The organism is Staphylococcus sp. MI 10-1553 (assembly GCF_010365305.1).
GTDB lineage: Bacteria > Bacillota > Bacilli > Staphylococcales > Staphylococcaceae > Staphylococcus.
Genome location: NZ_CP048279.1, coordinates 403700 through 461370 on the forward strand (window position 1 = coordinate 403700; position 57671 = coordinate 461370).

A 57671-nucleotide genomic window follows, 5' to 3' on the forward strand; every position below is an offset into this window, starting at 1 on the left:
AAATTGGACAGGTTGGTTTGGGCAGATTAGGAAAAGTACATGCTCAAAACGTTGTGAATCATATCCCTAATGCTGAATTATGGGCTGTAGCTTCAATTGTACAAGAGGAATTGGATTTTGCACGAAATGTTCTTGGGGTAAGGCATTGCTATGATTCTTACACAGACATGATTAATAATGACGAGTTGGATGCGGTCATTATTGTTTCACCAAGTGGATTTCATACGGTGCAAATTACCCAAGCATTAGATAAAGGATTACATGTATTTTCTGAAAAACCAATTGGACTAGAAATGAGAAGTATTGAAAGTGTCGTTCAAAAGATTGAAGAAAAGCAAAATTTAGTATTTCAATTAGGATTTATGAGAAGGTTTGATGCATCTTATCAATATGCCAAAGCATTGATTGAAAGAGGAGAGTTAGGAGAGTTAACTTCTATTAGATGTTATGGAATTGATCCTCATTCTGGCCTCGAGTCCTTTATTTCATTTGCTAGTAACGCAGCAAGTGGTGGTATTTTCCTTGATATGTCTATTCATGATATTGACTTAATTCGATGGTTTTCTAATTCAGAGTTCAAATCTGTATATGCATTAGGAAATAATATTGCTGCGCCTAAATTATCAGAGTATTCAGAACTTGAAACAGGTGCATGCTTAGCCGAGTTGGAAAATGAAGTCATTGTTTATCTGTTAGCAGGCAGGAATGCAATGCACGGTTATCATGTTGAGACTGAATTAATCGGTACAAAAGGAATGTTAAGAATTGGTAATGCACCAGAAAAAAATCTCGTCACACTTTATGACAGTAATGGTGTCGTACGACCTACTTCTCATCATTTTCCTGAACGCTTTAGAGAAGCATTTATTAATGAGATTCAAACATTTGTAGATGCCATTATAGGTAATAAAAATTCTGTGGTTACAGGAATAGATGGCTTGAAAAGTACCGAAGTAGCCATTGCAATGCAAAAATCATTTGATGAGAAGAAAGTAATCTATCTATGAGGTGAGGAAAGTGACACAATTTATTAAATATGCATGTGCACCGATTGCATGGACAAATGATGACTTGCCAGAGTTGGGAAAAGAAAATTCATTTGAACAATGTATTAGCGAAATGGCACTAATTGGATATGAAGGAACAGAAATTGGCAATAAATATCCTAAAGATGCAGAGGTGTTAAAGGCTTACTTGGAACCTAGAAATTTATCGGTAGCAAGTGCATGGTTGAGTTTATATTTAACTACAAAACCTTATGAAGAAACAGAAAAATCCTTTATTGATCATATGAACTTTTTAAAAGCATTAGGTGCAAAAGTGATTGTTGTTTCGGAGCAAGGTAAAAGTATTCAAGGCGATATCACATGTCCACTGTTTAAGTTTAAGCCTACGTTCAACGATGAAGAATGGAATAAACTCGTTGATGGCTTACATCGATTGGGTTCTATTGCTAGAGATAATGGTATGAAAATTGTTTATCACCATCATATGGGAACAGGTGTACAAACTACAGAAGAAATAAAGAGACTCATGGACGCAACGGATCCAAAACTTGTTTCTTTATTATATGACACAGGACATTTACATTTTTCTGGTGAAGATATTGTGGACATCTTTAATTTATATATGGATAGAATTCATCATATACATTTTAAAGACATACGTGGCACTATCGTTGAACATGTGAAAAAAGAGAATTTGTCGTTTTTAGAAGCGGTGAAACAAGGTGCATTTACAGTTCCAGGAGACGGTGATATTGATTTTAAACCAATTTTGGAAATGATTTATGAGTCGGACTATTCTGGATGGATTGTAGTAGAAGCGGAACAAGATCCTGCAGTTGCTAACCCATTCTTATATGCGAAAAAAGCGAAAGAGTATATTAATGCGATATAAAAATTGAATATTTAGGGAGCTGTATGCTTCTAAGGGGTGGAAAATATGGGTTTATTTTCAATTGTTTCTTTTGTTTTAGTGATTTGTTTAGTTGGATTTTATGCCTTTATTAGAAGTAGAAAAATTGACACTAAGAATACTGATGGTTTCTTCATGGGTGGAAGAAGTTTAACTGCATTTACGATTGCTTCCACGATCATCATGACAAATCTATCTACTGAGCAAATTGTTGGTCAGAACGGTCAAAGTTTTACGGCTGGGATGGAAGTAATGGCTTGGGAAGTTACATCAGCAATAGCTATCGTTATTTTAGCATGGGTATTTTTACCTAAGTATTTCAGATATGGGATTGATACGATATCTGATTTTGTTGAATTACGTTACGATTCTTTTACTAAAAAATTAGTGTCAATGTTATTTATATTCACATATGTCGTTTCATTTTTACCTGTAGTGCTTTATTCAGGAGCGCTCGTATTTAATAAAATTTTTAACGTGAGTGGCATTTTGAATGTAAGTAACACTACAGCAGTTATTTTAATTTCTACAATTATAGGTGTAGTTGGTATTATTTACTTATTTATTGGTGGTCTATCACTAAGTGCACATAGTGATTCCATTTATGGTGTCGGTTTGCTCGTTGGTGGTCTTTCAATACCAATTTTAGGACTTATTATATTCGGGGATGGTAGCTTTTTACAAGGTTTTGATAAAGTCGTTCAAAATACACCTGAAAAATTAAACTCAATTGGTGCTATTGATTCAAAAATTGTTCCTTGGCCTACATTATTCTTTGGTATGTTCTTTAACAACTTATTCTTCTGGTGTACAAACCAAATGATTGTTCAAAAAGCACTAGCCGGCCAAAGTCTTAAAGAAGCACAAAAAGGTGCAATGTATGTCGGTATGTTCAAAATTTTTGGCGCATTATTCTTAGTTTTTCCAGGTATTCTCGCTTTCAATATGTTAGGCAGTCAAGTCGATAATCCTGATAATGCATATCCAATGTTAGTGAATGAAGTTTTACCTGAATGGGCATATGGATTATTTGGAGCGGTTATCTTTGGAGCGATATTAAGTTCATTTGTCGGATCGTTAAACAGCACAGCGACTTTATTCTCATTAGACTTTTATAAATCAGTGATCAATAAAGAAGCATCTAATGAAAAAGTATCGAGAGTTGGCCGTATTATGACTGTTGTAGTTGGGATTATTGTTGTTATTCTTGCACCAATGATTTCTCTTTTCCCTCAAGGATTATATGCAGTTGTACAGGAATTTAACGGTGTTTATAACATGCCGTTGTTAGTGTTAATTTTAGTCGGCTTTTTTGCTAAACGTACATCACATCAAGGTGCAAAAGTGATGTTTATTTTTCACATTGTAATGTATGCGCTTTCTAAAGTGTTGTTGACTGACATCCATTTCTTATATGTATTAAGTGTGTTATTCTTTATCGATTTATTGATTTTATTAATCTTTAACAAAATTAAACCTTCAAATGCATTTGACTTTGACGCCAATTACGCAAAAGTTGATATTACCCCTTGGAAACATCGCTATGTCGTTGGCATCATTATTATCATTATTGTAATCGTGACATATACAATCTTTTCACCACTTGTATTAGCTGGAATAGGAGGAAACTAAATGAAATTAACTATAGGCGTTATCGGTGCAGGAAGAATTGGACAACTCCACATCGATTATCTTAGAAAACATCCGAATATTAGAATCAAATGGATATCTGATATCAATTGTGATAAATTAGCAGATTGGATTGAACAACAAGGAATTGAAAACAGTACAAAAGACCATCATGATATTTTAAATGATCCTGAAGTCGATGCTGTAATCATTTGTTCTCCGACAGATACACATGTAGATATTATTAAAGCGGCTTGTGAAAAAGGTAAACACATCTTCTGTGAAAAGCCAATTAGTTTAACTTTATCTGAATCATTAGAAGCAGTTAAGTGTGTTGAAGAAGCAGGGGTTAAGTTACAAATGGGCTTCAATAGACGATTTGATCGCAACTTCTCAACGCTTCAAAAGGCTTTAAAAGATCGTTCACTTGGAGAAATCCAATCTTTAAGAATTACTTCAAGAGACCCGGCGCCACCACCAATTGAATACGTGAAACATTCAGGTGGACTATTTATGGATATGTCTATTCATGACTTTGATATGGCGCGATATCTTATGCAATCAGAAGTTGTTGAAGTTTATGCGAAAGGTGCTGCTCTAGTCAATCCAGACCTTAAAGAAATCAATGATATCGATACAGCTATTGTGACGCTCACTTTTGAAAATGGGGCTTTATGTGTCATAGAAAACTGTAGAAGAAGTGTTTATGGGTATGATCAACGTATAGAGGTACTTGGAGATAAAGGATCCATTTCTGCTGGAAACGAAAATACCAACACGCTCACATTTGCATTTGCTGATGGTATTAAACAAGATAACCCACCGTTCTTCTTTTTGGAGCGCTATAAAAAAGCATATGAAATCGAGATGGATGCATTTATAGAATCGATTATTAATGATGAAAATGTTTCATGTTCAATTATAGATGGATTAAAAGCGCAAGAAATTGCAGAAAAATGTAAAGAATCGTTAATCAAAGGTATTCCAGTAAAAATCAATTCATAAAAGGGGGACTTATATGAAAGGGGCACTCACTAAAGCCTATAAAGAACATTTTGCAGTTCCTCAAATCAATGTTAATGGATTAATTTGGATTGAAGGGATTCTTTTAGCAGCTGAAAAAAAGAAATCACCTATCATACTTGGAACAACTGATAAAATTATTGATTTTTTAGGTGGTTACGAGTTTATTAACCAATTGATTCATTTGAAGGCTAAAAGTTTAAATATCACGATACCTTATTACGTTCACCTAGATCACGGAAGTTCAGTAGAGTCATGTTATAAAGCTATCGATGCGGGATATGATTCAGTCATGTATGACGGTTCACAATTACCGTTAGAGAACAATCTCTCAAACACAACTAAAGTCGTTAAATATGCCCATGAAAGAGGCATTAATACAGAGGGAGAAATTGGAGCAATTGGCGGTAATGAAGATGGAATGGAACATCAAATCGCCTATGCTTCAATAACAGATTGTCTAGAAATTGTAAGTCAAACCCATATTGACAGTTTGGCTCCAGCTCTAGGATCAGTACATGGTAAATATAAAGGTAAACCACAACTAGGTTTTGAAGTGATGCAAGAACTTAACGAAAGGCTACAGATGCCACTTGTGTTACATGGAGCTTCTGGACTATCTGATAATGATTTAAAACGAGCCATTCATTATGGTCATAGTAAGATTAATTTTAACACAGAGATTAATATTGAATGGAGCGGAAAAATGCGAACAATACTGAATGAAAACCCAGAATTGTTTAATCCCAAAGCAATCATCTCTCCTACAATCACAACGATTCAAAGCACGGTAGAAAATATTATTGATAAATGTGGATCTACAAATAAAGCTTGAAAATTAGCGGTGATAACTTGTACATTATACGGGTTGTCATCGCTATTTTTGCATGATGTCACACAGTCTTATTTCATAAAAAAGGCCACTGCACCACGCATTGTTGGAACATGCATGGTACAGCAGCAGATACATGGCTGACGTCTAAAATTGCGCATTTCATTTAATTCAAGACAAGTCATCTGACATTGATGATGGAATAAATTTTGAATACTTCACTGCATCGATTTTGGTGGAAACTCATCCTTCTTAACGATTAATTTGCTACGGCGTCACATGATATCGTGTCAAATACTTAATGGCTGCTTATTCAGGGAAATATTGAATAAACAATGGTTCAACGGATGGACAGATTACTGAGAACCCGTCAAAACTTTGGAATGATGCACGCGCTGCTACAACGTTAAAGCTCATCACTTTTCCAACGATATGATGATGCTCTGAAACGAAATAGGCGCTAAACCCAGGTGGATGAATACCACTCAGCTCATGGGGTGTAAATAGAACTAAAATGGTGCCTTTGATTTCACGAATTGTACGTTCAACTTCGGATAAAGCAATAGGTTGTGTGTGTTGAGACGATGGGTCGATGACTGGATGCTTTTCATAAATACTGAGATGTAAATCAATCAAGTCACCTTGTATCATTGTCATGGAAAACAACTGATTGCTTTCGAACTTTTGTTTGATTCTTTCAAATACATAGGTATGATGCATGTCTGTGATGTCAAAAGTCAATTGAGCACGGTCACGGTAAACGGCGCCATAAGGTACCTTCTCTCTACCATTTAGTCCGTGATGCTCATTAAACTGATTCATATGAACGGGCTGACCATCAATAATCACAAAATCGCCATCTGCATGATTCAATGTTCCGAAGCCATAATCACCGTAACGTAACAGTTCAGCAATCGTGACTTCACTCTCTAGGTGACCTTCTAATAAGGATTTTATCGTGCCAACTTGATGAATATAATGACGATATTCTTTCATTGGATCAGCCTCCTTTTTATTTCTCAATACAATCTGAAATATCGCAGACTTTCCATTTTAATTTTGTGCCTCATTGTCCAAAGATAGCAAAGCGCTTCGTCGACGAATAAGGTTTTAAAATATATTTTGTTGCTTGCTATGTAAAAAGTATAAACGCGGCCAGTAAAAAAATCAACATAATTTTCTGAAAAAATGACATAAAATTTTCTGGCAATGGAATATTACGTTAATTATCATGTTTTTATGTCAAAATATGAACGACACATATATACATTTCTGTTGTTATGTTGCCCGTTTTCATGCGTCGTGTGTGAAAAATCCAACGCAATATGTTTCAACCGCTTTGTATGAAATTCAACAGTGAGATGTTAGAGAAAGTAAAAAAATAAAAAAAGCATAAAAAGGTAAGTATGTTGACCTATTGGGGTAAAAAAGAGGATCTCCTTGGCCAACACGCTTACCTCATTCAAGATAGTTAAAGTGTCGCTACTTATTTCACATGTTTCATTTCTAATTCATGAATCAAGTGTGTCAACATTTCATTATTCGGCGTAGCAATACCGAGCTCACGACCGTACTTCGCGATTTGACCGTTCAAGTAGTCGACTTCCGTATAGCGCCCGTTGTACAGATCTTGATGCATTGAAGGATAGTGTAAACCTTGTGCTTCGTTTGGATACGCCGCTTCAATTTTTTCAAGCAATGCTGCCGCACTTAATGAGACACCTCGTGCTTCTGCAACTGCGACAATTTCTGCAATGAGAGGTACGACAATGTCACGTGCTTTTTCATATTGACTGAATTCATTAATGGTTTTGTCTAAAATCGTACAAAGTGGGTTTAAAACACTGTTTAATGTGGCTTTACTCCAAATTGACTTAAAAACATTGTCACTAATTTTAGCATTTAATTTTGCGTCGTTAAACACTTTGTTAATGCGTTCTGTACGTTCATCCGCTTGACCATCAGCACGTTGGAATTCAATAGAACCTTGTCCTTCTAATAACAATTGACCTGGTCCACGTAAACCAGCTGTCCACATTGTTACAGCTAAGAAGATTTGTGTTTTTGGAACGATAGTTGAGAGACGGTCGCCATGACCTAAACCATTCATCATAGACAATAGGGCTGTATCTTCATTAATCGCTTTGTTGTCGTAGAGTGTACGCAACATTTGTTCAGCTTGCATTGATTTCGTCAAAATAATAACTAAATCAAATGTTTCGTTCACTTGATGTGGTAAAATGGCAGGAATCTCTAGCGTGTAAGTATCGGTCTCAGTTTGGATTTCAAGTCCTTTTTCATTGATTGTATTCACATGTTCTTCCCACATATCAATCAATTTCACATCGTAACCGGCTTCTTTAATTTGGCTCCCAATACGTCCACCCATAGCCCCTGCGCCAGCAATAGCAATTTTTTTCATAAAACAATTCCTCCTTATAAAAAATAGTTACAACTTAAGTGTAGATTTCATTTTTTGTATCCGTCAATAAAAAGTTACAGATAATTTCGGAATTTCGTGCCATATGTGATGAAATATTGAAATTCACAACAATGAAGCCGAATGTGTAGATTAAGTCATTCAGTCAAATGCCTTTGTTCAGTATTTCGGATAAAACGATAATTTTTAGGATATTAAGCGCTTACATCGGGTGCTATAGTGAAGTTAAATGAAGACAGAGGTGAACAACATGAACTTTTTCGACATTCAAAAAATTCCTAACAAAGGGATTTCGCTTTCAATGCAACGTAAACTTTGGCTACGTTATTTCTTGCAAGCTTTCTTCGTTGTGTTTTTCGCTTACATGGCGATGTACTTGATTCGTAATAACTTTAAGGCGGCGCAACCTTTACTTAAAGAAGAGATTGGGTTGACGACGTTACAACTCGGGTATATCGGTTTAGCGTTTAGTATTACATATGGATTAGGGAAGACGTTACTCGGCTATTTTGTAGATGGTCGTAATACGAAAAAAATCATTTCCTTTTTACTCGTTTTATCTGCAACCGTCGTTTTAATCATGGGATTTGTATTAAGTTACTTTGGTTCTGTGATGGGCTTATTAATTGTTTTATGGGGGTTAAATGGGATATTCCAATCGGTCGGTGGGCCAGCAAGTTACTCAACGATATCACGCTGGGCGCCACGTACAAAGCGCGGTCGTTATTTAGGTTTCTGGAATACATCACATAATATTGGTGGTGCCATTGCAGGGGGCCTTGCGTTATGGGGGGCGAACGTTTTCTTCCATGGTAGTGTGATTGGGATGTTTGTTTTCCCATCAGTAATCGCGTTGATTATTGGGGTAGTGACGCTGTTTATCGGTAAGGATGATCCTGAAGAACTCGGTTGGAACCGTGCAGAAGAAATTTGGGAAGAGCCAGTTGAACAAGAAAATATTGATGCACAAGACATGACGAAATGGCAGATTTTCACGAAATATATTTTAAAGAATCCTGTCATTTGGATTTTGTGTGTGTCTAACGTCTTTGTATATATCGTAAGAATCGGTATCGACAACTGGGCGCCATTATACGTATCTGAATACCTCCATTTTGACAAGACAGATGCGGTTAATACGATATTTTACTTTGAAATCGGCGCATTAGTCGCAAGCTTATTATGGGGTTATGTGTCGGATTTACTCAAAGGACGTCGTGCCGTTGTAGCTATCGGATGTATGTTTTTAATTACATTTGTAGTTCATTTCTATACACATGCAACAAGTGTAACAATGGTTAACGTTTCATTATTCGCTTTAGGCGCACTTATTTTTGGACCACAATTATTAATTGGTGTTGCATTAACAGGTTTTGTACCGAAAAATGCGATCAGTGTAGCCAATGGGATGACCGGTTCGTTTGCGTATTTATTTGGTGATTCAATGGCGAAAGTGGGACTTGCAGCGATTGCAGACCCTCAGCGCAACGGATTAACAGTGTTCGGGTATACATTAAGCGGTTGGTCAGATGTATTTATCGTCTTTTATGCCGCACTCTTTATAGGCATCATCTTACTCGGTCTTGTCGCTTATTTTGAAGAAAAGAAAATTAGAAGTTTAAATATTTAATATACAATTGAGGGGATTAGATATTTAACCGTCTAAGCCCCTTGATTTTTTGCATGTATACGATAAAAATTTATCATTTCAACATAGATTTATATGATGATTGTTCGACTTGCCTTCGCGTTCCAGGGGGCTTGACTCAACTCAATTTGATTAATCTCATTTCTGAATTTCACAATTGACACTTGTAAAATTTGAAACGCGAGGGCAAGTTCAGCAATCTGGAGGTTAGGATTGATATGCTCACCGAAACGGAATCCATAGCTTTGGAATGATGTCGAATGCTTTAAAAATTCTACTGATGTGAACTCATGTATTCGCGCGGTGACATCTTCAAATACTTTTTAAAATGATAACTGAAACTTTTGTAATCAGAAAAGCCGACTTTATGCGCAATTTCATAATGTTTATCACCACTTTGCAACAGTGACATCGCTTGATAAATACGATAACGATTTAAATAATCTAACATCGTAATCCCGACATGTGTTTTGAAAATCCGCATTAAATAAGATTCACTCACGCTGAGCTCTGTTGCTAATGCATTGCTTTGCCATTTTTGATCGTAATGATGATGGATATGATGAACGACGTGATTGACATAGTAATCAGGATACTCTAATTTCATTAACGGTTGAAATATAGGTAATGTCGTTGTCAATGATGCTTTTTGTTCGTGTGCAAGTGGAACAAATTGCGCTAAACGTTGATGTAACTGCTCTGGATCAATCGGTTTCAATAAATAATCTAACACGTGATGATGTATCCCTGCTTGCATATATTCAAAGTCATCATAACTCGATAAAATCACCTTTTGACACGGCAAGTCCTTAATCGCTTCTAACAGTTCGACCCCATCCATCCGTGGCATGCGAATATCTGTGATAACAAGGTCGGGTTGATGTTCTCGAATCAGTGATAACCCTTCGATGCCATCTTTAGCGAGCCACACTTCATGAAAATGATAGTCTTCCCACGAGATCGCTTGTTTCAGTCCTTCACGAATAATACGTTCATCATCACAAATGACCACTTTATACATCAGTTTGCTCCTCTCTTGGTAGTTGAAATGCAATTAATGTTCCTTGTTGATAAGCCGAGAAAATTCTTAGTCTTGCACGCTCGCCATATTGAATTTGTACTTTATGGTTAAGATGATTCAAGCCTAAATGTGGCGTATCAAATACATTTTCTTGTAACATTTGTCTTACTTGAGCACGTCTGTCCACTGTCATACCTATCCCATTATCATGGACGAAAATACGTAAAAATTGGGCGGTTTGCTTAATGCGTACCGTGATAATTAATGGTTCGGATTCGCGACCGTGTTTAATCGCATTTTCAATTAAAGGGTGAATCATCATTTTGCGAATCGGCTCGTTTTCCAGATGCTTATCCATGTCTACATTTAACGTCATACTGTCATCGAAGCGGATATTTTGAATGGTGACATATTTTTGAATATAAGCAAGTTCCTCTTTTAATGGCACTTTGTCAGTCTTGACGCGCAATATATAACGCAACATTTGTGACAGCTGTTGTACAACTTTTTGTGCTTGACGCGGTGACAGTGTAATTAAATATTGTATCGTTTGCATCGTATTAAAGAGAAAATGTGGCTGAAATTGACGCTCGATTTCCTTTAATTGTATTTTCCGTAATTGCTGTTCTGTCTGTTCAATTGAATGAATGAGTGTTTCGTTTGATTCGACTAATTCATAAATGTAAGTGTTGATATCTTCAAGCTCGCTCGGTTGGCCTAAAGGTTGATATGCTCCGAGTTCACGGCGTTGTGCTTGGTTGATACGATCAATCATTAATTCGATATCACGTGTTTGTCGTTTGGCCATTCGATGTGCATTCATAAAACCAAAAATCATTAATAGCACGAAAGCAATACTGATAATGGCTAACAACCGCAGCCCATCTTCTAATGCGTCGTGGATATCTTTAAATTGAACCATTTGTTCACCTTTATCATTCAGTTGGATACGTTCTGATATAAAGCCGAATGGTGGAGGTGGAAAAGTATCATCGACATGAAAATGTTCCGAATTGGAATACAAAATATTATCAAAGCGATCCAAAAATAAAGTCGTGTGGCCATAGCGGTCTTGAATTTCTTCCATATGTGGTGTTTGAGCAAAGTAGAAAGACAGCGTGACACTTTCGTGCAACAGTTGAATATGTTGCTGATGCATTAAATACAACTGGTGGACATCTTTCTTTTCATAATTGTTCGTAATGGACGTTTTCCCATTATCGACCACGTAATAGACCGTACCAGGCTGTTGATGCACAAGTTCAAGTAATAGACGTTTGAAAGTGGTCACATCAGACTTTTTGGATAAATCGAGTTGTTGTAATGTTGATTTTTCGGTTTGAAGGGTCGTTTTAATTTGATTTTCAGTATGTGCTAAATCATGTTGAGCTTCGTGCAAATGTTGATGAATGTGTCGATGTTCCACCCAAATGTATAAAGTGTAAAAACTGACGAGTCCAAGCAAAATCACAAGGAAAACAGGCAAAATCGTCGAAATAAACAGCGAACGACGCAATTGATAACGATAAGGTTGATACGTTTTCATTCTACACGCTCCAAAAATTTTTGATGAGTTTCATGTGGCAATGCAGTTTCAGGGATGACTGGAATATCTCTTAATTGAGCGATTCCGGGTTCTTTGATTTCTGAGACATCACGACGTATCGGTTTTACCCCATCTTGCTGGGCTAACCGTTGTTGTACAGTATCGCTTGTTAAGTAATGTATGAGTACAGTTCTTTTAGGGTGAGGGTGTTGACTGTTGACTAACGCAATACCGTCTATATTGAGCACTGTACCTTCAACCGGATAGATGACCTTTAACGGATATCCTTTTTGAAGCCAGGTACGCGCATCTTGTTCGTAACTGAGTCCAGCATAATAGCGACCTTGAGCGACTTGAGCAATCACATCAGAAGACTTCGGAAGTTCTACTGCTTGTTGTCGGAATTGATGAATCGCGTCAGTATTTCCATGAATATGGTACAACCCTCGCATATGTTGATAGCCTGTCGTTGTCGTTTTAGGGTTCGAATAAGCGACTTTTTGCTTGAGTGCCGGTTGCATGAGGTCCTTATAGCCATTGATGTGTATATCGCCTTGTAAGTCAGTATTCACAACAATCACAGTCGGCATTAATATAAACGGTGTCACGATAGGTTGGTCTAACAATGAAATGCGAAACTTTGATAGAACAGGCGCTTTATAAGGCACAAAATCTTCAGGATGCTCGATAGTTTCACTTAATACCCCACCTACAAAAATATCTCCGCGTGCATGTTTCGGCGTCTGGTGAATTTTCGATAATAAAACTTGTGTCGAATCTTCAATCACTGTTACCTTCACATTTTCTTGATGTTCAAAGTCTTTGAGTATAGGTTGAATCAAATGTTTTGGATAAGGTGAATAAATGGTCAATGTATCGTTCGCATTCGATGTATCTTGTTGACAACCACAGAGAAGTATAATGAGCAGACAGCATAACCATTTTTTCATTCGTATAATCCTTTCCTATCTCAAGTATTGTATTTATCTTACCAATATTTATTTAATTTGTAGAGAAAAAAATTAATATTATGACTTTCTTATGATTGCAATTGAATGAGAAATAAAAAAACCTCCTTATCCCATCGTGGTGACGTAAGGAGGAGAGATGAATTATTCAAATATCGAGATATTATCGGCATAACGTTTTCGAAAATAGAGTAAAACCCACAGTAATACAATGCCAGAAATATTTGATAAATGAGAGGCTAGGTTCAGGAGAAAAACGCTAGTGCTTAATGGGACGTTATGATTATTAAAAAAGACATGATAAACTAGTAACGACATTTGTATGTAAGAAAATGAAATATGAATCTGTTGGAAATAAATAGAAAAGTTAGGTGGAACGCACAATGAAGAAAATAACGAAAGCAGTGATTCCCGCAGCAGGTTTAGGTACACGTTTTTTACCTGCGACGAAAGCAATGCCGAAAGAGATGTTGCCGATTTTAGATAAGCCGACGATTCAATATATCGTTGAAGAAGCGGTACGTGCGGGCATTGAAGATATTATTATCGTTACAGGTAAACATAAACGTGCGATTGAAGATCATTTTGATAATCAAATCGAGCTCGAAATGAACTTGGCTGAAAAAGGTAAGGATGACTTGTTAGAAAAGGTTCAACATGCGACACAACTGGCGAATATGTTTTACGTCCGTCAAAAAGAACAAAAAGGGTTAGGGCATGCGATTTGGACGGCGAAACAATTTATTGGAGACGAGCCTTTCGCGGTATTGCTGGGTGATGATATTGTCGAATCAGAGACGCCAGCGATTCAACAACTGATGGACGAATATGAACGAACAGGCAAATCTGTCATCGGTGTACAAGAAGTGCCTGAACGTGAAACGCATCGTTATGGGATTGTTGACCCGAAAAATCAACAAGATCGTTTGTATGAAGTGACGCAATTTGTTGAAAAGCCAGCCTTTGGTACAGCACCATCTAATTTGGCGATTATGGGACGCTATGTATTGACACCGGATATTTTCGATTATTTAGAAAATCAAGAAGAGGGTGCTGGCGGTGAAATTCAATTAACCGATGCGATTGAGCGTTTAAATCAGACACAACAAGTATTGGCCTACCGTTTCGAAGGTGAGCGATTTGATGTAGGTGAAAAAGTTGGTTTCGTCAAAACAACAATTCAATTTGCTTTACGTGATGCAGAAATGGCTGACGACATTCGTGCATTTTTAAAAGAAGTGCAATAATGCAAAAATTATTTAAAGTGACTATCGTGTATTTTCATATGAAACAATAATATGATGCAATTGTTCTATTTTAGACATGAATTTGCGGTTTTACATATTAAAGAGACAACGTAACTGTGTTAGAATGTTCACATGAAAAATTAGGAAAGAGGAAGAAAAAGATGCTTCTTTTTACGATAGAGATTTTAATAATGATTCTCGCAATTGTATTGGGCCTACGTACTGCTGGGGCACTCGGTTGCGGGATTTTTGCACTTGTAGCCCAAATTGTGATGATTTTCGGTTTTGGTTTACCACCGGGCTCAGCACCAGTGACTGCGGTATTGATTATTTTATCTATCGGTATTGCAGGTGGGACGTTACAAGCGACAGGCGGGATTGATTACTTAGTGCACCTCGCTTCAAAAATGATTGAACGTTTTCCGAAATCCATTATTTTTATTGCACCAATGATTGTATTTGTGTTTGTTTTCGGTATCGGTACAACGAATATTGCGTTGTCACTAGAACCGATTATTGCAAAAACAGCATTAAAGGCGGGTATTCAACCTAAAAAGGCATTGACCGCTTCAGTATTGACGGCGAACATTGCATTGCTTTGTAGTCCAGCAGCTTCAGCAACGGCGTACATGATTTCAGAATTTGCAGGATTAGGCATTTCAATGGGGCAATACCTTTCTATCGTACTTCCGACAGCATTGTTGAGTATGCTAGTGCTCAGTTGTTTTAACACATTTGTCGGTCGTACTAAGATTGATGAACAACATGCACAAACGATGCTTCAAAAAATGGCTGTGGATCAAGAAGAAACGACGAAACAGTATGATACACGTGTGAAGTTAGGTGTGTTTGCGTTTATCGTCGCAGTCGGTTTTATTTTGCTCTTCGGTATTTTCCCAGAAGTTGGGCCGAAATTCGAAGTGGATGGTAAAGTAGTCGAACTTCAGATGACTGATTTAGTGCAATTGTTTATGTATATGAGTGCGATGATTAATTTATTACTCGTCAAAGTCCAACCGAATCAAATATTGACCACGCATATTACACAGGCAGCGATGGGTGCGATTTTTGCAGTATTAGGACCTGGTTGGCTAGGGGCAACAATATTCAGTGCACCATCGAACCGTGCAATGATGGAAGACGGTATTGGCGGATTAATTGCTCAAGCACCGTGGCTCATCATTATTTTAGTCGGTTTAGTAGCAATGATTGTTATTTCTCAATCTGCAACCGCTTCGATTATGGTGCCGATTGTGTTGAGTTTAGGCATTCCACCGATGTTTTTCATTGCGATTGTGCAAACGTTAAACGTCAACTTTGTTATTCCAGCACAGCCGACGATTTTATTTGCGGTAGATGTGGATGAGACACGTTCAACAAAAATAACGAGCTTTTTAATTCCAGGATTTTTCTTAATTACGACAACTGTAGTGATAGGATTGACGATTAAGATGATTTTAGGCATGTGATTCGAAGTGAATATTAATTATAGAAGTCATGGCTAAACCGTGCTGCGCTTTCCGAGGTGCTGAACTTTCAATGCTTGATAAAGTGCGTTGATCACAGACATATCCAAACACCCCCAAAGCTATCAAATGCGGATAGGTTGAGGGTGTTTTTTGATATCATTGTGCGTTACATCGGATGAGCATAGCGTTTACTGTACAGACTACTCAATATACCGACAACTAAAACCGCGGCAGCAAAGATGAGTGCGTCATTGTAGCTATGCGTTCGTTCGATTAAAAGACCTGAAACGTAGGGTGCAATCATTTGTCCTACACTGTAAATCAATGTCATTACTGCGACTAAGTTGTTGCCTTTCGTTTCAAATGTAATCTGGTGCGACTTCGACATGAAAAGTGTCGTAAGTCCTAAAAATGTAGCACCGAAAATCATTGAACTGAGCGCAATTGCAAAGGCATTGACTGTAAAGATAGGCATCAGCACCGCAACAATTTGTAATAAAAATGCGAGGATCACTGAAAGACAAATACCAATGCGTTGACCAATCAGTGACCATAAGACAGTAGCTGGAATGGCGCCAAGTCCGACAAACATCCAACTGAGTGCCGCATATTCCGATAACGTTGGCATCGTTTTAACAATCGCAACGAGAAAAGTTCCTGTAATAATATAACCGGCACCTTCACAAAAATAAGCAATTGCAAAGGGAATATAAAAATTTTTAGAATAACGTATCATTTTCTGGGGGGCATGTGCTTCATGAGATGCTGGTTCGGGAAGTGCTGGATTTTCACGTAAACGTACGATAATAATAAGCGTTAAGATGAAAGAAGCACTGCCTAACCAAATCCAAGTTTCACGCCAATTGATCACATCAGTATAAAGGAAAATAAACAAACTGCTCGAAAACAAGCCGAGACCAACTGCGCTATATAACAGGCCGGCAATCCCTTCACGACGCGCTAAATGTAAGGCTTCTAACACAATATTGGATGCGAGTACAAATACAGCACCACTGGCCATCCCGTTCAGTAAACGAAGGAGTGACCAAATGACAAAGTGATCTGTCACCCCAAACAATAGCATCGTTGCGACATTTAACAGGAGATAACACTTTAAGTCGAAAACTTTATTTTTCATTATGTAAAAAATAGGTAACATGGCACCGATTAAATAACCTAAATAGTTAAATGTTGCTAACAGGCCGACACTTTTGTTATCCAGTCCAGTATCCAACTGCATAAAAGGTAAGATCGGTGTATAAGCAAACCGGCCTAACGCTATAACGATAAACAGCGCCATCATTCCTAATACTAATTGACGACGACCATGTATTCTGAGATCTTTTATTTCTCTCAAATGGATTCCTCCTAAATGGTAAAGATGTTACTATTATACGCGAATTTTATGCATATGAATATATCAAACTATATTAATTATTAATAAAATCAAAGAAAATGATGATTGACAACAACTTGAATTCCCAAAATGTTTTTAATTAAAAGTGAGGAAAGCGTTGGGGCAGTTGGGTTTTTCTTTAACTTAATTCAGGCAGAAGTCTCCCATCCTCTATAGGTGGGTGATGAATGCCGTTCGGTATGAGGGTTACCGTTGTTACTCGAAAACCGACACGCAAGGCTCATCGCCTTTTTATTTTGTTCTATGTTATAATCAGTCTATATAAGAAGTGAGTTGATATAACATGAAATTAGATACTAATAATCATTCGGTGTTTCTTCTCTATTATCATCTTGTGTTGGTTACTAAATACCGTAGACATGTGATTGATGATAAAATTTCTGAATTTGCTAAAACAACTTTTGTACGAATTGCAGCGTCTTATCATATTACTCTAGTTGAGTGGAATCATGATAAAGACCATGTTCATATTATGTTCAAAGCACAACCAAAAACAGAATTGACAAAATTCATCAATGCCTATAAAAGTGCCAGTTCGCGTTTGATAAAACGCGACTTTCCAAAAGTAAGACAGTTTCTTTGGAAAGAAATGTTTTGGTCTAGAAGTTTTTGCCTTTTGACAACTGGTGGCGCACCAATTGACGTTATAAAAAAATATATTCAGAATCAAGGTTATAATCATAAATAGAGAGGTGCGTAGCTTATGGAACGACTCAAAGCATATAAATTTAGAATCTATCCAACTGAAGAACAAAAAATTTTCTTCGCTAAGTCTTTCGGTTGTGTCCGTAAGGTCTACAATCTAATGCTTGATGATCGAATGAAAGCTTATGAAGAAACTAAGAATGTTTCTTCTAAAAAAATGAAGTTCCCGACACCAGCTAAATATAAGAATGAATTTCCATTTTTGAAGGAAGTAGATAGCCTTGCCTTGGCTAATGCACAACTCAATTTAGACAAGGCATATAAGAATTTCTTTAGAGATAAATCTGTTGGATTTCCTCGGTTCAAAAGTAAGAAGAATCCCGTTCAAAGCTATACCACTAATAATCAAAATGGCACAATATCCTTGATTGATAATAAATTCATCAAAGTTCCTAAGTTGAAGTCATCAGTTAAAATAAAGCTTCATAGACAACCTAAAGGTATTATCAAATCAGCTACAATATCACGCCGTTCAAGCGGTAAATACTATGTTTCTTTATTGTGCAAAGAAGAAGTTGTCGAGTTTCCTAAAACTAATTCTGCAATTGGAATTGACCTTGGAATCACTCATTTTGCCATTTTTTCTGACGGTCAAAAGATTGATAATAATAAGTTCACTTCGAAAATGGCACAGAAACTAAAACGTGAACAACGTAAGTTGTCGAGACGTGCCCTGTTAGCCAAAAAGAAGGGTATCAATCTCTTTGAAGCCAAAAACTACCAGAAACAAAAACAGAAAGTTGCACGACTACATGAAAAGGTAATGAATCAACGCACTGACTTTCTAAACAAGTTGAGTACAGAGATTATCAAAAATCACGATATTATCTGTATTGAAGACTTAAACACAAAAGGTATGTTGCGAAATCATAAACTGGCTAAAAGCATTTCTGATGTGTCATGGTCTAGCTTTGTGATTAAGCTACAATACAAAGCTGACTGGTATGGACGTGAAATAGTCAAGATTGATAAATGGTTTCCATCAAGTCAAGTCTGTTCAGAGTGCGGACATAATGATGGCAAGAAAAATCTCAAAATTCGAGAATGGTCTTGTCCTATTTGCCATGCTCACCATGACCGAGATATAAACGCGAGCATCAATATTTTGACCGAAGGGCTACGAATGCAAACATTAGCTTAGAAAAGACCGATAACCGTAGGGTCTACGGGGATAGCTTGGTCAATAAGAGAAACCTCTGTTAGTAAAGAAATACACTTACAAGTACGCTCTATTCCCAAGAAGCTCCCACTTCAAGCGTTAAGAACCTTTATGTTTTAGCTAAGTGGTGAGTAGTTCACCATCATAGTGAAGAAGTGATATGAATCATATTCTTCACCTGAATTAATAAAGAATATTTTTTAGGCTAGGAACGCTTTTATCATGTGGTTTCTAGTCTTTTTTTATGGAATCTTGTAGAGCGCTAGATCTTAAGGCTGCCAATCAGTCATAAGATGTTGGTTTATTACTTTAAATTTGTCGTCTGAGTCTGTGTTTAAGAAAGCAGCGATAAAACGAGCAATTGTAATATAATGTTTCAAAATCTCCACAAAACAGGAAACATTATGACAAGAATTATCTCCATGACACAATTTTATACTTCGAACAAACATGCTATCTTATTCGTATATGAAAGCGCTTTTAAATAGAGAGAAAGAAGGTATCAGCGTTTGAAACAACAATTATCAAAAATACAAAAACTATCATTTGGCTTTGGCGCAATAGGCAAAGACGCCATATTCAATATCGTCAGCCTTTACCTCATGTACTACATTACCGATATTGTCGGTCTTTCCCCAGCGTTTGTCGGTGTACTCTTTTTTATTGCGAGAATATGGGATGCGCTCAATGACCCGTTTATGGGGATGATTGTCGATAATACCCACAATCGTTTTGGTAAGTTTAAAACGTGGCTTGTCATCGGCACAGTTATAAATGCGGTGGTGACCGTACTCCTATTCACCCATTTTGATTTGCCCGGCATATGGATGTATATCTTCATTGCTGTGATGTACATTTTATGGGGCATGACGTATACGATGATGGATATTCCGTACTGGTCTTGGTTACCGAATTTGACACATCAAGCGAAAGAACGAGAAGCACTGTCGGTCATTCCACGTTTCTTTGCGAGTCTCGCGGCGTTTACAGTCGGAACGTTTGGCTTATATTTTATTGAACAGTTAGGGAATGGCAATGCATCAACAGGGATTTTTGTATTTTCGGTCCTTTGTAGTGTGGTCTTTATCGTGACGATTGCGGTGACGGTTATAGTTGTACCGGAAGATTGCGCAATGGAGCAGCAAGAGGGAATTAAAGTGCGTTTTCGAGATGTGAAGCGGATTTTATTTCAAAATAAAGAGTTACTCGCAATGATGGGCGTGCTTTTAACATTTAACCTTTGTGTTCAAACACTCAACGGGACGATCATCTACTATTTTAAATATGTGGTTGCGATGCCGAACTTCTTTTCATATTTTAATGCGATGATTTTAGCGGAAATGGCGGGTTTATTATTACTGCCATTATGGATTCGTAAAGTTGGGCGTCAAAATGCTTTTAATAGTGCGATTATGAGTATCGTTGGGGGTCTCACAGTGATTTTGATTTTCGGTTGGCTCGCTCCAAAAATTGTCATTTGGGTCATCATCGGTGCGATTGCTTTAAGAATGGGTACAGGCTTTATGATTGGTATAACGACGATTGCGATTGCAGATGTGATTGACTACGGTGAAGTGAAGTTTGGTCATCGCAATGAAAGTATGATTACGTCAACAAATACATTTTTGACGAAAACTTCACAGGCGATTTCTGCATTGATAGTCGGTTTAGGGTTATCGATGTTAGGTTTTGTACCGAACGAAACACAAACGATGGCAACGCAACAGGGGTTACGTATGATGGTTATCGTTATGCCAATCGTACTCGTGCTCATCAGTGCGTTGTTATACCATAAAGCGTTTCATCTTAAAGGAGACTATTTGCGAGATATCGAACGAACATTAACGATTAAGCGTCAAAGAGAACAGTCATATGATTAGTCAAATATAGACGAGGAGGTTCTTTTATGGACTTACATTTTCATACAGATGTCGACATGCAACACGTGAACATGTTACCGCGAACAGCATACAAGCTCCCTTACACAAGCCTAGAGGAATATCAAACGCATCCCGAGCGTCATCACATGCACCGTGTGACGTCATTGAATGGGGAATGGGATTTTCAATATTTTGCGTCACTCGATCAGTTTTATCAACGTTCAGATTATGCACAAAAAGACCAAATTACAGTGCCAAGTGTGTGGCATTTACAAGGTTATGATCAACTGCAGTATTGTAATGTGCAATTTCCGATTCCATATGATTTGCCACATGTGCCAGAGATGTCTTCGTGTGGTTATTATGAAAAGACTTTTACGATTAAAAAGTATCAAGAGTCGCTCGATTATCATTTGACGTTTGAAGGTATCAGTGGTGCACATTACATTTGGGTCAATGGCGAGTTCGTTGGTTATGCACAAATTTCTCATGCGCTCTCTCAGTTTGATATTACTAAACTGGTGACGGAAGGTGACAACCATATTGCTGTGCTCGTATTGAAATATTCTGATGCGACGTATTTTGAAGATCAAGATATGTTCCGTCATTCGGGCATTTATCGTGATGTGTACATCGTTGGACGTCAGCGTGAACGGTTGAATGATTACCAAATTCATACGACGATTGGTGAAGGTATCGGTTATATCGATGTCACTGTACAGGATGTGGCGGAAGGTGTGACAATCAATTATCAATTACTGAATCCGGACCAACGTGGCATAACGGAAGGGACGCTTAATGAGACAACGACGCGTATCCCTGTGCCAGAACCGCGACTATGGAGTGCTGAACATCCTGATTTATATACCCTTATTATTGAAGCGAATGGTGAATATATCGTACAACGTGTCGGTATTCGAGAAATAAAAATCGAGCAACAACAACTTTGGATCAATGGGCAATCTGTGAAACTGCGTGGCGTCAACTATCATGACAGTCATCCGCAAACCGGCTATACCGTATCGGAAGCACAGTTGATTGAGGATTTAACGTTAATGAAACAAGCGAATTTTAATGCGATTCGTACGGCACATTATCCGAAAAGTTCTCGCTTTTATGAATTAACCGATCAATATGGCTTTTATGTAATGAGTGAAGCGGATTTAGAAACGCATGGTGTTGTTCTTTTGTATGGCGATGAAAATTTAGATGACTTTAACTTAATCATGGATGATCCCCGTTATGAACAAGCTGTCGTTGATCGCATCGATGCATCGATTGTGCCGTTTAAAAATTTTAGTTCGATTATTTCGTGGTCAATGGGCAATGAATCTGGCTATGGTTGTAATATGGAACGAGGGCTCGCGCATGCGAAGGCGTTGGATGCATCACGTCCACTCCATTATGAAGGGGCACATTACGCAGCACCACATCATGATTGTTCGTATTTAGATATGATTTCACGCATGTATCCGTCACCTGAAGAAATCGAAACGCGCTATTTAACGAAACCGAGCTTGGACAAGCCGTTTGTTTTATGTGAATACGCCCATGCGATGGGAAATTCGCCAGGTGGGTTAAAGGCGTATCATGAGTTGATTGAACGTTATGATAGCTTCATTGGTGGTTTCGTTTGGGAGTGGTGTGACCATGCTGTACAAGTAGGAATGAAAGACGGACGCCCAATGTATCGTTACGGTGGTGACTTTGGTGAAAAGGTCCATGACGGTCATTTTTGTGTTGACGGTATCGTGAGTCCTGACCGCAAACCACATGCAGGATATTACGAATTTCAACAAGTGCATCGTCCGCTTGTTTTTGTTGAACATGAAGGGACACGTCTAACGTTTAAAAACAAATTGGACTTTACGAATATTAAGGACTATGTGACGCTCGAAATAACGGTGACAACGATAACAGGTGAAACGAAAACATTTACAATAGATGCCCCTCATATTGAACCACATGCGCAAGGTGAGATTGACATTGCGCCGTATCTCCATCACGACATGAACGACTTGAGCACATGTACGATTCAATATATTTTAAAGGCTGATCATCCTTTATTGACATCGGGTAAAGTGTTAGGTCATGACCAAATCGTCTTTCAACGTATCGCAAGTACGCATTTTTTACCGGAAACAACGGAAGTTCCATTGTATTTGAATGAGACGGAAACGACCGTTCAAGTGAAGCACGGAAAATGGTGCTATACATTTGATAAGCAGACAGCAGGCTTACAACAAGTGTCTCATCAACAGACAATGTTACTGTCAGAAGGGAGTCAGCTCAACATTTGGCGTGCACCGACAGACAATGACATCCAAATTCAACAAGGATGGCGTACAGCGAAATACGATACGGCTTATCCGAAAGTGTACCGTACGAAAGTGCAACAACAGGAGGGGCATGTGACTATCGAATTTGATATGAGTATGGTAGAAGCCTCACGCCCACGTTTAGTTGAAGGGACAGTGACATGGACGGTATATGAAGACGGCACTATTCATGTTGCGCATCAATTGAAAAAAGACGTGCGCATGCCGAGCTTACCAAGGTTAGGTGTAACATTCAGCTTGCTGGACCGCTTCCAAGCATTGACGTATTATGGACAAGGGCCATATGAAAGTTACCAAGATAAGCAAGAAGCAAGTTATTTAGCTGTTTTTAATACGACGGTTCGTAATCAATATGAACATCCGGTCTTCCCTCAAGAGGTCGGTGCACATATCGATACAACTTATGTAGAGCTACGGGATGCAAACTATACATGTGCTGTTTGGTCAGATACGCCATTAAGTGTAAATGCCAAACCGTATTCCGATGCGATGTTGACCGACGCAAATCATGACGACGAATTAGAAGAAACCAGCGTGAGTTATTTGCATATTGATATGGCACAAAGTGGTATCGGGACTAATAGTTGTGGACCAGAACTACCCGAACAGTACCGGTTGTTGGAAGGACATTATTACTTTGACTTTAAGCTCAAATTTTATGAACAAACTTCAATAACACATTAAAAAAGTAAGAGGCTTAGGAACTATCATCCATAGCCTCTTTTTTATTAAATGTGACTTATAAATCCGTGTCGACTTTTTTTGCTAAATCCGTAATATATTGGAAGAAGGCATCACGTTCGACATGATTGATTACTTGAATTTCACGCCCGTGTACTTTATCAATATACGTGCGACCTTGACTCGGCCCTTTCGTATAAACAGACGCTTTTACTTTTTCCTTTTTAACGAGCTCAGGTTTACCGATATAAGCTGTCGTCAATACATCCCATAAAAAATAAGTAGAATTCGTTTGAAAGTGCGTTAGTGGAGGGACTGCGGCATAACTAACACCTAAAAAGTCCACCCCCGGATAGTAGCGTTCATCTGCCCACATTTGACGGACATCTAAAGTTAATGGCACTTGGTTCGTACTTTCCAAGGCGACCATATCAATCGCAATGTCACTGTTGAACACAGTTTCTACGGCTTCAGGATCCCAAAACGCATTCCACTCGGCTGTGCCATCATGTTCAGGCTCTTCTACATTACCACGTTCTAAAAATGTGCCGCCCATCCACACGAGACGTTCAATCTTTTGCGTAATGTGTGGCGCAACTTCTAACGCTTTCGCTAAGTCCGTTAAAGGTCCTGTAAATAATAACGTCACCGGTTCATTCGCATTTTCGATACGCTCGATGATATCTTCATAAGCATGAATGTCTCTCAAACGAGATTGTACCGGCACGCGTTCATTTAAAATCGGTAATGCATCCATGAAAAAGGCATGCATACGCCAACCTTTCGGAAACGGATTTTTACCTCGCTCTTCCGAAGCTGCCACATCTAGCGGATATTTTGAGAAACGGTTAATGATTTTTCGTGATGCACTTTCTGCAGGTTCAACATAACTGTCTGCTCCAATAGTGCTCACGCCGATGAGTTGCACATCATCCATATGTAAAAGTAAAAATAACGAAATTAAATCATCTACACCACCATCATGGTTGAAATAAACGGGTTTCATGTTGTTCTCCTTCAAAATAAAATTGAGTCGTCTCACACGCTCTGTCTAAAATGTACAATGTCCCGTACACATCCGCAAGTCTATACAGTAGAAGTTCCTTGGAATGTCGAAAATGTAGAAAGAAAAAAGATGATTGAGTAGGGCGGCATTATGTATTCGATGCTGCGCCCTCAACCATCTTCAAGTTATATCAATACTTAAAATTGATTTTTACGTGCAGTCACTTCTGTCATCCAGCTTGCGACATCTTCAAAAATGACGTTATTGTAATGAGGTTCATTGAAAAGTTCATGTTCTAAACCATCATAAAGGCGTAATGATTTATGTTCTGATGCGATTTCGGCTTTTGATAAAATTGTAAGGCATCTTGTGGGTTGACGAGGCCATCTGCTGTGCCATGCATAATGAGTACGTCATCTACAAAGTCATACGGTTTAGATTTTAACTTCAATGACGCCATCAATTATCGCATAAGTTAAGCCCATCGAAATTTCTTTTAATACGAGGTCGTCACGCTGATAATTTTCAACAACACGTGGATCTGAACATAGTCCGTCGCTCATATCATTTGGAAAATACGTATCGGTTGGAATTTTACGTTCACCGTACGCTTCTTCAAACAATTGGTTATTGTCTCGTGTCACTGCACCAGAAGTAATCATACCATCCACACGACCAGGGAAACGGGTACTAAACATAGAGACGGCGAAACCACCCATACTATGACCAATTAAGAATACTTTGCCTTCAAAATGCGCCTTCACATAGTCCACGACTGCCGTCAAATCTTCAATAATTTGGTCTTTGTTGTCATAATAAGCTCTCGGTCCTTCAGAACGCCCACGACCGCGTTGATCGTAGCGAATGACATGATAATCATAGTTGACCGAATAATCAGTCAATTCATCGTAACGATCAAGATGTTCAGCTAAACCATGCACAATAATGACATTAATCGTTTCATCACTAAAAGAGAATCATTCATCGGCTGTATTGATTTTTGTGTAGAGCTGCGTACCGTCTTGCGAAGAAATATACTTGATATCATTCATTGAAAAACCTCCTTATTTTTCAATTACAGTGTATACTAAAAAAATAAAAACGTGAAAGAATATGAAGATAAAATTAAAAGTGATATATTGATGATTGAATGTGCGCTAAGCTTTCATATTGAATCAACGGGGTATATGATTAAAATATGTGTAAAGGAGGTTTTCGTGATGCAACTCATATTCGATCCGAGCGTGAATATGATTTATCGTATCTTTCTAGGTTTCTTTTTCTTAATCAATATTGTACTCGCATTTGTGATTATCTTTATGGAAAGAGACCGCCGAGATGCGACGTCTACATGGGCTTGGTTACTGTTGCTCTTTATTATGCCAACATTAGGCTTCTTATTATATCTTTTCTTTGGTCGCGCAGTAAAAATGAAACAAACACGGCATGATGAAAGTAAAGCGGTAGAAGATGCGCGGACACGTGTTAAAAATCAAAAAGAACACTTTAAAAACAAGCAATTCAGCACAGACAACCCTGTAGTAGAGAAGCAGTCTGATTTGGTTGAAATGATGTTAACACGAGAAGCGAGCTTTTTAAGTGAAAACAATCATGTCTCCATTTTTACAGATGGCCATGAATTATTTAATCAAATGAAACAAGACTTGAGAGAAGCGCAAAAATACATTCATATGGAGTTTTATATTTTAAATATGGATGGGTTAGGCACTGAGATATTACAAATTTTGAAAGATAAAGCTCGGGAAGGTCTCGAAGTGAAGTTATTGTATGATGCAGTTGGTTCTAAACAATTGAGAAAGTCAAAATTAAAAGGTTTGGTTGATGCGGGTGTTGAAGTGGAAGCCTTTTTCCATGCGAAAATCATTCCATTTATCAATTTCCGTGTGAACAACCGGAACCACCGAAAAAATGTTGTGATTGATGGCGATATTGGGTATGTCGGTGGCTTTAATGTTGGGGATGAATATCTTGGTTTAGATCAAAAAATGGGCTACTGGCGTGATACCCATTTGCGTATTCAAGGTGATGGCGTGGATGCATTACAATTAAGCTTTATTCATGATTGGAACTCACAAGTCGATGAAGACCAACAATTGAAATACATTGCTCGTTATTTCCCGAAAAATGCACGAAAAGACGGCAATGTCGCATTACAACTCGGGTTAAGTGGACCGGATCGTGAATGGCCACAACTGGAATTTGCTTATTTGAAAATGATTATGAATGCGAAGTCCACGATTTACATGCATTCGCCTTATTTTGTACCAGATATTGGTTACGTGAACGCCTTACGTATTGCCGCTAAAGCAGGTGTAGACATTCATCTGATCGTCCCTAACAAGCCAGATCAGCCGTTTGTGCATTGGGCGACATTAACGACAGTCGCGCAACTGATGAAAGATGGCGTCAATGTGTATACGTATGAAAATGGCTTTATTCACTCTAAAATGATGGTCATTGATGGTGAAGTCGCATCAGTCGGTTCTGCTAATATGGATGAACGGAGCTTTAAATTAAACTTTGAAGTCAATGCGATTGTGTATAACGAAGAGATTGCGCAAACATTAATTGCAGCATTTAAAGAAGATTTGAAAGTGTCGCAAAAACTGACACCAGAACGTTATGCGGCCCGTTCAAATTGGGTGAAATTCAAGCAGTCTATCGCTAAATTACTGTCGCCTATTTTGTAAATCCAATTAAAAAGGAGCTAGGAGATGCATTGTTCCTAGCTTTTCTTTTTGTTTAGTAAAGCCCAATCTCTAAAAAAATCAAATGACAAAAATAAAGCAATAAAATTAATTTTATGACATCAATTGTCATTTTACATTTTTAGTGATACGATACTGTTGTAAAACTTAAATATGGAATTTGCTAGGGGTGCCATTAATGCGCTGAAAGAGGTTAACGCCTCAACCCTTTGAACCTGATCTAGATCATACTAGCGTAGGGAAGCAAACGAAACCTTCATGACTGACTTGTGTTCATTTGTAAGGCGAAATCGTGTTGTGATGCAACATACATGATTTCGGCTCACTTTTGACGCACTTTAATAGATTCGTTCGTTTTCGTACGCACTTTAGAATTATTTTGAGTGCGTTTTTATTTTGCCTATTATTTTCAGTGATGTTAATGCCTCTTAGTAAAGTCAGAGGGGGTTAATTGAATGAAACAAGAACAAATTGAATTAAAGAAAAACTTTCCAGCAAGTCAACGTATTTTTAAGCAAGGTGAGGATGAGGATATTCAAGTCCCATTTCGCCAAATCGCATTGTCTGAAACGGTAACCGAACAAGGGACAACGAAAAATGAACCTTTCGTCGTCTACGATACAGCAGGACCTTATCATGATGACACATATGAAGTCGATGTCACGAAAGGCATTCCGGCGTTGCGAACAGATTGGATTGAAGACCGTCAAGACGTCGAGCATTATGAAGGACGTCGAGTGCAATCTATCGACAACGGTTACCATTCAGAAACACATAAAAATATTGTTGAACATCCATTCAAATATCAACCGAGACGTGCACGAGAGGGTAAACGCGTAACACAAATGTATTATGCGAAACAAGGCATGATTACTAAAGAAATGAAGTTCGTTGCAGCACGTGAAAATGTGAGTCCAGAATTTGTCAGAGATGAGATTGCGAGAGGGCGCGCGATTATTCCGAACAATATCAATCATCCTGAATCAGAACCAATGATTATCGGTAAAAATTTCCAAGTGAAGATTAACGCCAATATCGGTAACTCTGCCGTGTCGTCGTCTATTGAAGCAGAAATTGAAAAATTAGTATGGGCGATTCATTGGGGTGCCGATACGATGATGGACTTATCGACAGGAAAAAACATTCATGCGACACGTGAATATTTAATCCGTAACTCGCCAGTTCCAGTCGGTACGGTGCCAATTTATCAAGCGTTGGAGAAAGTGAACGGTATCGCGGAAGACTTAACCTGGGAAATATATCGAGATACTTTAATTGAACAAGCTGAACAAGGTGTAGATTACTTTACGATTCATGCTGGCGTCTTATTGCGATATGTGCCATTAACGGTGGATCGCTTAACTGGTATCGTGTCTCGTGGCGGCTCAATTATGGCGCAATGGTGTTTGGCCCATCACGAAGAAAGCTTTTTATACACGCATTTTGATGAAATTTGTCAAATATTGAACCGTTACGATATTGCGGTGTCATTGGGCGATGGTTTACGTCCAGGTTCGATTTATGATGCAAATGACGAAAGCCAAATTGCTGAACTGAAAACGTTAGGCGAATTGACAGAGATTGCTTGGGAACACGATGTCCAAGTGATGATAGAAGGTCCTGGACATGTACCGATGCATAAAATTAAAGAAAACCAAGAGCTGGCAGACTTTTATTGTAAAGAAGCGCCATTTTATACACTCGGACCGTTAACAACTGATATTGCACCGGCATATGACCACATTACATCAGCCATTGGTGCAGCTCAAATCGCAAGTCATGGGACAGCGATGTTATGTTATGTGACACCTAAAGAGCATCTCGGTTTACCGAATAAAGATGACGTGCGTGATGGCGTCGTGACGTATAAAATCGCCGCACATGCCGCTGATATCGCCAAAGGGTTACCAGGTGCGACAGATCGGGATGATGCGGTGAGTAAAGCCCGTTTTGAATTCAGATGGATAGATCAGTTTAACTTATCACTCGACCCTGACCGTGCACGTGCTTTCCATGATGAAACATTGCCAGCAGAATCAGCTAAAGTGGCACATTTCTGTAGCATGTGTGGACCGAAATTCTGTTCAATGCGTATTTCTCACAATATTCGTGATGCCCATAAAGAAAAATTAGCAGGTATGCAAGAAATGGCTGAGGAATTTAAGGCACAAGGGAGTAAAATTTATCATTAATCGAATTAAATACAAGAGCTGGGATGAGGTTTGGATCCTGGCTCTTTTTATTTTTGATCACTTGGTAGGTATACATGTTTTGTGTTATATAAAAATATCATTATTCTCTAAATGTTTTTTTGCAATATCATAGAGCTAAAAATTTGAAATAAAAAGAAAAAGGTGTATGATTTTATTATCTTAAAATAGAAATAGGTGAAAATGAAATGAATAACATAAAAAATATGAAACATGCCTATCCTTATCTCGGCATTGTCATTTTATTACATATTGTCGGTATCGTTTTGATGTGGATTGGCGGCTCGCAATACCCGTTATTAATGAGCATGGGCATCATTGCTTATACACTCGGATTGCGTCATGCATTTGATGCGGACCACATTGCGGCGATTGATAATACCGTGCGCAAATTACTCCAACAGAAACAAAATCCAATGGGTGTGGGTTTTTACTTTTCATTAGGGCATTCGTCCGTTGTTTTCTTAATGGCGGCTGCATTAGGTATTGCGGTGACTTGGGCACAACGTCATTTGGAAAGCTTTCAAACGACAGGCGGATTAATTGGTACTATTGTTTCAGGTGTCTTTTTATTGCTAATCGGTATTTTAAACTTAGTTATTTTAGTACAACTGATTCAATTATTCCGTCAATTACGTCATAGAAACATTACAGACGCACAAATGGATGAACGCATCGAATCACGCGGTTTAATCATGCGTTTTGTTCGACCGCTCTTCCAGTTTATTCAAAAAAGTTGGCACATCTTCCCATTAGGTTTCTTATTTGGACTGGGTTTTGATACGGCGAGTGAGGTGTCATTATTGGCATTATCAGCAGGTGCAGCCCAACATACCGTGCCGTTTTTAGGGATTATCGCATTACCTATTTTGTTCGCTGCGGGTATGAGTTTGTTAGATACATTGGATGGTGTATTGATGACAAACGCGTATCATTGGGCATTTGACAAACCTGCACGTAAAATTTTCTATAACATAACGATGACCGCCATTTCAGTCGTTGCCGCCTTACTCATTGGTGGCGTCGAAATCGTGCAATTACTTGGTGAAAAATGGCATTGGAAAAATGGTTTTCTCGGCTGGGTGACACAATTAGATTTCGGTTGGCTCGGTTATGCATTAGTCATCGTGCTTATTCTTTCATGGATTATTGCGATGGTAGTATGGAAAGTCGGCCGCTTTGAAGAAAGATGGAGTTAATTATAAACGATCCATTTTAAGCAAACAGAAAGACAGACGTCAGTTTGAAAAATAATTCAAACCACGCCTGTCTTTTAAATTTGAAGAAAAGTGATTAGATTGCAAGAGCAACCCGAGACGCTTGAGGAATCAACTGTAGTGGAAAATCCGCTAAGTCAAATCAAGTGTTATTGTTCTAAAGTCTTTTCAATAGTTGTATTTCGTCCTGATCTTGATCCAATCGTCATAATCGCAAGGCCTGTCACGAGTAATACTAATAATGACACCATCCATTGTCCTGTCCAATCGTGTAAAATACCGAAGAACAATGGTCCGATACATGCCAACAAATAGCCCACTGCTTGCGACATACCTGCCAATTTCGCTGCAGTTAAACCACTTTCGGTACGTAAACTAAATAGTGTATTCACCAAACCGAACGCAATGCCAAGTGCAATACCAATAATGATGAGTGATAAGAGGGCCATGCGCGGCGCAAACATTAATATTAAAATAGCGACAGTAAAGAGAACGCCTGTAAATGCGATAGGTAAGACTTGGTTTTTAAGTCGTGCTGCATAAATTGGTGTGACAAAAGTTAATGGAATAATCGCAATTTGTAATATCGACAAATAAAGACCTGCACGTGACACTGGAATATCATACGATAATAAAAATTCTGGTAGCCAGTTAATGAGTGAATAGAAAATAAGAGACTGCCCCCCCATGAGTAGCATAATTTGCCATGCGAGTGGTGATTTCCATACATTGACAGCGTGTGATAGGTCGACTTGTTTTTGTGCAGCATGATGACGTAACTGGAACGTCCATACGAGCACTGCAATGAAAGCGACGATGCCAATACTGCCTAATGCAACATTATAATTGTAATTTTTAAGTAGCGGTGCGGCGCCATAAGATGAAAGTGCACCAAAGATGTTCATCACGACGGTATAATAACCTGTCATAATACCTATACGATACGGGAATTTGGATTTAATCATTCCGGGTGCGAGGACATTACCAAATGCAATCCCGATACCAATCAGTATCGTCCCAATGTATAATAAACTGACCTCTGTCACACTTCTTAAAATGACACCGAATAAAATCAATAATAAAGCGACAAAGAGTGAGCGCTCCATTCCGAAACGGTGACTCACTTTAGCGACAAGTGATGAAATGATCGCAAAAGCTAATAAAGGAATGATGGAAATAAAGCTGACGGCTGTGTTGGATAAGTTTAATGTATCTTTAATCGCGGGTAATACCACGCCTACTGAAGTAATAGGTGCTCTTAAATTAGCGGCAATGAGCATAATACCGATAAAAAGTAACCAGTTGATACGGCTAGATTGTTGTTCCAAAGTGTCAACTCCTCTCTATATTTGGTATAATTGACGAAACGTTCTATATAAAGAACACACTATATCGTACATGATGTTCACTATATTGTAAATAGAAGGGGCTCAAAAATGGAAAATATTAACACAGTCGTTGCGGAAAACTTACAATATTACCGTCAAGCGCATCGTCTTAGTTTAGATAAAATCGCACAATTGACTGGCATTAGTAAAACAATGATTAGTCAAATTGAAAAAGGGGCAGCGAATCCAAGTATCAATACATTATGGAAAATCGCAAATGGATTACGTATTCCATTGACTTCATTAATTAGTGAAGAAAATGAAGCAATTCAAAAAATAGACCGTTCAGACATTCAGCCGATTTATAATGATGATCGCTCGGTCGTCGTTTATCCTTACTTTCCATATGAGGCGGCACATGCGTTTGAAATGTTTTGTATGCGTATGGATGCGGACAGTATACTCGAATCAGATGCACATCAAGAAGGTGCGAAAGAATACATTATTGTGAATGAGGGCACTTTAACACTTACTGTTGGAGACACACACTATGAAATTGAAGCGGGACAAGCAATCAGTTTTAATGCCAATACAGCGCATACGTACCGCAATCAAACAGGCGACCAGCTTAGAATTACGGCAACAATTCAATATTAATCGCGGAGGTAGTCTTCGGTAAGTGTGCCGGTAGACTGCCTCTTGTTGTGAAGTTGTGAAATATTAAGTAGCATAGAAATTGAAATGTATGCAAGAAAGGGGCATAGAATGAGAAAAGAAACAAAAGCTATATTAATAGTTATTGTAATCGCCCTAGTGATCGTCGGTTTCGTAAAATGGCTTATTTTCACACCTTACACGGTCAATGGCGCATCTATGCATCCTACATTTGAAACAGGTGACCGTGTCATTGTGAACAAACTGTCTCAAAAGCTGAATGTGCTTAATCACGGGGATGTCATTGTGTTTCATGAAGATGCGGAACGTGATTTTATCAAACGGATTATAGGCGTTCCTGGTGATCGTGTTGTATATCAAGATGATCAATTGTATATTAACGGCCAAAAGATAAAAGAACCTTATTTAAAAGCGAATAAAAAAGAAAAAGCAGCTGAATTTTTGACCGAAAACTTTGTCGGATATTGAGGGGTCAGAGGGAAGTACAACGATACCCCAAGGACATTATCTCGTCCTCGGTGACAATCGCCTGAACAGTATCGATAGTCGCTCATATACAGTAGGACTCGTGCCACACAAGAGTATTGTAGGAAAAGTATTTGTGAGATATTGGCCGTTAGAACGTGCGGAACTTCAGTTTAATCCGGGGACATTTGAAAAAGTTGAAGCATAAGGATGTTTCATATGAAACGGCGGCATTTAAAGAAATGTAAAAATCACGGCTATACTTCAGTGTTTGAAGTGTGACCGTGATTTTTTGGTTCGTTTTTAACGTTGTACGTTGTAGCTTAAACATTCCGTGTTCTAACGATTGCTGAATGATTCTGCGCGTTCCTAGACACTTTGTTATGGTTTAAATTTGTGGAATATTTTCGATGGCAATGACTTGATCATTTTGTGTGTAAACTTTAATTGTGTATGGATTGTCTTGGTGACTATCGTAATACCAAATGTTGCCATCTGTCATGTTAGGCGCTTGATGAACACCGATAAATTGTGCAGTCGTAACTTGATGTGGTGTGACATAGATATGTTCGACTTGATGTTGTGCGTTATAACTGACAGCAATATCACCATATGACGCGGCATCACGACCATCAATTTGAACAGTTTTTTCTGGAGGACCATGGGTTGCCTCGACATCTTTACGTGTTTCTCCGATATGAAAGTTTTGATAACCATCAATACGATCACTATGCATAAAGTCTTGGCTGAAGTCATATGACAGAACATCGAGGTGAACGGTGTGAGTACCTTGCTGGGTTTGAGTGGTTGTCGCTTTATTTTCTGTAGTGTTGAAATGGAGCTTAACTTGAGACAAACGGTAACCTCCATAAATCATCGCACCAAGCACAATGATGATGATTAAAATGATGAGTGCAATGAGCCATTTCGGATTAGATGATGGAGAAGGTTCGAATTTGGGCTGACGTTGTTGATGTGATGGATGGGTATGTTTTTGTTTACGAGACGTGAGGTCGCTTTTCAAAAAATAACCTCCTTTTATTTCTTTTAATAGTGACATTATAAGTAGTTGCAGAATTGGAAACAACTATAAAAGGCAAAATATAACGAAAAAATTGTATGTAAAATGAACATTCTCATCTGTTTCCAATGCAATTCAAATGATTTTTGGTATGATAATAACAAAAGTGAAAATAGGTGGTATGTAGTGATGACTCAAAGAGAACAAATTGCCGTGTGGACAGGTGTCATATACATCATACTCATGGGCATAGGTATGGCGATTGTGTCCGCATTAGGTTTCAGCTATAGTGACCCAGAAATGGTGCGCGTCATCGTCTTTTTTGAAATCATTTTTGCGGCATTGACTTTTATCGTTTATAAAAAATTGAAATTAACCGCATTGTCTGCACGCTTTCATTTTTCTAAGTGGCTCATTCCCTTTATTATCATTTTTATTGTGATGTTAAGTTTGTTTTTATTTACAGGAAACTGGACAGGGCGCCTTCCAATGATAGGATTAATTGCGCTGACGACGATGCTTGTCGGTTTTTCGGAAGAGTTGATGTTTAGAGGTATCGTCTTGCCTGTCTTATTAGAACGTCACGGTGTCATATTCAGCATCGTGATGAGTGCCGTATTTTTTGCGTTACTGCATGCAGTGAATGTATTTGCAGGTGTACCCCTATACGCAGTGCCTATTCAGCTATTAGCGACATTTTTATTCGGTCTAGTGTTCAGTTGTCTAGCGATACGTATTCGCAATATTATTCCGTTAATGATGTATCATTTTGTATGGGATTTTGTGTTGATTGCGCAACCTTTGACAGGTGCTCAAGTCGATACCGTGTCATTGATGGGTATTGCAGTTGAACTCATTGTTGTGATTCCAATCATGGTTTACACAGTGAAGCGTTATAAAGCGGTCAATGCATCATAGTGATTCAAAGGGTGGGGTGATATATTTCGCTTTGCCCTTTTTTACATACTTTTAATAATAACCTCACGCCATATTTAAATTGATTCATTACAATAGCAATGTATTTAATATTTGGTAGAGGAGTTATGACAGTTATGAAATTTAAAAAGCAGTTTGCACAATTATCCATTGCGAGTGCTTTGATCGCATCAACGTTAGGGACTGGACATGTGGCCTCCGCGTCAAGTGCAGGTGAAGGTCCTGAGCAACAAGCGGCGATGTACGGTGACACGAGCCATCCTAAAAATGTGATTTTCTTAGTGGGAGACGGCATGGGACCCGCGTACAACACAGCTTACCGTTACTTTGTGGACAACCCAGACACAAAAGAAATTGAGAAAACAGCTTTTGATGATTATTTAGTGGGGACACAACAAACGTATTCCGATGATGATAAAGAAAACATTACCGATTCTGCAGCGGCAGGAACGGCATTTAGTTCTGGCCATAAAACGTATAATGGAGCAATTGGAGTTGATAAACAGGAAAATGACTTAGAATCTGTACTCGAACGTGCGAAAAAGTTAGGAAAATCAACCGGTTTAGTCTCAACTGCTGAAATTACAGATGCGACACCTGCCGTTTATACCGCCAACATAGATGACCGTGATAAAAAAGATGAGATTGCCCATCAATTTTATGATCAACGTATTAACAATCAACATAAAGTCGACGTCATTTTAGGTGGCGGTGCGAAATATTTTGGTAAGGGAAATGGGAACATCACGGACCAGTTTAAAAATGATGGCTATGGTGTGGTCACAAATCGTCAACAATTAGAGAACGCAAATGAAGACCAATTGCTTGGCTTGTTTGCGGATAAAAATATGCCACTCGCGATTGATGCAGATGAGGACCAACCTGAATTGTTAGACATGCAAAAAGCTGCACTCGAGCGCCTTTCTAAAAATGATAAAGGTTTCTTCTTAATGGTAGAAGGGGCGTCTATCGATAAACAAGGTCATGCGAATGATATTACAGGGGTCATGTCCGAAATGGAAGGATTCGAAAAAGCATTTGCGAACGCGATTGATTACGCCAAATCACATCCAGACACACTCGTTGTTGCGACTGCTGACCATTCAACAGGTGGTTTAAGTATGGGGCAAGGCAGTGCATACGAATGGAACCCAGAACCGATTCAACAAATGAAACATTCAGGAAAATGGATGACAGAGCAAATTGCAGATGGAAAAGGTGTAGAAGAAACGATTCAAGCAGGATATGGATTTGACTTGAGTTCAAAAGAGATGAAAGACATTCAACAAGAAGCGGATGCATTGAAGAAGTTAGATGAAGAAAGTGACGATTACGAAGCCCAACAACAAAAACTGGAAGACGCCATTCAAGCACCGATTAACAAAAAATCCAATACAGGTTGGACAACAAACGGTCATACGGGTGAAGACGTGAATACCTATGCATTTGGACCAGGCGCTGACCAATTCCAAGGTAATATCGATAACACAGACAACGCGAAAAACATCTTCAACTTTTTTGGGGATGTTAAGCAGTAGAAGTGAATAAATAGGAATAAAATAAAGATACACGGACTGGGATATTGCGTTATCCTGGTCTTTTTTAATTTTTACAGTAAATAATGCACATTTAAACATTTTATGAGATCATTTATAATACAAATAATGAAATTTTAGAAAGGGGTATTGATAATGAAGAAAAAGATTCATGTTGTAGGTGCCGTTATTTTTGATCAACATAAAGTGTTATGTGCACAAAGAAGTGAAAGGATGAGCTTGCCTTTATTATGGGAATTTCCAGGTGGTAAAATTGAACAAGGAGAGTCTGATGTTGACGCATTGAAACGAGAAATTCGTGAAGAAATGGAATGTGATGTGGAAGTCGGTGACAAAATCACAACGACTGAATACGAATATGATTTTGCTGTCATCGTGTTAACGACTTACCGTTGTACATTGAAAGATACCTTGCCGACACTTACTGAACACCGAGCGATTGAATGGTTAGATAGTAAAGATTTACATCAATTGGAATGGGCGCCAGCTGATGTTCCAGCAGTAGATATCATAGTAAACGAGGCGTAACGAGATGGACTATTTACTTGATGATTTTAAAAATTCGTTACATAAAGGTTTTATCGATCGTTCTATTGAAAAACAAGGCCACTTTTTGCCTAAACTCCTCATTAATAATGCACAAGAAAATGTATTAGCGACAATTATTGATGAATTGTATCGCTGTGAATCATTTAGTATTTCGGTCGCATTTGTGACTGAGAGCGGTTTGGCAAGTTTGAAAACGCATCTTTATGAATTGAAGATGAAAGGCATTCGGGGTCGTATTTTAACCTCTAACTATTTATCGTTTAATTCACCTAAAATGTATGAAGAGTTAATGAAGTTAGAAAATGTAGATGTGCGTGTCACAAATGTGAGTGGTTTTCATGCAAAAGGTTATATTTTTGATCATGATTACTATACGTCGATGATTGTCGGCAGTTCTAACCTGACATCTCATGCATTAAAAGTAAATTACGAACATAATATTATGTTTTCATCCCATCGCAATGGTGATATCGTACATAAAGTTAAAAATCAATTTGAACAGTTATGGGAAACAAGTGAGCCATTAACAGTAGCGTGGATTGAAAACTATCGTAAAGTGTATCAACCGAAAACGAGACAAGCGATATTTGAAGTAGAACAAGCACAAATTGAAACACAACGTCAATTACAATCTGCTCAAGCTATCGTACCGAACATGATGCAACAAGAAGCATTGAGAGAACTGGAAATGATTAGACAGCAAGGAGAAAGTAGAGGCTTGATTATTTCAGCGACAGGTACAGGGAAAACGATTATGTCCGCACTTGACGTGAGACAGGTACAACCAGAAAAATTCCTTTTTATCGTACATAATGAAGGGATTTTGAGAAGAGCAATGGAAGATTATCGACGTGTGTTAGCAGATGAACCCGCCGATGCATTTGGATTATTAACTGGAAATGATAAACAAACAACTGCAAAATATTTATTTTCAACGATTCAAACGATTTCAAAACCTGAAATTTATGAACAGTTTTCGCCTGAATATTTCAATTATATTGTGTTTGATGAAGCGCATCGTGTAGCGGCCGCTTCATATCGACGTGTATTTGATTATTTTATGCCTGAGTTTATTTTAGGCATGACAGCGACACCTGAACGTAATGATACTTTAAATATATTCGAACTTTTTCATTACAATATTGCATATGAAATTCGTCTGCAAGCGGCATTAGAAAATGACATTTTATGTCCATTTCATTATTTTGGTGTGACGGATTATGAATTAGATGGCATGATTAGTGACGATACGACTTCGCTTCAAAAACTCGCTTCGGATGCACGTGTCAAACATGTGATTGAACGTACAGAGTATTACGGTTACTCTGGGGATGAACTTAAAGGGCTGATTTTCGTCAGTCGCAAAAAAGAAGCACACGCCTTAGCTCAAAAGTTATCAGAATACGGTTATCCGTCTGTAGCACTTACGGGTGAAGATAGACAACAACGTCGCTCAGAAGTGATTGCACAGTTACGCTTGGGTGAATTACAGTACATTATCACAGTAGATTTATTTAATGAAGGTATCGATATTCCAGAAGTGAACCAAGTAATCATGTTGAGAGCAACGACATCAAGCATTATTTTTGTACAACAGTTAGGTCGAGGTCTCCGTAAAAGCAGTAATAAAGATTTTGTGACGGTCATTGATTTTATCGGTAACTACAAAAATAATTACTTAATTCCTATTGCATTATCAGGGGATCCAAGTTATCACAAAGACAATTATCGTCGCTTTTTAACAGAACCATCTGTACTAAACGGTGTTTCAACAATTAATTTTGAAGAAGTTGCAAAAAAACAAATTTTTGAGTCACTTACCAAAGCGACATTAAATAGTGTCAAAATATTGGATGACGCCTATGAAAATGTTGAACGTCGAATTGGTCGACAACCTTTACTCATGGATTTTATCGATCAAAATGCTATAGATCCACTCATTATTTTAGAAAAATATAAAAATTACCATGAGTTTCTTGAAAAGCGTGGACATATAACAGAACCTTTAGAAGCAGCTGCATTCAAGAATTTAACTTTTCTATCAAGAGAAATTGCGCCAGGACTTAAGAATACAGAACATTTTATTTTACAACGATTGATAGAAGGCGATGCACGAAAATCAGAATTATTGGAGTATATGCAGCAGATTGATTCAGCAGTAACTGACGCTGATATTGAGACGACCTTAAGAATTTTAGATTTCAGCTACTTTAAAAACGATATCGAAAAATCGTATGGGCCCCCAGTGATTCATGTGAATGACGATGTTGTGGAATTAGCAGAACATTTTCAAAGCCAGCTCAATAGCGGACGGTTTCAACGTTATGTGGAGGACATTATTCGGCTCGGTCAATATAATAACGAAATGAAATTTCAAGGTCAAAATGAATTGATATTATATCAAAAATATTTCCGTAAAGACTTTGTAAAAATAATGAATTGGGATAAAGATGTATCGAGTACGATGTATGGTTATCAAGTGAGACATCAAATGGTACCCATTTTTGTCACTTATCATAAACAAGAGGATATTACAACGTCTACACAGTATGGCGACACATTTATTAGTCAAAGTGAATTTAAATGGTACACCCGTTCCAATCGTTCACTTAAATCTTCAGAAGTAGATGATATCGTTCACCATCAAGCCCGTAACATTCCATTATACCTATTTGTAAAAAAAGAAGACGCTGAAGGTAAAAACTTTTATTATTTAGGACGTGTGCATGTGATTGAGGGAACAGTAGAAGAAACAACGATGAAATCAGGAGAACCTGTTGTCACGATGCATTTTAATTTAGAGACGCCTGTTCGAGACGATATTTATCGTTATATCGTCGAACACTAACCCTCAATCAAATCCTATTTTACAAAAGCGATTGCGATATGCGTCGCTTTTAATTTTATCTCAAGTTGGATATAATAATATTGTCAATTTAGGCAATCCTAATTTAAAATTTGGATATGATATTTAACGATAGAGATAGAAGAGGAAAAGGTAGAATAAAATGAAAAAAAGTTTAGAAGAGATTAATGGAACGGTCGCATATCATCGTGATGCACCGTCATGGAAAAAAGTGTTTTTCTTTCTCGGACCGGGTGCGCTTGTTGCGGTGGGCTATATGGATCCGGGAAACTGGATTACGTCGATGGCAGGGGGCGCGCAATATGGCTATATCCTGTTGTCGGTCATTTTAATTTCGAGTTTAGCTGCGATGTTACTCCAAAGTATGTGTGCACGTTTAGGTATCGCGAGTGGGATGGATTTAGCACAAGTGACACGTGCGATGACACCTAAAAAAGTAGCAGTCGTACTTTGGTTATTTACCGAACTTGCGATTATGGCGACGGATATTGCAGAGGTCATCGGAAGTGCGATTGCGTTGAATTTACTCTTTCATATTCCTTTATGGCTCGGTGTGACGGTTACAGTATTAGACGTCTTTTTACTTTTAGCCATTATTAAGCTCGGTTTCCGTAAAATAGAAGCACTCGTTACGGTATTAGTGTTAACAGTGTTTATCATTTTCGTCTTTGAAGTCTACTTGTCAGATCCTATATGGGGCGATGTGTTCAGTGGCTTCTTACCGCAGTCGACTGTCGTGACACAACCCGGTGCTTTATATATCGCATTAGGGATTATCGGTGCGACGATTATGCCACATAACTTATACTTACATTCATCTATTGTTCAATCACGAAACTATGGGCGTCAATCAGATAAAGAAAAACGAGAAGCCATTCGATATGCGACGATTGATTCGAACGTCCAATTGTCACTCGCATTTATCGTTAACTGTTTATTATTAATTTTAGGGGCAGCACTGTTTTTCGGAAGCGGTGAAGCACTCGGTGGTTTTTATGATTTATACGATGCCCTCACACATTCAGAAGTATCTACTGTTATTGGTGGTGCGGTTATGAGTACATTGTTTGCGGTAGCGTTATTAGCTTCAGGACAAAACTCCACGATCACTGGAACGTTATCAGGCCAAATTATAATGGAAGGTTTCGTTCATTTGAAAATGGCACAATGGGTTCGACGCCTTGTGACACGCATCATTGCGGTGATTCCTGTCTTTTTCTGTTTATGGTTATACGGTTCGAGTACCGAGAAAATTGAAAATCTACTCATCTTTACGCAAGTCTTTTTAAGTTTAGCCTTACCTTTAAGTGTGATTCCGTTAGTCATTGCGACCAATAATCCTAAAATTATGGGCAAAGACTTTACCAATCCACGTTGGGTCAATCTCATTGCGTGGGCATTAGCGATTATTTTAACAGTGCTTAACATATATCTCATTTACGGTACATTTAGCGAATTTGGTTAATATTTTGAAACAAGGGCTCGGACATTCTGTTGTTCAAGCCCTTAATTTTGTTGAAAAAATACAAAATGAATCGAGTATGTTGTGTTAATTCGTTTCTTTTTACTCTCAGAAATCACAGCCACTAAAATAAATATATATTCATTCAATATGCATAAATAGTCATAATTTAAATCGTTAAATAAATTTTTAACATTCTTTATGTACTTTATAAAGGCGTTTTTACAATATTTCAGTTGTTAAAAAGTTATATATATTCAAAATAGACAATTAAATTGAATGTATGAAATTTGCATTAAAATTTGATTTTCGATAACCTATTGCTTGTATCAAAACGTTTAACATCAAGAATCAACAGAAAAGGAGTTAAAAAGAATAAGGGGGTTTAAAATTGCATAAAAATAATAAATTGATGGACTGGGTCGTGTTCATCGGTACGGCAATAGTATTATTGATGGCCGTCATACCGATGATGGTGTTTCCTGAACAAAGTCGCGCAGTGGTCGTTGCGATGAATGCGTTCGTTACATCCAAAATGGGCGCCATCTATCTCGTATTGGGACTTGCGATTTTTTGTTTTGTGTTATACATAGCTTTTGGTAAATATGGTTCGGTCACTTTAGGCCGTGCCAATGATAAACCAGAATTTAGTGACTTTGCGTGGGCTTCAATGCTGTTTTGCGCAGGTATCGGTTCAGATATTTTGTACTGGGGCGTTATCGAGTGGGCCTATTACTTCCAAGCACCACCACACAGTGCGAAACCATTTTCTGAGGAAGCTTTAAACTATGCGACAATGTATGGGATGTTTCATTGGGGACCTATAGCATGGTCGATTTACGTATTGCCAGCATTGCCGATCGCATATTTAGTATTCGTCAAAAAGCAACCTGTTTTCAAAATTAGCCAAGCCTGTCGTCCAATTTTAAGAGGGCAGACAGATAAAGCGTTAGGTAAACTTGTAGATATTTTATTCATTTTCGGGCTTATTGGCGGTACAGCGACGTCACTCGCATTAGGTGTACCGATGATTTCTGCTGGTCTTGAAAAGTTATTCGGTTTCGACGGGTCAAGTATGGTTATCAAAAGTATTGTTTTAATCTGTATTACGATTGTATTTGCTTACAGTTCGTACCAAGGTTTGAAAAAAGGAATTCAAGTGTTAAGTGACTTGAACGTCTGGTTATCATTTGTTTTATTAGGCTTTATCTTTGTCGTTGGCCCAACCATTTTCATTATGGAAACGACAGTTACAGGCTTTGGGAACATGTTGAAAAACTTTTTCCAAATGGCGACATGGCTCGAACCATTCGGCGGTATTGGAGGACGTGAAGAGACAAACTTCCCACAACAATGGACGATATTCTATTGGTCATGGTGGATTGTTTACGCGCCATTTATCGGTCTGTTCATCGCGCGTATTTCAAAAGGACGTACATTAAAAGAGGTCATTTTAGGTACGATTGTTTATGGTACATTCGGCTGCGTCCTATTCTTCGGTATTTTTGGTAACTTCGCCGTATATTTACAAATTTCAGGTCAATTCGATGTGATTCAATTTTTAAATTCACACGGTACGGAAGCGACAATCATCGAAGTCATTAGCCAACTGCCATTCTCAAAAATCATTATCGGACTGTTTATCTTGTCAGCGTTCTTATTCTTAGTCACAACATTTGACTCAGCATCATACATTGTTGCGGCAGCTACGCAAACACGTGTTAAAGGGGAACCTATCAAGTTAAACCGTCTATTCTGGGCATTTGCGCTTTGTTTACTCCCATTTTCACTCATGTTAGTCGGTGGAGAAAAAGCGTTAGAAATCTTACAAACCGCTTCTATCGTCGCTGGTGTGCCACTGATTGTTATCTTTATCATCATCATGATTTCCTTTATGATGATTTTAGGTGGAGACCGCATTGCCTTACAAAGCCGTGCCGATCGCTTTAAACGCATCGAACGCCGCTCATTAAGAATTTTACGTGTCGGTGAAGACGAAGAAGACGACAATTTATAACGATACAAAATAATGGTGTAGGACAGAAATCTCACGAACGAGGTTTCAGTCTCCTACACTATTTTTTATGAGTTTCAATAAATATTTCGGACTTATACATAAAACGGGATTGGGCTAATAATTGTTAAGCTGTTGTGAATTGAAAACTTTTTTGTGAGAATGAGTAGAGAGGAATGAATTCGTAAGGTGAACATATATGCATTTTTATAATGACTTTTAATGAAGCATGCATACATCAGCCAAAGTGAAATTATAGTAATTTTAATGAGAGGGAAATCTGAGTATCATCAATTGCATAAAACATAGAAGCCTATTAGCCATTTGTCAATCATTCTCACCTATGAAACTTATAATGATATGGAGGTGATGGCATATGACAATCATCATCAATTTAGATATTTATATACCAATATCTTTGACGATGATAGGTACTTTATGCATAACCTTTGTTTTGTATAAAAAGTCAAAAAAATAAGCTCCCGTTACGGCAATAACGAGAGCACCTAATCATAGGCTATAATGATTAACATACGTTGAGTCGGTAGCTCACTAATATGTTACTATGTTTTTGCACCTAGCTCAAGTTTAACCCACTTGCTAGGTGTTTTTTTGATAATCAAATTATAGCACCTCGATAAAGAAAAGACAACTCTTTTTAAATGACAGTCAGAATGCTCACTATACCCACTCTCAAATCCAATCAAAAAGAAGAAGGAAAGAGATGCAGAAGTATTTAATCCATCTCCCAAAGTCGAAGTGATGTAAGTTTATAAGTACTGATAGAAAATAAAGCTTGCTCACACCCCAGATTGCAAGAATGCCCGAGACTCCCGAGGGATCAGCCGCAGTCGAAAATCCGCTAACGCTTCACCTATGTAACATTTAATCAAGCGTTAGCTAGTTGAGACAAGGCCTCTGGGAACGTGAGGGCAAATTCTGCAATCGGTCTGAGATTGCTATCCAATGCATATTTTCTATGCAAAAAAGCTTTATGCATGTCATTTTATCAACATCGCATAAAGCCCTTATCATCATTCCTTCGATTCTGGAATAGGAAAATACTCAAAAATCTTCCCACTCTTCAACGCATTACTAATCGACTCAAGCCAATAATAATACACACGAGAATCTTCCAACTGTGCCTTAATCTCAACCGCATCTTCTTTCACATCATCCGCCACATCATCCGCCGCAATTATCTCATCAATCATTGCCTCAGACTCTTTCAATGCTGCCAAATTAATCGAAATTTCACGATTCCATTTTTGAGTGAAAAAATTACAGAAAAACTCAAAAAAATCTTTCTCAGCCTCGAAATGTTGTTTGCGACTGCCACGTGTCAGACGTTGTTTCACAATATCAAACTCTTGCAACTTTTTCACACCCGCACTCATACTCGGCTTACTCATCTGTAACTCTTGGCGCATTTCATCCAGTGTCATACTTTCTTTAAAAAGCATAATGCCATACAAATTCCCAACGCTACGATTAATGCCATAAAGGTCCATCGTCTCAGCGATAGAATTAATGACAATATCTTTCGCTTCTTCTAATTTGGCTTCATATGTTTTTGCACGTACCATTATGACGACACCTCCTATCATCATAAAACATTTTAACATTTAACTTGAAAAAAGCGAGTCATTAATTAAAAAAATTTCTAATATTCTTTATCAATTTAACGCTTTTTGAAGGAATGTGCAAAGCAATCGCTAGCAGTTGACAGGGTCTTTTTTTATATGATAAAGTAAAGTTTGTGAAATTCGTTAAATAAAAATTTAACAAACTTAACGGAGGGATACTGATGGAAGCTGTAAACCGATTATCTCGTCGCCAATATATAGATGGTGAATGGGTAGAGAGTAGTAATAAAGCAACACGTGAAATCATTAATCCGTATAATCAAGAGGTCATTTTAGAGGTGGCAGAAGGAACTGAAACAGATGTTGAACGTGCCATTCTTGCAGCTCGTCGCGCATTTGACGAAGGGAGTTACGCGAACGAAACGGGTGAAACGAAAGGCCAAAAAGTACGTGCGATTGCGGACAAAATTAAAGAAAACCGTGAAGAATTAGCTTATTTAGAAACATTAGATACAGGTAAAACGTATGAAGAGTCATTAGTAGACATGGATGACATTCATAACGTCTTCATGTATTTTGCAGGTTTAGCAGATAAAGACGGTGGCGAATTGATTAACTCACCGATTGAAAATACAGAAAGCAAAGTTGTGAAAGAGCCAATCGGTGTTGTGACACAAATCACACCATGGAACTATCCGTTATTACAGGCGTCATGGAAGATTGCACCTGCATTAGCGACAGGTTGTTCACTTGTGATGAAGCCGAGTGAGATTACCCCTTTAACGACAATTCGTGTTTTTGAATTAATGGAAGAAGTTGGCTTTCCAAAAGGTGTGATCAATTTAGTTTTAGGTGCAGGTTCTGAGATTGGCGATGTTTTATCTTCACACCCTGAAGTGGACTTAGTGTCATTCACGGGTGGTATTAAAACAGGTAAGCATATTATGAAAAAAGCAGCCGATCATGTGACAAACATCGCACTTGAATTAGGCGGTAAAAATCCAAACATTATTTTTGATGATGCAGACTTTGATCTTGCGGTAGACCAAGCGTTGAATGGTGGCTTTTTCCACGCAGGTCAAGTATGTTCAGCCGGTTCACGTATTATCGTGCATAACGCTATTAAAGACAAATTTGAAGAAGCTTTAATTAGTGCTGTGAAAAAAATCCGCTTAGGTAACGGTTTTGACAAATCGACTGAATTTGGACCACTCATTTCAGCAGAACACCGTGCGAAAGTTGAAAAATATATGGAAGTCGCTAAAGAAGATGGCGCTACTATTGCGGTTGGCGGCCAACGTCCAGAACGCGAAGACTTACAAAATGGCTTTTTCTTTGAGCCGACTGTGATTACAGACTGTGACACATCAATGCGCATTGTCCAAGAAGAAGTATTCGGACCTGTTGTGACAGTGGAAAGCTTTGACACAGAAGAAGAAGCCATTCGATTAGCGAACGACTCCATTTACGGTCTTGCGGGTGGTGTCTTTACGAAAGATATCGGTAAAGCACAACGCGTCGCAGGCAAAATGAGAATGGGGACAGTTTGGATTAATGACTTCCATCCTTATTTCGCGCAAGCGCCATGGGGGGGTTACAAACAATCAGGTATCGGCCGTGAACTCGGTCATCAAGGTTTAGAAGAATATTTAGAAACGAAACATATTTTAATGAATACCAATCCTGAACCGGTGAAATGGTTTAGCCAATCTTAAAATTCGAGCACTGAACAGATTGATAAAGATAAAAAGGTCATGATTCACATCACGTACCGACACCACGACAGTTCATGACTTTTGTACATAAATGACGAGAAAATACAAAGTTATGGAGGAGTTTTTGTTATGAGTAAAGCGTACGATAAAATGTATGACTATATCATTATCGGCGGCGGTAGTGCGGGGTCCGTTTTAGGTGCACGTTTAAGCGAAGACAAAGATAAAAAGGTGTTGGTCCTTGAAGCGGGACGTAGTGACTACCCATGGGACTTATTAATTCAAATGCCTGCCGCGTTAATGTATCCATCTGGTAATCGTTTCTATGACTGGAAATACGAAACTGATGGTGAACCGCATATGGGTGGCCGCAAAGTATTCCACACACGTGGGAAAGTGTTAGGTGGTTCAAGTTCAATTAACGGTATGATTTATCAACGTGGGAACCCGTTAGACTATGAAAAATGGGGCCAACCAGAAGGCATGGACACGTGGGATTATGCGCATTGTTTACCTTACTTCAAACGTTTAGAAACGACATTCGGTGCAGATACGGATGATCCGATTCGTGGCTTAAATGGACCAATCAAATTACGTCGTGGCCCAGCTGATAACCCATTATTCCATGCCTTTTTCGATGCGGCGGTTGAAGCGGGTTATCGCAAAACAAAAGACGTGAATGGTTTCCGTCAAGAAGGTTTCGGTCCATTCGACAGTCAAATTCATAACGGTCGTCGTGTATCAGCATCACGTGCGTATTTGCGTCCAGCGATGAAACGACCTAATTTAACAGTAAAAACACGCGCATTTGTAGAAAAGCTTCATTTCGATGGTAATACGGTCACAGGTGTGACATACAAACGTAATGGCCGTTTACACAAAGTGCTTGCGAAAGAAGTCATTTTATCAGGTGGTGCGTTCAATACACCACAATTATTACAACTATCAGGTATTGGTGACTCCGAACATTTACGCTCACTCGGTATTGAGCCACGCATTCATTTACCAGGTGTGGGTGAAAACTTTGAAGATCATTTAGAAGTTTACATCCAACATACATGTAAAGAGCCAGTGTCCATGCAACCAAGTTTAAATAAACTCAAAATGCCGTTCATCGGTTTAGAATGGCTCACACGTCGTACAGGTGCAGCGGCAAGTAACCACTTTGAAGGTGGGGGCTTCGTACGTTCAAATGACGAAGTGGATTATCCAAACTTAATGTTTCATTTCTTACCATTAGCGGTACGTTACGACGGTCAAAAAGCAGAAACTGCACATGGCTATCAAGTTCACGTCGGTCCAATGTATTCTAACTCTCGCGGTAGTTTAAAAATTACGTCAACGAATCCGTATGTGAAACCGAAATTCGTGTTTAACTACTTATCAACAGAAGAAGATCAACGTGAATGGGTCGAAGCCATTCGTGTCGCACGTAACATTTTAAAACAGTCTGCATTAGATAAATTTAACGGTGGCGAAATTTCACCAGGACCAAGCGTTCAAACAGATGAAGAAATTTTAGATTGGGTACGTCGAGATGCGGAAACAGCGTTACACCCATCATGTAGTGCGAAAATGGGTCCAGCGAGTGATCCAATGGCAGTAGTAGACCCATTAACTATGAAAGTACATGGTATGGCAAACTTACGTGTCGTGGATGCGTCAGTGATGCCAACAACGACAAATGGTAATATTCATTCACCTGTATTGATGCTAGCTGAAAAAGCGGCAGATATTATCCGTGGTAGACAACCATTAGAACCTGAATATGTGGATTATTATGTTCATGGTAAGAGCGATCCAGATGCAGGTGCAATTGATTAATAGATGAACAATATAGCGATTGGTTTTGAGATTGTTGTGACGATTTCAAAATCAGTCGCTTTTTTGTGTAGGAAACGATGAATTATTTCATAGGCTTCATTTTACGTGGCGATGAAATTTCAACATAGGATTCAGGTCATCAGAAATAGAAAACGGTTGACTTAGCATTACTCAGTATGTATAATAATGCAATATAAAGAATAAATAATCAAAAAGGTGTGATGAAGATGGGACGTACACAACGACTTTAAAACAATTGAAGGCTTTTAAAGGAAAGAGTTTTTTGAAAACAAAGGACTATGATGCTGAAGCTTTAATGACATTCATTGATTTTTCGATGGAATTAAAATATAAAAAGCAGCATCACTTGCCACATCCATTTTTGAAAGGGAAAAATATTGCGCTTATTTTTGAAAAGCCCTCTACACGAACAAGAGCAGCATTCAGTGTAGCGGCACATGATTTAGGGGCACATGTGGATTACTATGAAAAAGGTGATATTCATTTAGGGGGCAAAGAATCGATAGCGGATACTGCACAAGTGTTTGGACGTATGTATGATGGCATCGAGTTTCGTGGCTATCACCAGTCAGATGTAGAACAATTGAGTCAGCATGCGGGCGTGCCTGTATGGAATGGTTTGACGAATGAATGGCATCCGACGCAAATGATTGCAGACTTTATGACCATTAAAGAACATTTCGGATCATTAGAAAATCGCACATTAACGTATGTCGGTGATGCATCAAACAATGTGGCACATGATTTACTCGTGACAGGAGCGATGTTAGGCGTCAATGTTCATATCGCTGCACCAGAAAGTTTACAACCGCATCCAGATATTCAAGCCATTGCACAACATTATGCAGAGCAATCAGGAGCGAATATATTAATTACTGAAAATGTCCAACAAGGCGTCTATCATGCGGATGTGCTCTATACAGACGTGTGGGTGTCGATGGGGACAGATGAAAGTGAGTGGGCGACACGCATTGAAAACATGTTGCCTTATCAAATTAATGACGCTCTTCTTGCTCAGGCAGACAATCCAGACCTCATTGTCATGCACTGTTTACCAGCATTTCACAATTTGGAAACGACGACGAGCCAAAAACTGTATGACCAGTTCGGATTAGAGGCATTAGAAATTACAGATGAAGTGTTCAACGGTCCGAATTCCGTCGTCTTTGAACAAGCAGAAAACCGATTACACGCCATCAAAGCGATTATGGCCGCAACACTCGGCGAATTATTTTAAGAACAAAAAAACACCCTCATCCCAATGTCAACCAACACACTGGAATGAGGGTCTTATCATGAAGAATGTGAATAGAACGGTGCGTATCTCAGCATTGTATCTTCATTTAATATTGCAAGAACCATGCGAGACTCCTGAGGTGAGGGATAAAGTTAAAAACAAAATGACGTCTTTTTACTTTGATAGTGAGCACTGTTTAACGCAGTAGCTGTCTGACTTCTCAACGCTTGTACTTTTGAGAAGTCTAGTCAGCCTTGCGGGGGCAGTACTACGAAATCTTTGTGACACATGAGATTTCTGTACTGCGCCCAAAATCCATCAACGCTTCTACCGATGTAACCGCACAATCAAAGCGTTGATGAGTTGAAGGTTCATCGCCTAGGAACGCGAGCTCGGTAGTGCAAAGCATCAAGGTTTAATAAAAGCACATCCTACCATTCCTCAATATCCTGACGTTCACCTTTAAAATTATTCCGCTTCTCATGCCGTTCTCCCAACAACTGCTCGACTTCCGCAAACGTGACATCTTGCGCTTGTAGCAACACGAACAAGTGATACAACACATCTGCACTTTCCGCAATCAGCTCATCACGATCATCTTTCATCGCTGCAATGACGACTTCAAACGCTTCTTCACCAAACTTCTTCGTGATTTTCTCTTTTCCTTCATTTAAAAGGTACTGTGTATAGGAACCGCTATCTGCTTCCTGTGCACGTGTCGCCACTGTTTCTTCAAGTTGTTGCACTTTAAAGCCACTGTCTGTCCCGAAACAACTTTGTGCGCCTGTGTGACAAGTTGGGCCCATTGGTTCGACAAACAGCAACAATGTGTCCTGATCGCAATCTAAATACATATCTTTGACTTTTTGAATGTGTCCAGATGTTTCGCCTTTTTTCCATAGGCGATCTTTGGAGCGTGAATAAAACCAAGCGACCTGTTCATCGACTGTTTTTTGGAATGCGACTTCATCCATATAGCCGAGCATCAATACTTGTTTCGTATCGGCATCTTGTAATATGACAGGGAGTAATCCTTTTGAAAAATCTGGTTTTAAGGCCATCTGACAGGCACACCTCCATTTTCGAGTTCTTGTTTAATTTCGTGTACAGTCGTTTCTTTGTCATGTAATATACTTGCCGCAAGTCCTGCTGAAACAGGTGTTTGTGTGAAAAGTTCCGTAAAGTGACGTGCGTGACCTCCGCCACCTGACGCAATAATAGGGATATTGACTCGTTCAGCTATCCCATTTAAATGTTTAATGTCAAAGCCTTGTTTCATCCCATCAAAATCCATGCTCGTTACGAGGAGTTCGCCAGCACCGAGTGTTTCGACTTCTTGGACCCAATCATACACCCGTTTATCTGTACGTTTTTTACCGCCATGTGTGCAACAGAAATAATCATCTAATTCTGGATCATATTGGCTGTCGATGGCGATACATATGCATTGTCGCCCGAACTTTTCACTCGCTTGACGGATGAGTTCAGGGTTGTTGAGGGCTGCAGAATTAAGTGACACTTTGTCGGCACCATGCTTTAACAAATCAGAAATGTCATCGAGTGAAGCGATGCCACCACCGACCGTTAATGGGATAAACAGTTGCTCGGCGGTTTGTTGGATAATGTCTAACGTTAAAGCATGGCCACGTTCTGTTTTGGAAATATCTAAAAAGACGAGTTCATCGGCACCGCCTTCATTGTAGTATAGTGCTAAGTCGACAGGGTCACCGATGTCTCTTAACCCTTTGAATTGAATCCCTTTCACAACACGACCGTCTTTTACATCGAGGCAAGGAATGATTCGTTTTTTAATCAACTTAATCCCTCCCAAAAGGTGCTTTGATTTGCTGCTTTACCGACGATTGCGGCAGTGATACCTGAAACTTCAAGTCTTTCAAGGTCTTGTTGATGACGAATGCCTCCTGATGCGACGACAGGTAACGATGTCGCTTGCGCAAGTTGAGCAGTGATTTCAAAGTTCGGACCTGCTAATTTGCCATCTTTCGAAATATCTGTATAAATGATGCCGCCTAACGGTAATTTTTCGATTTGTGCTACATAGTCAAATAAATCTAGTGCGGCATCTTCTGTCCAACCGTTAATTTTGATTGCTGTTCGATACGCATCGACTGACACATAAATTTTCCCGGGAAATAACTGACTCATTTCAGCGAGCCATGCGACATTGGTAATTGCTTGTGTACCGACAATACAGTAATCGACACCTGAGTCATAATAACGTCGCAACGTAGCTTCATCACGAATCCCACCACCGACTTCAATCGGTTTATCACTTGCTTGAATGAGGTGTTGAATATAATCCATTTCAATCGCGCGTTGTGCTTTGGCGCCGATAAGGTCGATAATGTGAATACGGTCGACACTTTCGAATTGATTGTAAAATTGAATACTGTCTTCTGCACTCCTCGTCATTGCTTCTGAAGTGTTGTAATCTCCCTCAGTGAGACGTACACTTTTGCCTTCAATTAAATCAATGGCAGGCCAAATTTTAATCATGTTGCCATCCTCCTTTTAATGCTTGGGATAAGATGTCCAAGCCATAATCCCCACTTTTTTCAGGGTGGAATTGAATGCCGATATATTGCCCGCGTTGGACGATACCTGGAATTTGAGCGCCGTAATCTGTATAAGCGACGACATCATCATTCATCGGGGCTTGGTACGTGTGCACATAATAGACGTCTTTATCTAAACCCGGGACGTCGCTTTTTAATTGATTCCAACCGAGATGGGGCACTGTGTAAGGTGTGTCAATCGCACGTACATGGCCTTCGAAAAAGCCGAGTCCAGGGACATGACCTTCTTCGCTAAAAGCATAGAGCAATTGCATCCCGAGACAAATACCGATGATTGCTTTTTGTTGTTGTTTTAATAATGGCGCCAGTTGATAACGGTCAATGGCTTGCATAGCGTCTTTAAAATGACCGACACCAGGTAAGATGAGCTGATCGGCACTTTCAATGACTTCAGGATCACGTGAGACGACGACATCATAGCCGAGATGTTGTACGGCGCGTTGGACATTTAAAATATTGCCTAATCCGTAATCTACAATGACAATCATGATTCAATCACACCTTTAGATGAAGGAATACGTGCTTCTTGTGATGGGCGCAATGCTTGTTTTAAGGCACGGGCGAACGCTTTGAATATCGCTTCAATCTCATGATGTGTATTTCCTTGGTGCAGTAAATCGATGTGTACCGTGAGTCGCGCATTGATGACTAAGGCTCTGAAAAATTCTTCAACTAACTCTGTATCAAACTGACCGACCTTTTCTTTACTGAATTGCGCGTTAAAGTTTAAATAAGGTCGTCCGCTAATATCAACGACAGCACGTGCTAATGTTTCGTCCATCGGTAAATATTGTTGGCCGTAACGCTCGAAATGCTTTTTATCGCGTGTCAGTTGTAACAATAATTGACCGAGTACGATACCGATATCTTCAGTTGTATGATGATCATCCACCCACGTGTCGCCATCTACATTAATATTGAAGTAGAGCCCGCTGTGAAAGCTCAACAGTGTTAACATATGATCTAAAAAGCCGACGCCCGTATCGATATGGCTTGTTTCTTGAGCTTCTGAAAGTTCAATGGCAATTTTAGTTTCTTTCGTTTCTCGGTTAATTTGATATGTCATGACGTTCACTCCATTCTTTGACGACTTGTTCAAAACGGTCTAACTGTGCTTCTGTTGCAATGGAATAGCGGACAAATCCTGCCATCGTTGCTTCAGATGGGTCATTGTAAAAGCGTGGGAGAAAGCCGTGTTGTTCGACATAGCGTCCGAGTGCCATTGCTTTAGGTCCAGCAGTTAACACAAAGTTGGTTTCGCTCGGATAAATCGTCATATGTGGACTTGCATAGTGTTGCAAAATGGCTTTCAAACGTGTGCTTAAGTGACGTTGGTGTGCAACAAACGCTTCTGTTTCTGCTTGATTTTCAAATAAGTGAATGCCAATCGCCATCGTCAGTGCACTGAGTGGATAAGGGTGTTCAATTTGGCGAACACGTTGAATTGTTTTTTCTGTGCCAATTAAGATACCGAGACGCAACCCAGCCATCGCATAAGCTTTCGATAAAGTACGCATTATCAAAATATGATCTTCTAAGGCAATATCGAGTGGCGTCGAAAAATCAACATACGCTTCATCAATGACGAGGTAACCGCCAAGTCGTTTCATTTCATCAGCAATCGCTCGAAGATAACTTTCATCAAAACGGTGACCAGTTGGATTGTGTGGATTACTTAAGATGAAGAAACTCGGTTGGACAGTTTGAATGCGTTCAAGTACTGTTTCAATTGGAAAAGACAATTCTGCTGTTCCGTCAACAAATTGGATATCACGATTCACTTGGCGTGCGTAATCTTGATACATGAAAAAGTCAGGGTTGAGCGTTAAACATGGACCGTCCGGCATGATGAGCATTAACTTTTGAATCAGTTCATCAGAGCCATTGCCACAAGTGATTTGTTCGAACGAGAAAGTATCATCGTAGTATTGCGCATAAGCTTTACGGAAACGATCATACGCCACGTCAGGGTAGTGGTGATAGTCACATTGTTCGATGAGTTCGGTTAATGTCTCTGTCGATAATGGCTTAATCGGACTTTCATTTTTGTTCATACGAATCATGCGTCGTCACCTCTTTGTCTGATTTCTAATGATTTTTGGTGGTGATACAGTTGTTCATCTTGAGCGATACGTGCGGCATCTCGATACGTTTTTTCATATGTTGCTTCTGACAAATGAATGACCGTATGTTTCGTTAAAAAGTCATTGACCGATAAACCGTGTTGAAAGCGGGCTGTCCGTTGTGTTGGTAGGACGTGGCTCGGTCCCGCAATATAGTCTCCAATCGCTTCCGGAGCATATCCACCTATGAATAGGCTGCCGACGTAGTGAATATGTGGTAAATAGGCTTCTGGTTGTATTGTTTGAATTGATGCATGCTCGGGTGCGATTGTATTCATCACATGACAACTGTCGTCAAAATCAGTCGCGTGAATGAGATAGTGATGGTCTTTTAAACTGACTTTTAAAATGTTATGACGTGGTGCATCGTTAAGTGTTTGTTTGATACGGCTTTCTAAATTTTCGAGTAATGCCAAATCCGTTGAAATGACAAACGTCCGCGCCATTTCATCATGTTCTGCTTGAGCAAACACATCATAGACTACCGCTTCTAAGTTACATGTGTCATCAATAATTAACGCAATTTCACTTGGCCCTGCAATTTGATCGATACCGACTTCTCCGTACAGTGCCTTTTTCGCATAAGCGACATATTGATTGCCTGGACCGACAATTTTATCGACTTTCGGAATCGTTTCTGTACCATAAGCAAGTGCCGCGATACTTTGTGCACCACCGACTTGATACACATGATCAACACCAACAATATGACATGCGGCAAGCACACTCGGCGCAACACCATTCGGTTGAGGAGGTGTGACCACACTTATATTTTTTACACCAGCTACTTTTGCGAGTGTTGCCGTCATTAATACTGTAGAAGGATAGCTCGCTTTACCGCCAGGCACATATATACCGACACGTTCGATCGGGTGATACACTTCATAAAGTTCAGGTGTCGCGTATTGGTTTTCGTATTTGATTTGTGTTTGATAATCTCGAATTCTTTGGAAACTATGTTCAAGTGCGTGACGTAAATCTTCATCTATGTTGTGATACGCCGCTTCGATGTCAGCTTGTGGCACTTCCAACGTCTCTACACTGACACAATCAAATTGTTGATTATAGTCATGTAGCGCTAGGTCTCCTTCACGTCGCACGCGCTCACAAATGGCAGTGACTTGTGCGTGGATTTCAGGATTGAATGTTTCTGTCGTTTGAAATTGTTGTAAAAAAGTTTGGCTATTAACGATCAATGAGCGACACTCCTAACATGTTAATAAATGCATCAATTTCTGATGATTGGGTGAAAAAGCTTTGTCGATTCGTAATGAGTTGCGCTTGAATATCTGCAATATGTTCTTTTTCGACTAACCCGTTCGAACGTAAAGTGGTCCCTGTTTGAACAATGTCAACGATGCCGTCTACCATGCCAATCACACAGGCAAGTTCGATAGAGCCAGATAATTCAATCAGTTCGACATCGCGTCCCGTTGCTTTAAAATAATCTCCTGCTGTTTTAGGAAAAGAAGTTGCAACTTTACGATAGTCCGTCGTCTCGTCAAACGCTGCGACTGAAAAGTGACATTGGCCAAAAGGTAGCGCAAGCAATTGATTAACGTCGTATTGGGTTTCGTTGAGAATGTCACTGCCTGTAATCCCAATATCTGCAATGCCTTGTTCGACGTAAATAGGGACGTCATTGCCTTTGACGAATAAAAAATGGAAGGGTGGTGCTTTAATTTGAAGCTGGCGTTCTCTAGATTTTAATTGTGTCGCCAAATCGTTTTGACCTTGTGATTCTAAGTAGGCGAAAAAACTTTTTAGTAGGCGACCTTTAGCTAATGCGATTGTAAGCACAGTGATTCCTCCTCGTTATAATGTTAACCCTAATCCGAAACCCTCTAGTGGTCCGTTGTAATAGCCTCCTGATAACATTCGACCACTGTCTTTAAGGTGCGCATGAATAAATGTCTCCTTATAGTAAGAACGCGGAGCTTGCGGTGTAATATCGAGATGAACCGTGTCGATGTGAATCGATTTGAAGTAAGTTTGCCAACGATTCAAACTGCGAATAATGACGTGATCGTGCGGATATAGCGTATTTAAAAGTTCGAGCTGCTGATGTGTCGGTGTGAGCAATAACCGTACGAGCGGATGACTGATGCCGAGCTCGGACTTGAGTGCCGAAATATTGCGCTGTTCTACCCAAGTGAGTAACTGTTCACGTTCAGCTTGATGCGCGAGCAATAAATCAATGAGCTGGTAATGCCCAATCACGACATATTGAATTTCATCTTGCAACTGTTGTTCGATAAATTGTTGGAACGTCTCAAAAGTATGGTACATTTCTTGAATATGTGGTCGATAACATTCCACACCGAGTTGTGTTTGTACTTGATGGTGTCGCACAATCGGTCCTGTATAAGCCACAGCGGAATGATTGAGTTGGTAATGTTGATAATAGCGCACAAGTTGATCGGTAAAGTCATTGCGTAATGCAAATAATGTATCATCTGCTTGCCACACACTGCGCTCTTTCATTTGTTTTAAATCGTCTGGAGAAAGTTCATCCCATACGAGTGTTTCGATAAAGGCAGTCTCAATCGGTTCGAAATCATTGGCTGCCGCTAACTTTAAAAAGTCAATTTCATATTGTTTATTTTGTATGAA

44 protein-coding genes, 2 pseudogenes and 1 riboswitch (2 of these 47 running past the window's edge) are annotated in these 57671 nt (G+C 38.9%); of the genes and pseudogenes, 26 read left to right on the plus strand and 20 right to left on the minus strand.

Annotated features, from left to right (window positions below):
• The 5 genes in view from GZH82_RS01775 to GZH82_RS01795 are tightly spaced (at most 45 nt apart) and all read left to right on the plus strand, a layout consistent with a single transcriptional unit that may run on beyond the window.
• On the plus strand, positions 1-1007 hold the 3' portion of the coding sequence (locus GZH82_RS01775; protein WP_162681043.1) for a Gfo/Idh/MocA family oxidoreductase. Its footprint begins 13 nt before the window's first position; only the last 1007 of its 1020 coding nucleotides appear in the window; its start codon lies off the left edge, out of view; the stop codon is at positions 1005-1007.
• A gap of 10 nt (positions 1008-1017) precedes the next feature.
• Positions 1018-1899, plus strand: coding sequence for a myo-inosose-2 dehydratase (gene iolE, locus GZH82_RS01780; RefSeq protein ID WP_162681044.1), 882 nt, complete (start codon positions 1018-1020; stop codon positions 1897-1899).
• A 45-nt stretch (positions 1900-1944) separates the two neighbouring features.
• Complete coding sequence (locus GZH82_RS01785; RefSeq protein WP_162681045.1) at positions 1945-3549, plus strand: solute:sodium symporter family transporter; 1605 nt, start codon at positions 1945-1947, stop codon at positions 3547-3549.
• A complete protein-coding gene (iolG, locus tag GZH82_RS01790; protein ID WP_162681046.1) occupies positions 3550-4551 on the plus strand; it encodes an inositol 2-dehydrogenase in 1002 nt (333 codons plus the stop codon). It begins immediately after the preceding gene.
• A 13-nt stretch (positions 4552-4564) separates the two neighbouring features.
• Positions 4565-5404, plus strand: coding sequence for a class II fructose-bisphosphate aldolase (locus GZH82_RS01795; protein WP_162681047.1), 840 nt, complete (start codon positions 4565-4567; stop codon positions 5402-5404).
• Between the two features lie 306 nt (positions 5405-5710).
• On the opposite strand, the gene GZH82_RS01800 is transcribed toward GZH82_RS01795, so the two are convergent.
• Positions 5711-6397, minus strand: coding sequence for an acetolactate decarboxylase (locus GZH82_RS01800; protein WP_162681048.1), 687 nt, complete (start codon positions 6395-6397; stop codon positions 5711-5713).
• A gap of 490 nt (positions 6398-6887) precedes the next feature.
• A complete protein-coding gene (locus tag GZH82_RS01805) occupies positions 6888-7823 on the minus strand; it encodes a ketopantoate reductase family protein (RefSeq protein WP_162681049.1) in 936 nt (311 codons plus the stop codon).
• A 268-nt stretch (positions 7824-8091) separates the two neighbouring features.
• Here GZH82_RS01805 and uhpT point away from each other — a divergent pair, with 268 nt between their 5' ends.
• Entirely contained in the window at positions 8092-9471 is a 1380-nt protein-coding gene (gene uhpT / locus GZH82_RS01810) for a hexose-6-phosphate:phosphate antiporter (protein WP_162681050.1), read from the plus strand.
• Positions 9472-9763: 292 nt separating this feature from the next.
• Here uhpT and GZH82_RS01815 read toward each other — a convergent pair whose 3' ends face one another.
• The 3 genes from GZH82_RS01815 to GZH82_RS01825 are packed head-to-tail and all read right to left on the minus strand — an operon-like array spanning position 9764 to position 13012.
• On the minus strand, positions 9764-10510 hold the full coding sequence (locus GZH82_RS01815; RefSeq protein WP_162681051.1) for a response regulator transcription factor: 747 nt from the start codon (positions 10508-10510) through the stop codon (positions 9764-9766).
• Positions 10503-12056, minus strand: a complete 1554-nt coding sequence (locus GZH82_RS01820; protein WP_162681052.1) for a sensor histidine kinase — start codon at positions 12054-12056, stop codon at positions 10503-10505. The genes GZH82_RS01815 and GZH82_RS01820 overlap by 8 nt, the downstream gene beginning before the upstream one ends.
• Positions 12053-13012 (minus strand): extracellular solute-binding protein, encoded by a 960-nt coding sequence (locus GZH82_RS01825; protein WP_457853112.1) that lies wholly within the window; start codon positions 13010-13012, stop codon positions 12053-12055. The genes GZH82_RS01820 and GZH82_RS01825 overlap by 4 nt, the downstream gene beginning before the upstream one ends.
• Positions 13013-13407: 395 nt before the next feature.
• Between GZH82_RS01825 and galU the strand changes: the two genes are divergently transcribed.
• On the plus strand, positions 13408-14271 hold the full coding sequence (gene galU / locus GZH82_RS01830; protein ID WP_162681054.1) for a UTP--glucose-1-phosphate uridylyltransferase GalU: 864 nt from the start codon (positions 13408-13410) through the stop codon (positions 14269-14271).
• Between the two features lie 191 nt (positions 14272-14462).
• Entirely contained in the window at positions 14463-15740 is a 1278-nt protein-coding gene (locus tag GZH82_RS01835) for an anaerobic C4-dicarboxylate transporter family protein (RefSeq protein WP_457853113.1), read from the plus strand.
• A 166-nt stretch (positions 15741-15906) separates the two neighbouring features.
• On the opposite strand, the gene GZH82_RS01840 is transcribed toward GZH82_RS01835, so the two are convergent.
• Complete coding sequence (locus GZH82_RS01840) at positions 15907-17097, minus strand: YbfB/YjiJ family MFS transporter (RefSeq protein WP_162681056.1); 1191 nt, start codon at positions 17095-17097, stop codon at positions 15907-15909.
• Positions 17098-17440: 343 nt separating this feature from the next.
• On the opposite strand from GZH82_RS01840, the gene tnpA reads away from it, so the two are divergent.
• From tnpA to GZH82_RS01860, 4 genes are all read left to right on the plus strand, one after another.
• The gene (tnpA, locus tag GZH82_RS01845) at positions 17441-17845 is read left to right on the plus strand and encodes an IS200/IS605 family transposase (protein ID WP_162680977.1); all 405 of its coding nucleotides are present in this window, start codon (positions 17441-17443) and stop codon (positions 17843-17845) included.
• Between the two features lie 15 nt (positions 17846-17860).
• Positions 17861-19003, plus strand: a complete 1143-nt coding sequence (tnpB, locus tag GZH82_RS01850) for an IS200/IS605 family element RNA-guided endonuclease TnpB (protein ID WP_162681057.1) — start codon at positions 17861-17863, stop codon at positions 19001-19003.
• A gap of 527 nt (positions 19004-19530) precedes the next feature.
• Positions 19531-20901 (plus strand): melibiose:sodium transporter MelB, encoded by a 1371-nt coding sequence (gene melB, locus GZH82_RS01855; protein ID WP_162681058.1) that lies wholly within the window; start codon positions 19531-19533, stop codon positions 20899-20901.
• 26 nt (positions 20902-20927) lie between these two features.
• Positions 20928-23924, plus strand: a complete 2997-nt coding sequence (locus GZH82_RS01860; RefSeq protein WP_162681059.1) for a glycoside hydrolase family 2 TIM barrel-domain containing protein — start codon at positions 20928-20930, stop codon at positions 23922-23924.
• A 55-nt stretch (positions 23925-23979) separates the two neighbouring features.
• Here the strand turns inward: GZH82_RS01860 and GZH82_RS01865 are convergent, their stop codons facing one another.
• Together GZH82_RS01865 and GZH82_RS01870 are read right to left on the minus strand one after the other, a co-directional pair.
• Positions 23980-24927: a nucleoside hydrolase gene (locus tag GZH82_RS01865; RefSeq protein ID WP_162681060.1), complete on the minus strand. Its 948-nt coding sequence runs from the start codon at positions 24925-24927 to the stop codon at positions 23980-23982.
• Between the two features lie 197 nt (positions 24928-25124).
• Positions 25125-25979, minus strand: a pseudogene (locus GZH82_RS01870) (lysophospholipase).
• A 168-nt stretch (positions 25980-26147) separates the two neighbouring features.
• On the opposite strand from GZH82_RS01870, the gene cls reads away from it, so the two are divergent.
• The 3 genes from cls (at position 26148) to GZH82_RS01885 (ending at position 31065) form a co-directional block, all read left to right on the plus strand.
• Entirely contained in the window at positions 26148-27638 is a 1491-nt protein-coding gene (gene cls / locus GZH82_RS01875; RefSeq protein WP_162681061.1) for a cardiolipin synthase, read from the plus strand.
• Positions 27639-27811: 173 nt separating this feature from the next.
• A riboswitch (TPP riboswitch) is annotated at positions 27812-27915 on the plus strand.
• 196 nt (positions 27916-28111) lie between these two features.
• Entirely contained in the window at positions 28112-29848 is a 1737-nt protein-coding gene (gene thiC, locus GZH82_RS01880; protein WP_162681062.1) for a phosphomethylpyrimidine synthase ThiC, read from the plus strand.
• A 206-nt stretch (positions 29849-30054) separates the two neighbouring features.
• Positions 30055-31065 carry a HoxN/HupN/NixA family nickel/cobalt transporter gene (locus GZH82_RS01885; protein ID WP_162681063.1) on the plus strand — a complete coding sequence of 337 codons (1011 nt, stop codon included), beginning with the start codon at positions 30055-30057 and terminating at the stop codon, positions 31063-31065.
• Positions 31066-31232: 167 nt separating this feature from the next.
• On the opposite strand, the gene GZH82_RS01890 is transcribed toward GZH82_RS01885, so the two are convergent.
• Positions 31233-32411 carry a CynX/NimT family MFS transporter gene (locus tag GZH82_RS01890; protein ID WP_162681064.1) on the minus strand — a complete coding sequence of 393 codons (1179 nt, stop codon included), beginning with the start codon at positions 32409-32411 and terminating at the stop codon, positions 31233-31235.
• A gap of 108 nt (positions 32412-32519) precedes the next feature.
• On the opposite strand from GZH82_RS01890, the gene GZH82_RS01895 reads away from it, so the two are divergent.
• Both GZH82_RS01895 and lepB read left to right on the plus strand, forming a co-directional pair.
• The gene (locus GZH82_RS01895; protein ID WP_162681065.1) at positions 32520-33068 is read left to right on the plus strand and encodes a helix-turn-helix domain-containing protein; all 549 of its coding nucleotides are present in this window, start codon (positions 32520-32522) and stop codon (positions 33066-33068) included.
• Positions 33069-33176: 108 nt separating this feature from the next.
• Positions 33177-33759 (plus strand): annotated as a pseudogene (gene lepB / locus GZH82_RS01900) (signal peptidase I).
• Positions 33760-33939: 180 nt separating this feature from the next.
• Here the strand turns inward: lepB and GZH82_RS01905 are convergent.
• Positions 33940-34575 (minus strand): hypothetical protein, encoded by a 636-nt coding sequence (locus GZH82_RS01905; RefSeq protein WP_162681066.1) that lies wholly within the window; start codon positions 34573-34575, stop codon positions 33940-33942.
• A gap of 186 nt (positions 34576-34761) precedes the next feature.
• Between GZH82_RS01905 and GZH82_RS01910 the strand changes: the two genes are divergently transcribed.
• From GZH82_RS01910 to GZH82_RS01935, 6 genes are all read left to right on the plus strand, one after another.
• Positions 34762-35490, plus strand: a complete 729-nt coding sequence (locus GZH82_RS01910) for a CPBP family intramembrane glutamic endopeptidase (protein WP_162681067.1) — start codon at positions 34762-34764, stop codon at positions 35488-35490.
• 134 nt (positions 35491-35624) lie between these two features.
• Positions 35625-37046 carry an alkaline phosphatase gene (locus GZH82_RS01915; RefSeq protein WP_162682978.1) on the plus strand — a complete coding sequence of 474 codons (1422 nt, stop codon included), beginning with the start codon at positions 35625-35627 and terminating at the stop codon, positions 37044-37046.
• 153 nt (positions 37047-37199) lie between these two features.
• Positions 37200-37592 carry a (deoxy)nucleoside triphosphate pyrophosphohydrolase gene (locus GZH82_RS01920; RefSeq protein WP_162681068.1) on the plus strand — a complete coding sequence of 131 codons (393 nt, stop codon included), beginning with the start codon at positions 37200-37202 and terminating at the stop codon, positions 37590-37592.
• 4 nt (positions 37593-37596) lie between these two features.
• Positions 37597-40461, plus strand: a complete 2865-nt coding sequence (locus tag GZH82_RS01925) for a DEAD/DEAH box helicase (RefSeq protein WP_162681069.1) — start codon at positions 37597-37599, stop codon at positions 40459-40461.
• Positions 40462-40621: 160 nt separating this feature from the next.
• Entirely contained in the window at positions 40622-41944 is a 1323-nt protein-coding gene (locus tag GZH82_RS01930; RefSeq protein WP_162681070.1) for an Nramp family divalent metal transporter, read from the plus strand.
• A gap of 409 nt (positions 41945-42353) precedes the next feature.
• Complete coding sequence (locus GZH82_RS01935) at positions 42354-43958, plus strand: BCCT family transporter (protein ID WP_238989684.1); 1605 nt, start codon at positions 42354-42356, stop codon at positions 43956-43958.
• A gap of 1031 nt (positions 43959-44989) precedes the next feature.
• Here GZH82_RS01935 and cudC read toward each other — a convergent pair.
• The gene (gene cudC / locus GZH82_RS01940) at positions 44990-45541 is read right to left on the minus strand and encodes a choline uptake/conversion transcriptional regulator CudC (protein WP_162681072.1); all 552 of its coding nucleotides are present in this window, start codon (positions 45539-45541) and stop codon (positions 44990-44992) included.
• Between the two features lie 221 nt (positions 45542-45762).
• Here cudC and betB point away from each other — a divergent pair, with 221 nt between their 5' ends.
• The 3 genes from betB (at position 45763) to argF (ending at position 50338) form a co-directional block, all read left to right on the plus strand.
• Entirely contained in the window at positions 45763-47256 is a 1494-nt protein-coding gene (betB, locus tag GZH82_RS01945) for a betaine-aldehyde dehydrogenase (RefSeq protein WP_162681073.1), read from the plus strand.
• A 129-nt stretch (positions 47257-47385) separates the two neighbouring features.
• Positions 47386-49080 carry a choline dehydrogenase gene (gene betA / locus GZH82_RS01950; protein WP_162681074.1) on the plus strand — a complete coding sequence of 565 codons (1695 nt, stop codon included), beginning with the start codon at positions 47386-47388 and terminating at the stop codon, positions 49078-49080.
• A gap of 316 nt (positions 49081-49396) precedes the next feature.
• Positions 49397-50338: an ornithine carbamoyltransferase gene (gene argF, locus GZH82_RS01955; RefSeq protein ID WP_238989685.1), complete on the plus strand. Its 942-nt coding sequence runs from the start codon at positions 49397-49399 to the stop codon at positions 50336-50338.
• A 431-nt stretch (positions 50339-50769) separates the two neighbouring features.
• Here the strand turns inward: argF and hisIE are convergent, their stop codons facing one another.
• The 9 genes in view from hisIE to GZH82_RS02000 are tightly spaced (at most 15 nt apart) and all read right to left on the minus strand, a layout consistent with a single transcriptional unit that may run on beyond the window.
• The gene (gene hisIE / locus GZH82_RS14565) at positions 50770-51399 is read right to left on the minus strand and encodes a bifunctional phosphoribosyl-AMP cyclohydrolase/phosphoribosyl-ATP diphosphatase HisIE (RefSeq protein WP_162681076.1); all 630 of its coding nucleotides are present in this window, start codon (positions 51397-51399) and stop codon (positions 50770-50772) included.
• Positions 51390-52154: an imidazole glycerol phosphate synthase subunit HisF gene (hisF, locus tag GZH82_RS14570; protein ID WP_162681077.1), complete on the minus strand. Its 765-nt coding sequence runs from the start codon at positions 52152-52154 to the stop codon at positions 51390-51392. The genes hisIE and hisF overlap by 10 nt, the downstream gene beginning before the upstream one ends.
• Complete coding sequence (gene hisA, locus GZH82_RS01970) at positions 52151-52855, minus strand: 1-(5-phosphoribosyl)-5-((5-phosphoribosylamino)methylideneamino)imidazole-4-carboxamide isomerase (protein WP_162681078.1); 705 nt, start codon at positions 52853-52855, stop codon at positions 52151-52153. The genes hisF and hisA overlap by 4 nt, the downstream gene beginning before the upstream one ends.
• Positions 52848-53423 (minus strand): imidazole glycerol phosphate synthase subunit HisH, encoded by a 576-nt coding sequence (gene hisH / locus GZH82_RS01975; RefSeq protein WP_162681079.1) that lies wholly within the window; start codon positions 53421-53423, stop codon positions 52848-52850. Before hisH ends, hisA begins: the two co-directional genes overlap by 8 nt.
• Positions 53420-54001, minus strand: coding sequence for an imidazoleglycerol-phosphate dehydratase HisB (hisB, locus tag GZH82_RS01980; RefSeq protein WP_162681080.1), 582 nt, complete (start codon positions 53999-54001; stop codon positions 53420-53422). Before hisB ends, hisH begins: the two co-directional genes overlap by 4 nt.
• The gene (locus tag GZH82_RS01985; RefSeq protein WP_162681081.1) at positions 53985-54998 is read right to left on the minus strand and encodes a pyridoxal phosphate-dependent aminotransferase; all 1014 of its coding nucleotides are present in this window, start codon (positions 54996-54998) and stop codon (positions 53985-53987) included. The genes hisB and GZH82_RS01985 overlap by 17 nt, the downstream gene beginning before the upstream one ends.
• A complete protein-coding gene (gene hisD, locus GZH82_RS01990; protein WP_162681082.1) occupies positions 54995-56254 on the minus strand; it encodes a histidinol dehydrogenase in 1260 nt (419 codons plus the stop codon). The genes GZH82_RS01985 and hisD overlap by 4 nt, the downstream gene beginning before the upstream one ends.
• Positions 56244-56858 (minus strand): ATP phosphoribosyltransferase, encoded by a 615-nt coding sequence (hisG, locus tag GZH82_RS01995; protein ID WP_162681083.1) that lies wholly within the window; start codon positions 56856-56858, stop codon positions 56244-56246. Before hisG ends, hisD begins: the two co-directional genes overlap by 11 nt.
• Before the next feature lie 15 nt (positions 56859-56873).
• A protein-coding gene (locus GZH82_RS02000; protein ID WP_162681084.1) for an ATP phosphoribosyltransferase regulatory subunit crosses the window boundary here: on the minus strand, positions 56874-57671 show its 3' portion. Its footprint extends 12 nt past the window's final position; 798 of the gene's 810 nt are visible here — the last part of the coding sequence; its start codon lies off the right edge, out of view; it ends in the stop codon at positions 56874-56876.

Coding starts and splice junctions, on each gene's coding strand:
- GZH82_RS01835 (WP_457853113.1), top strand. CDS start 14,463: ATGATTCTCGCAATTGTATTGGGCCTACGTACTGCTGGGGCACTCGGT.
- betA (WP_162681074.1), top strand. CDS start 47,386: ATGAGTAAAGCGTACGATAAAATGTATGACTATATCATTATCGGCGGC.
- GZH82_RS01985 (WP_162681081.1), bottom strand. CDS start 54,998: ATGATTCGTATGAACAAAAATGAAAGTCCGATTAAGCCATTATCGACA.
- GZH82_RS01815 (WP_162681051.1), bottom strand. CDS start 10,510: ATGTATAAAGTGGTCATTTGTGATGATGAACGTATTATTCGTGAAGGA.
- iolG (WP_162681046.1), top strand. CDS start 3,550: ATGAAATTAACTATAGGCGTTATCGGTGCAGGAAGAATTGGACAACTC.
- hisIE (WP_162681076.1), bottom strand. CDS start 51,399: ATGGCCTTAAAACCAGATTTTTCAAAAGGATTACTCCCTGTCATATTA.
- GZH82_RS01865 (WP_162681060.1), bottom strand. CDS start 24,927: ATGAAACCCGTTTATTTCAACCATGATGGTGGTGTAGATGATTTAATT.
- argF (WP_238989685.1), top strand. CDS start 49,397: ATGACATTCATTGATTTTTCGATGGAATTAAAATATAAAAAGCAGCAT.
- GZH82_RS01820 (WP_162681052.1), bottom strand. CDS start 12,056: ATGAAAACGTATCAACCTTATCGTTATCAATTGCGTCGTTCGCTGTTT.
- GZH82_RS01785 (WP_162681045.1), top strand. CDS start 1,945: ATGGGTTTATTTTCAATTGTTTCTTTTGTTTTAGTGATTTGTTTAGTT.
- GZH82_RS01930 (WP_162681070.1), top strand. CDS start 40,622: ATGAAAAAAAGTTTAGAAGAGATTAATGGAACGGTCGCATATCATCGT.
- GZH82_RS01895 (WP_162681065.1), top strand. CDS start 32,520: ATGGAAAATATTAACACAGTCGTTGCGGAAAACTTACAATATTACCGT.
- GZH82_RS01910 (WP_162681067.1), top strand. CDS start 34,762: ATGACTCAAAGAGAACAAATTGCCGTGTGGACAGGTGTCATATACATC.
- GZH82_RS01920 (WP_162681068.1), top strand. CDS start 37,200: ATGAAGAAAAAGATTCATGTTGTAGGTGCCGTTATTTTTGATCAACAT.
- cls (WP_162681061.1), top strand. CDS start 26,148: ATGCAACTCATATTCGATCCGAGCGTGAATATGATTTATCGTATCTTT.
- GZH82_RS01860 (WP_162681059.1), top strand. CDS start 20,928: ATGGACTTACATTTTCATACAGATGTCGACATGCAACACGTGAACATG.
- GZH82_RS01885 (WP_162681063.1), top strand. CDS start 30,055: ATGAATAACATAAAAAATATGAAACATGCCTATCCTTATCTCGGCATT.
- hisA (WP_162681078.1), bottom strand. CDS start 52,855: ATGATTAAAATTTGGCCTGCCATTGATTTAATTGAAGGCAAAAGTGTA.
- hisB (WP_162681080.1), bottom strand. CDS start 54,001: ATGACATATCAAATTAACCGAGAAACGAAAGAAACTAAAATTGCCATT.
- GZH82_RS01915 (WP_162682978.1), top strand. CDS start 35,625: ATGAAATTTAAAAAGCAGTTTGCACAATTATCCATTGCGAGTGCTTTG.
- tnpA (WP_162680977.1), top strand. CDS start 17,441: ATGAAATTAGATACTAATAATCATTCGGTGTTTCTTCTCTATTATCAT.
- GZH82_RS01805 (WP_162681049.1), bottom strand. CDS start 7,823: ATGAAAAAAATTGCTATTGCTGGCGCAGGGGCTATGGGTGGACGTATT.
- galU (WP_162681054.1), top strand. CDS start 13,408: ATGAAGAAAATAACGAAAGCAGTGATTCCCGCAGCAGGTTTAGGTACA.
- cudC (WP_162681072.1), bottom strand. CDS start 45,541: ATGGTACGTGCAAAAACATATGAAGCCAAATTAGAAGAAGCGAAAGAT.
- hisH (WP_162681079.1), bottom strand. CDS start 53,423: ATGATTGTCATTGTAGATTACGGATTAGGCAATATTTTAAATGTCCAA.
- GZH82_RS01925 (WP_162681069.1), top strand. CDS start 37,597: ATGGACTATTTACTTGATGATTTTAAAAATTCGTTACATAAAGGTTTT.
- uhpT (WP_162681050.1), top strand. CDS start 8,092: ATGAACTTTTTCGACATTCAAAAAATTCCTAACAAAGGGATTTCGCTT.
- GZH82_RS01800 (WP_162681048.1), bottom strand. CDS start 6,397: ATGAAAGAATATCGTCATTATATTCATCAAGTTGGCACGATAAAATCC.
- GZH82_RS01935 (WP_238989684.1), top strand. CDS start 42,354: ATGGACTGGGTCGTGTTCATCGGTACGGCAATAGTATTATTGATGGCC.
- tnpB (WP_162681057.1), top strand. CDS start 17,861: ATGGAACGACTCAAAGCATATAAATTTAGAATCTATCCAACTGAAGAA.
- thiC (WP_162681062.1), top strand. CDS start 28,112: ATGAAACAAGAACAAATTGAATTAAAGAAAAACTTTCCAGCAAGTCAA.
- GZH82_RS01795 (WP_162681047.1), top strand. CDS start 4,565: ATGAAAGGGGCACTCACTAAAGCCTATAAAGAACATTTTGCAGTTCCT.
- betB (WP_162681073.1), top strand. CDS start 45,763: ATGGAAGCTGTAAACCGATTATCTCGTCGCCAATATATAGATGGTGAA.